A 53,739-nucleotide genomic window follows, 5' to 3' on the forward strand; every position below is an offset into this window, starting at 1 on the left:
AGCAAGTCCAAATCCAGTAGCGCCAGGAGGAGTGCTAGCCTATACAATTGTAGTAGCGAATGCAGGACCAAATGAGGCACAAAATGTTGTTTTAACTGATAGTATTCCATCTAGTATTATAGGATCAGAATTCTCAATAGATGGAGGAGTAACATTTAATCCATGGCCAGGAACTCTTAGTTTAGGAACCTTAGCAGCTGGAACGTCAAAAACTATTTTAATTATAGGAACAGTAAGTTCATCAGCTACAGGAACTATAACTAATACAGCAAATGTAACTTCAACAACACCAGATCCTAATCCATCTAATAACACATCAACAGTAGTTACAGAAGTAACTGCAGTACCGGGAGAAGCAGATATTTCAGTTGTAAAGACAGCAAGTCCAAATCCAGTAACAGCAGGAGGAGTACTAACCTATACACTTGTAGTAGCGAACGCAGGACCAAATGATGCACAAAATGTTATTGTAAATGATAATGTTTCATCTAGTATTATAGGACCAGAATTTTCAACAAATGGAGGAGTAACATTTACTCCATGGCCAGGATCTATTGATATAGGAACCTTAGCAGCTGGAACTTCTAGAACCATTTTAATAAGAGGAACAGTATCACAATCAGCTACAGGATGTATAAATAATACAGCAATTGTAACTTCAACAACACCGGATCCTAATTTCCTTAATAATGTATCATCTATATGTGTAGAGGTACAGGCTGCAGTACCAGGAGAAGCAGATGTTTCGATTGTAAAGACAGCAAGTCCAAATCCAGTGACACCAGGAGGAGTGCTAACTTATACACTTGTAGTATCCAACGCAGGACCAGCAGATGCACAGAATGTTATTGTAAATGATAATGTTTCATCTAGCATTATAGGACCAGAATTTTCAACAAATGGAGGAGTAACATTTACTCCATGGCCAGGATCTATTGATATAGGAACCTTAGCAGCTGGAACTTCTAGAACCATTTTAATAAGAGGAACAGTATCACAATCAGCTACAGGATGTATAAATAATACAGCAATTGTAACTTCAACAACACCGGATCCTAATTTCCTTAATAATGTATCATCTATATGTGTAGAGGTACAGGCTGCAGTACCAGGAGAAGCAGATGTTTCAGTTGTAAAGACAGCAAGTCCAAATCCAGTAGCGCCAGGAGGAGTGCTAGCCTATACAATTGTAGTATCCAACGCAGGACCAAATGATGCACAGAATGTTATTGTAACTGATAGTATTCCATCTAGTATTATAGGACCAGAATTTTCAACAAATGGAGGAGTAACATTTAATCCATGGCCAGGAACTCTTAGTATAGGAACCTTACCAGTTGGAACTTCTAGAACTATTTTAATTATAGGAACAGTAAGTTCATCAGCTGCAGGAACTATAACTAATACAGCAAATGTAACTTCAACAACACCAGATCCTAATCCATCTAATAACACATCAACAGCAGTTACGGGAGTAACTGCTGTCCCAGGAGAAGCAGATGTTTCAATTGTAAAGACAGCAAGTCCAAATCCAGTAGCACCAGGAAAAATGCTAACCTATACACTTGTAGTATCCAACGCAGGACCAAATGATGCACAAAATGTTATTGTAGATGATAATGTTTCATCTAATATTATAGGACCAGAATTTTCAGTAAATGGAGGAGTAACATTTAATCCATGGCCAGGATCTATTGATATAGGAACCTTACCAGCTGGAACTTCTAGGACTATTTTAATTAGAGGAATAGTATCACAATCAGCTATAGGATGTATAAATAATACAGCAATTGCAGTTTCAACAACGCCGGATCCTAATCTGCGTAACAACACATCAGCTATATGTGTAGAGGTTCGTGAGAGTGCTGATGTATCAGTTAAAAAGAAATGTTTTGTATTTAAAGAGAAGTTTGGAGTTGTAGTAAGTTATAAAATTATAGTGTCAAATGCAGGACCATCAGATGCAAGAAATGTTGTATTAGAGGATAGGATTCCAAATGAAATTTCGAATGTGATGTTTTCAATAGATGAAGGTATGACATGCAAACCTTGGACAGGTTGTTTTAATATAGGGACACTAAAAGCAGGAGCTTCAATAACAATTATAATAGAAGGTACATTAAAATCATCATGTAAAAAAGAAATAGTTAATACTGCGAAAGTACGTTCAAAAACATTTGACCCGGACTTAACAAACAACACATCAACTGCAGTTGTAAGGTTTAGGAAGCGCAACAGTTGTGATGAAGGTTTTGAGGATTTTGAATGTGATGAATGTAGTGAGTGCATAGAATTTGAAGAAAACGACAATTGTAATTGTATAGAAGACGATTCTTGGTAAATGATAAAAATATAAAATTAAGTATATCTTTTTAATAACAGATGAGAGTATACACAAAAAGGAGGTTCGAGTTCGAACTTCCTTTTTGTGTATAATTATATATATAAGCATGTAACTGCGGTATAATTAAGATAGAAAAGCAGAAAAAAGTAATTGCATAATTGACATACAATATTAATTACTGGGGAGAAGGTGTTTGTGAAAGAGATCAAGTGATTCTTAGGTTCAGATGGAGTTTGCTTAAAAGGAATACTTACTCCAGCTGAAGCTTAGAAGAACTTATCCAGGGACGAGCATCCGTTATCTCCTACTTATAGAAGATGGGAGTGTTACGGATGCTACGTCATCGGATAAATGATTTTGATAAGGTGTATAAGTATTACGATAAATTTATGGCTATGTTTAATTTATATAAGCATGAAGAAGTAAAGGCTGCTGCAAATATTGGTGAACATGATGTAGTTGTAGATATAGGCGGGGGAACTGGAAGTTTAGCTCAGTATATTTGTAATAGTTGTAAAACTGTATATGTACTTGATGAAAGTGAGAAGATGCTTTCTAAGGTAAAGCAGGGGAAAAATTTGATATGCATAAGGGGTAATGCTCTGAAAACTCCATTTGAGGACAATTCTATTGATATGGTAATATTGAGTGATGTTTTCCATCATATTAAAGAACAAGAAGACCTTATGGTTGAAATAAATAGGATATTAAAGTATGGCGGAAAGATAGTTATGTTGGATTTTCATAGAAAACATATAAGAACAAAGTTACTAAGAGCATTTGAATTTATTCTTTTTGGAAGATTATTTTTTAGAACTAAAGATGAAGTTAGGAGTTTATTAGGGAAGTATTTTAACATACAAAATGTTTATGATAAGGGGTATTACTTTATATTTGTAGGAGAGAAAAGATGATAAATAAAATACGGTTTTACTCAAAGATTGGATATAAGCTTATAAAAAAAGAAGTTGTAAGTAGGGATGATTATAAGGAAGAGTATGATAAAGTTTCAGAAACCTATCACTATTGGCTTAAAGAAATGGGTAGATATACGGATAATATTATTCATTCAAAGTACATAGAGATAGATAAAGAATTGAAAATACTTGATTTTGCTTGTGGAACAGGCTATATAACAAAAGGTTTATTAAATAAATCCTCAAAATACAAAATTACTTCTGTAGACCAATCAAATAAAATGCTTGAGAAACTTTTACATCTCAATGATCCTATCAATAATCTTAGAGTGACAGCTATTCAGAGTGATGGTATTGAATTTTTAAAAACTACTAATGAAAAATATGATGTTATATTTTTGGGCTGGGCCCTTTCCTATTTTGATCATAATAAACTGTTAAAGCTTTTTAATAGGGTTTTAAAACCAGGAGGTATATTAGCAATAATCACAAATGTTGAAGGAACTTTGGATAAAATAGAAAATATTTTTTTGGATGTTATGAGTGAGAAACAAGAGGAAGTAATTAAACCTATGGATATAAAATTTAATTTACCTAAAGGAAAGAAAGGGTTAGTTAGATGGTGCAGTCAATACGGATTTAAAGCTTTGGAAGTAGAGGAAGGTGAGGCATTCTTTAGTTTTAAAGAACCAGAGGAACTTTTACAGTGGCTAAATATAACTGGAGCAGCAGCGGGAACTAGGAAAATTTTTAAAAACTACCATGAAGTTAAACCTTTGATAATTGAAAAAATAAAAAAAGAAAAATATAAAAATGGAGATTATGAGATAAATCATAAATTTGCATATGGTATTTTTAGAAAGGAATAGAGATGAATGAGTATTAATAATTTAAAAATCATGACAAAGATGGCTATGGATAAAAATGTTCTAAAGAGTCTACTAGAGATTTACAATATTTTAAAAGAAGACAAGCAATTCACCCTATTAAAATACATAAAAATGATGATGGGCATTTTAAAGGGAGAGAAGCTAGTGAAGCATGAGGACAAGTATCTATTGAACACCTTTTTTCCGCCTTTCCCATCTAAATCCTTTATACAAAATATCTTAGCAGTAGATGAACCCATAAATATATTTACAAAGCAAATATATGCTAAAAGAACTGCACCTATATCTATGTACTTATGTATAACTAATAAATGTCCTAATAATTGTCTTTATTGCAGTGCAAAAAATAGGGCAGCAGAAAAGGAATTAACAAAAGAAGAATGGATTAAAGTTATAGGGGAGCTTCAAGATATGAGTGTCCCTATTATTGGAATAACAGGAGGAGAGCCTTTAGTACATGAGGATATATTTGATATTATAAGGGCTATAGATCATAGAAGTACATCAATTTTATTTACTAGTGGCTTTAATCTAAGCTATGAGAAAGCAACAAAGTTAAAAGATAGTGGGCTGTTTGGCATAGGAATAAGCCTGGATTCCTGTGATAAAGATAAACATAATAAGAATAGAAATAATGAAAATGCTTTCGATTATGCACTAGAGGCAATTAGAAATGCAAATAAGGCAGGGCTATATACTATGGCACAAACAGTTATATTAAAGGAAAATCTTGATGAGGAAAAATTGCTTAGTTTATTTAAGTTGGCTAAAGATAATGGTGCCCATGAAGTAAAAATACTGGAACCTATACTAAGTGGAAATCTTCTAACTGAAAAGCAACTAGATAATGTGTTTTATAATAAGAGTGATAGGGAGAAGCTTATAAGTATACAACATAAGGCAAATAAAAAAAGTGATTTACCTAAGATCACAACTTTTGCCTATACAGAAAGTGAAGCTAAATTTGGTTGTGGTGCAGGAAATCAACATTCCTATATATCTTCTTCAGGAGAATTATATCCTTGCGATTTTGTACCTATGAGCTTTGGAAATGTAAAAGAAGAATCTATAAAAAAGCTTTGGGTTGAAATGAAGAATTGTATTGGTAACCCTAAAATAGGGTGCTTTGCTCAGAAGGTAAATAAAGAAGTATTTAAGCAATCAGAAGGCATGCTGCCACTTAATAAGGAAAAAGCAATAAGTATTTGTAATAAAAATAAAAGTGATAAATATCCAAAATACTATAGGGATTTGCAAAAATAGCATTTAAATAACTGAGGGTTTTTAAATATTTTTAAGCTTATATATAATTAAATATGTATAAAAGGCAAAAAATAAAGAAACATTGAAGGTGATTCGTCATCATATTACAATTGTTGATAAATTCTCTAAATTAATATATTATAAACATAAGAATGAGAAAAAGGGTGAGGATATGAATTTTAATTTATGTTCAATTCAGGATATCGTTCAGGAATATGCAGAGGTAATAGCTCAGGTGTCTGGCGTGGATGTAGAGGTAGTGGATGAAAAATTATACCGTGTAGCGGGTACAGGCCTTTATGCAGAGGGGATAAATCAGGACATGTCCTCTGAGGGCTATGTTTATAAGCATATTTTAAATACCGGAGAAACAAGGGTTATTCATAATCCCGGAGAGGATCCTTTGTGTTTTAACTGCCCAAACTGCAGCAATTGTAAGGAAACCATAGAGATTTCCATGCCAATCAAAGTTGATGAAGAAATTATAGGAATTATAGGACTTGTGGGAAGTAGTACGGACCAAAGGGATTTGATTTTACAAAATGAGAAGCTTTACCTTGAGTTTATTAATCAGATAGCATATTTTATTGCGGCCAAAGCCTCAGAACAGAAGGAAAAAGAAAGTAACCTAGCCGTAATAGCTATTTTAAACAATGTAATTGATTATACGGAACAGGGTGTATTGATAATCGGAAAAGGTAATATCATAACAAGAAATAACGAGAGCGCCGAGAAGCAGTTGGGCATATCCACATTAAAAGGCAAGACCGTGGAAATGATTTATACCGGTGATGAGTTGAACAATACCTCTGAATACAAGATAATAATAGACAATAAAGAGTTACTTATTATGGGAAAGGTATACCCTTTGGGGATAAGAGATGACCAGTATACCAGTGTCCTTATCTTTAAAAATATTAAAACCGTACATTCTGATTTGTACGAAATGACGGCTACACTTAAAACTGTAGATGCGAAAAATATTATCGGTAGCAGTGAGGCCACAAAAACGTTAAAAAATAATATAAGGAAGGTGGCTGGCTCAAATTCAACGGTGCTGATTACAGGAGAAAGCGGAACCGGTAAGGAAATGGTGGCCACGGCCATATGGAGAGAAAGCGATAGAAGGACTCAGAAATTTGTGGCTGTTAACTGTGCTGCCATACCAGAATCTTTACTAGAAAGCGAGCTTTTTGGATATGTTAAGGGAGCTTTTAGTGGAGCGGACCCAAAGGGAAGAATAGGAAAGTTCGAGCTTGCTAACCAAGGCATAATATTCTTAGATGAAATAGGAGATATGCCTATATACCTTCAAGCTAAACTTTTAAGAGTACTGCAAGAAAGGACAATTACCCGTATTGGATCTAATCAGGTGATACCTATAGATGTTCGGGTTATAGCAGCTACTAATAAGGATCTTAAAGATATGATAGAGAGAAAAAAGTTTCGAGAAGACCTGTATTATAGATTGAATGTTATACCTTTAAGTACTAAGCCTCTAAGAGAAAGAAGAGAGGATATTGAAGAACTTACGGATTATTTTATCAAAAGATATAGCCGTCTTCTTAATAAGTCCTACAGCTATATTGAAAGAAGTACCATGGAGCTGTTAAAGAACCATATGTGGAGAGGAAACGTAAGGGAACTAGAAAATACCGTGGAATTTATGGTTAATATGATGGAATACGATGGAGTCTTAAATGATAAAACCCTTCCGGTGGATTTTTTAGAGGATGTTTCCACGGATGTTGTAATCAGTAATAACCCCAATACAATAACACCTATTAGGGAACTAGAGCTTAGAGAGATACAGAAGGCTCTAAACATTTTTGGGGATACGACAGAAGGAAAAAGAAAAGCAGCAGCGAGTCTAGGCATTGGATTAACCACTTTTTATAGAAGGTTAGAGGAATTGTCAAATAAATAATTTTCAAAATGAAAATTCAATTTTAAAAATGAAAAAAATAAAGTGTTAACTTAGACGTTTATGGAGCTGGTCTTATAAACGTCTTTTTTTATTTATAAGGATATAGCCCTTGAAATATGAAGATTCTGAAAAGTATTAATATAAATGTTATCAAAAAAACAGTTTTTTTAAGATGTTGGCATGACAATTGCTTATATTAATATTGTCATCATAATTGCTATTAAATTAAATAAAAATAAAAAGCTATTAATACTGACAAAATGATATGAGGAGGATGTAAGGATGAAAGAAACATTTAAGATAGTACAAGCTGAACGCAAAAAAGGAGAGAAATATCCTTTAGGTTTTCTGAGCATTGATACAGCTAAGGAGGTGAAGAGCTTCCACGAAAGTTTCCCAGTTTATACGGAAACACCTTTAAGAGATATGAAGAATCTAGCTAAAGAATTAGGTTTGGGAGCCATATATGTAAAAGATGAATCCTATAGATTCGGATTAAATGCTTTTAAGGTGCTGGGAGGAAGTTTTTCTATAGGAAATTATTTAGCTAAAAGACTTAACAGAAGCATATCAGAAATGCCACATGAGAAATTAATCTCTGAAGAGGTTAGAAAAGAACTTGGCGATATGGTTTTTGTTACAGCTACTGATGGAAATCACGGAAGAGGAGTAGCATGGACAGCAAATCAACTAAAACAGCACTCAGTGGTATATATGCCAAAGGGCAGTGCTAAGGAAAGACTAGATAACATTATTGCAGAAGGAGCAGAGGCTTCAATAATTGATGGAAACTATGACGAAGCAGTACGTTTAGCAAATAGAATGGCTGAAGAAAAGGGCTGGGTAATGGTTCAAGATACAGCTTGGGAGGGCTATGAAGATATTCCTACATGGATTATTCAGGGATATAGCACCATGGGCTATGAGGCTTATGAACAGTTAAAGAGCTTTGGAGTGGAAAAGCCAACACATATTTTCCTTCAGGCAGGTGTAGGTTCCATGGCAGCTTCCATTATAGGTTTATTCTCAGCTATTTATGGTGAGGACAGGCCTATTATAACCATAGTAGAGCCTAATAAAGCCGATTGTGTTTATAGAACGGCAGAAGCCAATGACGGAAAGCTACATTTTGTAACAGATGATATGAATACTATTATGGCAGGTCTTGCTTGTGGTGAGCCATGCACAGTAGCTTGGAATATTCTTAATGACTATGCGGATAACTTTATATCTTGCCCGGACTATACAGCAGCAGAAGGCATGAGAATCTTAGGAAATCCACCTAGAGGAGATGAGAGGGTTATTTCCGGTGAAAGCGGAGCAGCTACCTTAGGTTGTGTTGCTGAAATAATGACTAACAATAATCTAGCTTGGATTAAAGAAAAGCTTAAGTTGGATGAAAACTCAAGGGTGCTGTTCTTTAGTACAGAAGGTGATACAGACAAAGAAAACTATAGAGATGTTGTTTGGAATGGAAAATATCCAAGCTATGAGAAAATATAAATATTACGAGGTGATAGAAATGTTGAGTAAAGAAAGAGAAGAAAAGGTTATAGAACTATGTCAGGAACTTATAAGAGCTCAAAGCTACTCAGGAGAGGAAAATAAGGTTGCTGAGGTGCTAAAAAGAAATTTTGAGGCACTAGGCTTTGATGATGTAACAGTAGATGGCTATGGAAACGTTATAGGCCACATAAAAGGAAATAAGCCAGGTAAAAAAATACTTTTTGATGGTCACATAGACACAGTGCCAGTAACAAACCCCGCGGAATGGATTTATCCACCTTTCGCAGCAGAAATTCACGATGAAAAAATCTACGGAAGAGGTGCCTCAGACATGAAGGGGGCTGTAGCTGCAATGGTTTGTGCCGCAGCAAACTTTGCAGAGGACTCTAATAGAGATTTTGCTGGAGATATTTATGTAGCAGGAGTGGTTCATGAGGAATGCTTTGAAGGTGTTGCTGCAAGAGCCATAAGTGAAAGAGTAAAGCCTGACTATGTAGTTATAGGAGAAGCATCTCAGCTTAACATTAAAATTGGACAAAGAGGAAGAGGAGAAATAATAATCGAAACCTTTGGAAAGTCATGCCATTCAGCAAATCCTGAAAAGGGTATCAATGCAGTATATAAAATGACTCAGGTAATCGATGCTATAAAAACCTTAAAACTAACACATCATGAGGTTTTAGGTGATGGTATTTTAGAACTTACAGATATTAAGTCAAGTCCTTATCCAGGAGCTTCAGTAGTACCTGACTACTGCAGAGCTACCTATGACAGAAGACTTTTAGTAGGAGAAACTAAAGAAAGCGTATTGGCCCCTATAACAGAGCTTCTTGAAGAGATGATGAAAAAGGACCCTCAGCTTAAAGTTAAGGCTTCCTATTCCATAGGAAAGGAAATGTGCTATACCGGCAATGAAATTCAGGGAGAGAGATTCTTCCCAGGCTGGCTCTATGATGAGAAGGAAGAATTTGTTCAAGATGTTTACCAGGAAATGAAAGCTATGGGCTTTGATCCTTCCATTACTCAATATAATTTCTGCACTAACGGCAGTCACTATGCAGGGGAGGCTAAGATTAAGACCCTTGGTATGGGACCTTCAAAAGAAAATCTTGCACATACATTAAACGAGTACATTGAAATTGAACAGTTAACTTCAGTAACTCAGTGCTACTTTGGGGTTATGAAGGCGTTACTTAAATAAAAATAATAAATAGGGGGAGTTAATATGAACAGTACACAGATTACAGCATTGGTAATAATTTTGTTATACATGGCGGCGACAGTTGTTATTGGTCTTGTTGTATCAAATAGTAAAAAGAAAAAGACAGATAAGCAGAGTAACGATGATTTCCTTATGGCAGGTAAATCTTTAGGACCTATAGTTCTTGCAGGTACACTCTTTGCAGCTAACACAGGGGGTGCAAGTACCACAGGTGTTGCAACTAATGTTTACACCTATGGACTATCTGCAAGCTGGTATGTTATTGCAGCAGGTATAGGTTTCGTTTTAGTTTCCTTCATCGCTCCTTATTTCAGAAAAACACAGGCTAATACTGTTCCTGAGATAATCAGTAAAAGATATGGCAAGCCATCACATATTTTTACCGCAATTACCTCTATTGCTGCTTTGTTTATGGCTACAGGTGCACAGATAATAGCTACTGCTTCAATAATTAATGTTGTTACCGGAGTTCAATTTAGAACAGCAGCTATAATTACTACAGCGGTTGTTATCGTCTACACTATGGTAGGAGGATTTACCTCTGTTACAGCAACAAACGTAATGCACGTTTTATTTATAACCCTTGGAATGACCATCGCTATGCTTATAGTTGTTAACAACAATGCCGTTGGTGGTTTCTCAACATTATTTGAAAAGGCTAAGACAGTTACCGATAATTCGGGTAATAACCTTGATCTTCTCAGCATGACTAAAGTAGGACTTCCAACTATAATCGGGTATATTGCTATGTACTTCATGACCTTCCCAACAGGACAGGAAATAGTACAAACTTACTGTTCTGCAAAAGACGGAAAGTCCGCTAAGTTAGGCTCCCTTATAGCCGGTATTTTATCCGCTGTTTATGCTATCGTTCCTGGCATCATAGGTCTAGTAGCTTATGTATGTATTGATGGCTTTGCAGCAGGCGGTGCTCAGAAAAATGCTTTAGCAGAAGCAACATTAACTTTTGCTCCTGCTTGGGTTGCAGGTATAGTGCTTGCAGCTATCGTAGCAGCAACTATGAGTAGTGCTTCAGGTAATATGATCGGTACTGCTACAATGTTTACTAACGATATTTTTACACCTTATATAAATAAAGGTGTTAAGGATGATAATAAAGAGGTTTGGATTTCTCGTGTAACAATGGTGGTAGTTGGTCTTGTGGGACTGGTAGTTGCACTAACCGCTTCAAACATCATTAGCGTTATGATGGGAGCCTTCGCACTAAGAAGTGCAGGACCTTTCGCAGCCTTTATCTGCGGTATCTTCTATAAAAATGTTACACAAAGAGCAGGTTTCTTATCAATTGTTACTGGTACTCTTGTGGCTGCTATATGGATTTATGGTTTTAATACACCTTGGGGATTAAATGCAATGGTTCCTGGCGGTATCGTAGCCTTCATAGTAATATTTTTAGTATCAGCAATAGATAGAAAAATGGGTGTTCAGCCTGCAAAAGAACTAGATCTTGATAACTAGATCTTAAATAGGATTTAAGAGATATATTACATTAATTACACATAGATATGCATAATGAATTTTTATAACGAGAATTTTCAGAAAGGGGATAATATTATGACTAAATTATTAATCAAGAATGGTACAATAATTGATGGTACAGGAAAAGAAAGATTTAAAGCGGATATGGCAATTGAGAAGGATACAATAGTTAAAATAGGTGAAATATCAGAAGAGGGATTTGATAAAGTTATCGATGCAGCTGGTAAAGTAGTAACACCAGGATTCATAGATACTCACAGTCACTCAAGTATGCTTTTGTTTAAAGACTCTTTCTTAACACCAAAAATTCGTCAAGGTATTACTACAGAATTAGTAGCTCAAGATGGTATGGGGCCAGCTCCAGTTAATGAAGAGACTCTATCACCTTGGATTAAAGCTATGAAAGGTCTAGAAGGAGAATATCCAGTAGATTGGACTTGGAGAAGTGTATCAGATTATCTAGAATTAATCGAAACTTTAGATTTAGGTCCAAACATTGCATATCTTGCACCACATGGAAATGTAAGAATGATATCCATGGGACTAGACAACAGAAAGCCAACGGTGGAAGAAATGAAATTAATGCAAAAAAATCTTGCCAAAGCAATAGATGAAGGTGCATTCGGTATGTCAACAGGTATGATTTATCCACCATGTTGCTATGCTGAGATCGATGAATTTATAGAATTAGGAAAGGTTTTACATGAAAAAGGTGGAGTATTTGTAACTCATCAAAGAAGTGAAGCTGATTCAATACTAGATTCAATGGAAGAAATATTGACAATAGGAAAAGAAAGCGGATGTAAAGTGCATTTCTCACACTTTAAAGTTTGTGGTAAAAATAATTGGGACAAATTTCCTAAAGTTTTAGCTAGACTTGACGAAGCTAAAAGGGAGGGAATGACAGTATCCTTTGACCAATATCCATATGTGGCAGGAAGTACAATGATGAGCGTTATACTTCCACCTTGGGTACATGATGGAGGTACAGATAAATTAATTGAAAGATTAAAAGACCAAAAATTAAGAGAAAAGATGATAGAAGATATTGAAAATGGTATTCCAGGATGGGATAACTTTGTTGACTTCGCTGGATTAGAAGGAATCTTTGTTACATTCGTTGGTTCAGAAAAGAATGCAGCTGTAGTAGGTAAAAACCTTATTGAAGTTGGAGAAATCAAAGGTAAAGATCCATTAAATGCAATATTCGATGTAATCATGGAAGAAGAAAATATAGTAGGATTAGTAGACTTCTATGGCACAGAAGAACACGTAAAATTAATAATGAGCCGTCCAGAACAAAATGTTTGTACAGACGGAATTATGGGAGGAAAGCCTCACCCAAGACTACATGGTGCATTCCCAAGGGTACTAGCTAAATATGTAAGGGAAGAAAAGGCATTTACATTAGAAACAGCAATTCACAAAATGACAGGAAAATCTGCTGCAGTACTTGGCTTAACAGACAGAGGGGTATTAAAAGAAGGACTAGCAGCTGATATAGTAGTATTTGATCCTGAAAAGATACAAGATACAGCTGATTATACAGATCCAATTCAATATCCATTAGGAATTGATTATGTATTAGTAAATGGTAAAATTTTAATCAATGAAGGTGAACCGCAACCTCAAAAAGCTGGTAAAGTTCTAAAGTTCAAAAAGAGATAATCAATACAATATAATATTTAAAATACTAATTGATAAATAGCATTTTAAAAAGAACAGTTGTATTAAATGAAGTTGTTAGAGCTAAGAACATTGATGGAGAAGTAATAAGAATAAAATAGTGTAAAATTAAACAACCTCCTATGGTACAACATCTACCATAGGAGGTTGTTGGGGTTATGTAAAAATATTGAAAGGTTGGGATTATATGAAGAAATATATGTCGATTGGAACTAAGTTTATTATTGGAGTTTTACTGGTATCTTTAGTATCCTACTCACTATGCGGCTTTTATTTAAATAATGTAATTACAAGCAGAATAAATGAAACTACAATTCAAAATACAAACAAAATCTTAGGAGAAGTAGCTAGATATATTGAAGATTCAATTATTAACCCTATGACAGAAAATATAAAAATGCTTGCCATGGACGAAAGAGTCCAAAACATGGATAATACAATAAACGATTATACTAAATTTGATTCTAATAACTTTACTTATAAGGATAGTATTACAGAAAATTCTATTAGTAAGTATTTTGAAAGCGTAAAAAAATCCCATAAGGATATGGAATTTATATTTTTAGGTACTGAACATGGAGGATATATTGAGTATCCTAAGTTTGCGGCATCGAACCCATATAATCCAAAAGATAGACCTTGGTATAAAGATTCTTTAATAAACAAGGATAGTCCTCTAATTGGAAATCCATATCGCACATCTGTATCTAAAGAAATGATTTTAAGCATTACTCACGCAGTTGAAAAAAATGGACAACTTCAGGGAGTTGTTGGAATAGGTGTAAAACTGGAAAGTCTTCAAAAGACCATTGAAAGCATTAAAGTTGGAGAAACCGGATATCTAATAGTTTTAGATAAAAACAATACAGTTATTGCAAACCCCAAACATGAGGAATGGATATTAAAGACTACAGAAGAAATAGGAATAGATGAGTTAAAAGAACTTGAGGGAAAGGTAGGGCTTAGTACAGATTACAATGTGGATGGAATCCACCAAGTTATGAATGTGGCAGTGTTACCTTCTACTGGATGGAAGGTTGTCTCCATCATGGATTATTCAGAAGTTACAAAGCAAGCCAGAGCCCTTACAATTACAATAGTATTTGCCTTTAGTATTACTTTAATTTTAGTACTTTTTATAATAGCACTTATATCTAAAAAATTAACCTCACCTATACATTCTTTAATTAAAACTATGAAAGAAGTAGAAGATGGAAACTTAGATGCGGTAAGTACAATTGATTCAAATGATGAATTGAAACTTTTAAGTGATAGCTACAATGCAATGATTGGCAAGGTTAAGGGGATAATACATTCAGCGGAAAATATTATTAATGATGTTCAAACATCTGCTGACGAATTAAAACATCTTTCTGTTGCAAATACAGATACCTTTACGGATATTACCGATTCCTTGAGTCAGATAAATACCAGTATGACTAGCCAAACCTATGATTTACAAGACATCAATAAAGCCTCAGAGATTATTTCGAAGAACTCTAGCAACCTAGTAGAGCTATTTGAAGATATGAAAAAAGCTTCTAGCGATGTACTTGATGTTAGTGAAAAGGGAAAAGGAGTAATTAAAGTCCTTAAAGATAAGTCAATAGAAACTGAAAATTTAACGGATTCTTTGTCTAATAGAGTGATGAAATTGGAGGAAAATATTAAAAAGATAGGTGTTATTATTGATACTATTACAAATATCTCTTCCCAGACAAACTTACTAGCTTTGAATGCAGCTATTGAAGCAGCACGTGCAGGTGAGTCAGGGAAAGGATTTGCAGTAGTTGCTGAAGAAGTAAGAAAACTTGCAGAAGACTCTTCAAGCTCTGCATCAGAAATAAATGCGATTGTAACAGAAATTCAAAAGGAGTCCTTAAATGTCCTAAATGAAATGAATAATATATCTCAATTTGTATATTCTCAAAATAGCTCCGTTAATGATACTGAGAATGCCTTTACTAATATTCAATCTGCCTTAAATGAAGTCATAGAGAAAATTTCAATTTCCTCAGCAACTTCATTAGAAATGTCCACACAAATTGATGGTACACTTAAAAATATTGATTCCTTATCCAATATATCAGCAGAAACACTTGCATCTGTTGAAGAAATATCCTCTGCCTCTAATCAACAAATAACTAGTATGGAAAATGTAGTGGATGTTTCAAATGACCTAGAAAAACATATTAATAATTTAAGAAAACATATATAAAACATAAGAAAGTTTAAATAAAAAAGGACTTGCCATTAAAAGGTGAGTCCTTTTTTTATTTAAAAATAAACTATTTACAAATATATCATTTATTGATATAGTATATTTAATGATATATTAATAAATGATATATAAAAAATAGAAAGGATAGTGTTATGGCAAGAAAAGATTCTATTGATATTGGAGAACTAACGGACTCTACTTTTTACATTTTAGCTAGCGTTATTGAGGAAAAGCACGGATACTTAATTATGAAAACCATTGAGAAGCTTACTAATAATGAAGTTGTTATCGGTCCTGCAACACTTTATACAACACTTAAAAAGCTTTTAGCGGCGGATTTAATAGAGTTAAATTCAGACACAAATGAAAATAAAAAAGTATATAATATAACAGATAAAGGGCGGGAGATGCTGAAAAAAGAAATCGAGCGTAAAAAACAGATGGTTAAATTTGCTGAGAATTTTTTGAAATAGAAAAGGAGAGTGTTCATGAAAAGTAAATATGTAATGATTAGTGGGTTTGCCTTTAGTGAAGAAAGTGATATGGAAAAACTAAAAAATTATGCAAGCCAAGGTTGGATATTAGAAGACATAGCAGGAGGTTTTTTTTATAAATTAAAAAAAGATAGGCCTCAAGACATAGTATATACCTTAGATTATCAAATGGAGGCAGATGAAGAATATTTTACTTTATTTAAAGAAGCAGGATGGGAACTTGTTATTTCTATAGGAGGCCAAATGCACATTTTTTCAGCACCAGCTGGCACTAAACCTATTTATAGTGATAGCCAATCAGAGATAGATAAGTACATAAGTATAAGGAATAGAACAAGAAAGGGAACGCTTTATTCTTTAATAATAGCTATAGTTCTAATAGGTTTATTATCCGTTTCTCTAATTTCTATAAGACCTATTTTTATGATTATCTTAGGATTATTAGTAATTGATATGGTTGTGTTTGTTTTTAATTTTATGCCCTACTTAATGTATAATTTTAGAATTAAGCAAATAAAAAAATACGGTAAGTGTAAAAGTGAAGCAATAGATAATAAAAGTTCATGGAAATTATATGCAATTGCAGGCGTTCTATGGTTAGCTATAGGAATATGGCATTTAATTGGGAAACTATATTTTTCTGCAGTATTTTTTATAATTTTTGGTGCTTTTTTTATTTTTTCAAGTTCAGCCTACTTTAAGAAATATAAAAAGTCTTTATAAATTAAAGCATATGAAGGTAAATTCCTAGTGAATATTCACTAGGAATTTAATATGTTAAGAATTTATTTGTTTTTTAATTAAGCAGTAATTTCTCTAGCAATTCTTCTAGTGGCAGATTTTATTTGAGGAAGCAGAGATACAGCTATACATATAACTGTTTCAGTTCCTATTAAAAGACCATTTACTGATAAAGAATATATAACAGGGTGCATTCCCTCTGGGGCATAGCTACCAAAGAATATAACTCCAGATAGGAAGTGAAAAAACATTCTTCCAAGACCACCTGCCAAAGAAGATAAAGCTAAATTATTTCTAAATAGACCAGCAAGCCCTATAGCTCCGAAAGCTAATGGAAAGTCTAAAAACACCTGCGCCCAGTGAACTATGTAAGGCTCTTGAATAAATTGTAATAATCCATAAGCTGTTCCAACAATAATGCCTGGTATAGCTCCGAACATTGATGAAAACATTATAATTGGCAACATACTAGCAGGAGTTATACTACCACCTTGAGGCCATGAAAATAGTTTCATATAAGATAATACAAAAGATATGGAAATGCATAAGCTACCATATACCAACATTTTAATGCTAAACTTAGTTTCCTTTCTCTTTTTTAAGCCTATTATAGATAACAATATAAGTAAAGCTAATACTACTACAGTTACAGGCTTAAATTCTAAAAACTCCTTTAAAAATTCACTATTAAATTTTGGCATGAAAAAACCTCCTTAAGATTTAATTATAATCGCTGGAGGATACAAAGACTCACGCTTTCCTACGCAGGTATTATCCTGTTACAGGTTCAAAGGGTCCACCGAAGTGTCTCAGCAAAAGCTCCCCTAGCGACTAAATATATTATTTTCGTTTAAATATTAGCATGTATTATTAAAAAAGTCAAATTATGCGATTTCTTTTGGCATACTTTTATATTCATGAATATTTTGACCATGGGTCAATGATGATATGCAATGCTTTTACTATATATTCCTTATAATAACCTACTTACTTTTTTAAAGTTACTATGATAGAATATAGGTGGGTGGTGAGTGAATATGGAAAAATATCATATGTGCCCAAAGTTTGAAAATGCTTTTGAATTATTAGGAAAGAGATGGACTGGACTAATTATAAGGACATTACTCAGTGGCAAAAAGCGTTTTTCTGACATAGCAGATGCCATTCCTAATATGAGCGCTCGCATGCTTACAGAAAGATTTAAAGAATTAGAAAGTCAGGGAATTGTTATTAGAAGGGTTTATCCAGAAACCCCTGTACGTATAGAATATGAGCTTACAGAAAAAGGCCATGACCTTCAAGGGGTTATGGATGAAATTCAAAAATGGGCGGAAAAGTGGAATTAGAATCTCCGTGAACTACTCTCCACCTAAAGAGGTGAGAGCTTCTTGGTCAATAGCACTAATGTGCCAAGTTTACCCAAGCTAATAAGGTCGAACCAACCTCGTTATAATACCAAAATTATATTGCTAATTTCAGTAGATTTTTACTAGCATTTATATCTCTATCATGGTGCGTACCACAATTAGGACATATCCATTCTCTAATTGCTAGATTCTTTACTTCTGTATTTTTATAGCCACATTCAGAACATAATTGACTACTAGCGTAGTTTGATGGAGCTATTATTATTTCCCTTCCATACCAATCAGCTTTATATTCTAACATCCTTCTAAATTCTGACCAACTAGCTTCATTTATAGCTTTAGCTAATTTATGATTCTGTTGCATGTTCTTAACTTTTAAGTCCTCAATAACTATAGATTGGTTTTCTCTAATTAGTTTAATTGATAACTTATGTAAGAAATCTGCCCTTTGATTTGCTATCCTTTCATGTAATTTAGCTACTTTTAATCTTGCTTTATTTCTATTGTTACTACCCTTTTGCTTTCTTGATAAGTCTTTTTGTAACTTAATTAATCTTCTTTCTGATTTTCTAAGATACTTTGGATTAGGCTCTCTATGTTCATCTGAGCATATTGCAAATTCTTTCAGTCCCATATCGACACCTATTTTTTTATCAGTTTTAGGCAATTTAATATTTTCTGTATCAACTAATATAGAAATATAGTATTTGTTGCCGGGTGTTTTAGATATAGTACAACTCTTAATTAATCCATCGAATTGTCTATGCTGTTTTATCTTTATCATAGTTTTTAATTTTGGTATTTTTATTTTATTATTTTCAATGTATACAGTACCTTTTTGATTATTAGTTGTATAACTATGATAATTACTTTTCTTACTTTTGAATTTAGGAAATCCTACTGACTTATCTCTAAAAAAGTTCTTATAGGCTTTGTCTAAATTTAACTGCTCATTAGAAAGTGATAAACTATCAACTTCTTTTAACCAAGGAAATTCAGTCTTATACTGTGCAGGTGTAGGATATTCAATTTGTTTAATATCTAAATCTTTGTTTTCTTCGTAAGATTTAATTCTATCTGCTAACATTTTATTATAGATAAATCTGCTACATCCAAAGGTCTTAGCTAAATATAATTTTTGTTCTTCATTCGGATAAATTCTATATTTATAAGCCTTTAACATATCCTCACCTCACTTCGCACCTTGATTTTGTATATATTTTTTAACTATATCTATAGCCATTCCACCAATTATTATAATACAATAACTTCTCTTCTATACTTTATAGCTAATACTAATCAATAACACTACCTTTCAGCTAATATAACTGATTATAGTTTGTCATACTTGTTGCCTATCGGCAAGTGCTATTCATATCTCGCTTATAGAAGAAGGGAGAATTTCGCACAATTATGTTAAATTTAAGGGGATTCTTTTTGATTTCCAAAAACTCTTGACTGATAATAATTATTATGTAATAATAATTATAAAGAAGGTTACTAAAAGTAACTAGATATAAAAATATAAATGAGTTTAATTGAAGTATAGATTAATGTTAAATAGGAGTGATATAAATGTTAAAAAAAATAGAAAGCAAAAACATGGGTAGCAGCAATCTTGGATGGCTAAAAAGTAAATTTCACTTTTCCTTTGCAGAGTATTATAATGCAGACAATATAAACTTTGGAGTTTTAAGAGTTATAAATGATGATTTAATTCAACCTAATACTGGGTTTGACACTCACCCTCATAGAGATATGGAAATAGTATCATATGTTATAGATGGTGAACTTACTCATGGAGATAATATGGGCAATAAAAAAACTATAACTCGTGGCCATGTTCAATACATGAGTGCAGGAACAGGGGTTTATCATAGTGAGCATAATCTTGGAAAAGATACAGCAAGACTTCTACAGATATGGATTTTCCCTGATAAGAAAGGATATGAGTCTAACTATGGAGATTACAGATTTAATTGGAAGGATAGAGAAAACAAATGGCTTCATATGGTATCAAGTAAAGAGGGGAATGCGCCAATAAAGATAAACCAAGATGTAAATATTTATGCCTTAGAACTCCAAAAAGGAGAGGAAATTAGCTTTCCAGTAAAGGAAGGAAGACAGGCTTATTTAGTTCAAATAGAAGGAAATTCACTAATTAATGAAATTGAATTAAATGAAAGAGATGGAATGGAAATAGTTGAGGAAGATATTTTAATTAAAGGGAAAGAAACTTCCCACATATTAATTTTAGAAATGAATAAAGAAGATTAATATGATAGAAAATAATTTTGATTGTTAAAAAGCTGTAGATAAAACTACAGCTTTTTTAGTCTACAGAAGGCTAGTACACAATTTGGATCAAAAAGTTCATATCTGACTTTGTGATTTGATATTAATATCTAAGTAGTATGCATGAAGCAACCACACCAGCTCCAACTGTCCATAAAATAATGTAATCTCCATGCTTAACTTTGCCATTTGAAACAGAATCGGCTAAGGCCATAAATGGGCTTGTAACACCTGTATATCCAAATCTGTCACCTACGAATGGAAATTTGTGTTCTGGTTCTTCTAAAGTCTCTCTTATAATATCAACATTTTTCTTTGCAAATTGAGATAAACAATATAATTTAATATCGTCTTTAGTTAGATTATTTCGAGCTAGTATTTCATTTATTGAATCAACAGAACTTGCAAATGCCTCATCTGTATTAAAATCTATCCATTCTATTATTCTATTATCTTTTGGGGTATCCTCATCTATTGGTAATACCTTAGAAAAGCCTTCAGGAGGGAATTTTATATAGCAGCTTAATGAGCTATCTACGTAAGATGAACTATCTATGAAATCTGATATGCTATCTTCAGTGTTTTCCAGTAAAACAGCACATGCAGATTCTCCAAAATTAGCATATGTAATAGGTTCTGATCTTCTTGAATATCTAACTACTAAATCTGAACCAACAAGTAAGCTATATTTAATTTTGTCATTGCTTTTCATTGTTCTACAGACTTGATCCATTGCAATTATCATTCCTGCACAATTACCATTCATATCATATGCATTTGCATTTTTAGATAAACCTAAAGCATTATGAATTTTAACAGCATTTGTAGGAGATAGATATTCTGGGGTACTAGATACAAATACAACTGAATTTACATCTTGTACATCTATATTTGCAGTTTTTATTACTTTTTCACAAGCTTCTATAGCCATAGTTAAAGAATTTTCATGAAAATCTTCAGAAATATATCTCTGATTTCTTCCAGTAATATTTAATAACCCTGAAATATCTACGTCTTGGTTAAAAAAATGCTTCAAAAAATATTCATTAGAATAGTTTGTTTTAGGATGGTAATACTCGATGTTTTTAATTTTTATACTCATATTATCTCCGCCTTATCTTTATTGTTAAATATGCCCATTTTATAATTATCGAAAAATATCTCAATAAATTAAGAAAATTATATAAAAAAATACATTAATCGTAATAATAACCTAAGAAATTCATATTTATGTATTGCCGTTATTTGTATATTTTAGGTATAATAAAATGTATATTTATAAATTATAAGGATTAAAAAGAAAAAACATTAGGATATGGTAAAGATATCTAGAAATATTACGAAAAATAAAAATATGGCATTAATTAAGGGGGAGTGGTAATGGATTACAAAAAAAATGCAGAATTGAAGAATAAAATAATGTTGGCAGGATTTATATTATCAGTAGTATTAAGGGTAATTTTTGATGTGATTTTAAAGGTAGATAGGAATGCCATATTAATATTAGTTGGAGTTTCCATACCTTTAGCTGTAATCGATTTTATATTAATAAAAAAGAAATGTATTACTCAAACAATGTATTATACGGTGATGATGTACACTGTTGTTATAGGCATAATGTTTGTATCAAACCCAAATTGGGCTAATTTTATTTTGATATATTATGGTGTTATGTTAATGAGTGTATATCAAGATTTAAGGATATTAATTATTGAAGCAATTTCGGCTATAGCACTTGTGGTGTTTTGCTTCTTAGGCTATAAAACAACCCTCTTTGCTTCCGTAGAATATTATGAATTAGCAATGTATATATTATATATAGTAGCAGCATCAGCTATATTATCAATTAATGCTATTACTACCAAAAAAATTTATAAAGATTTAGAAGAAACTCATAAGGCTACTGAGGAAGCTAAATCTAGAGCAGAGTTGTTGCTAGAAAAAATATATAGCACTATAAAAGTTTTAACAGCAACTAATGAGAAAATAAAAAGTGGAATTTCTGCAACAGGACAAATAGCAGAAGAAATAACTAACTCTACAAGCGACGTTGCGAGTAGTGCAGCCAAAGAAGTGGATGTAATGAGTGGAATGAAAGATTCAATAGAGGATGGAGTAGAAAAAGTAGAAGAAGTTACCAATGCCATTAAAACTATGGAGAAATTATCTAAGTCAACTGAAAATGTTGTGTTAGAAGGTAATAATAAAGTAGATATATTATCTTCGGAAATGAATAAGGTAAATACAAATATTTTAGGTGTGGTATCCATGATAAATGAATTAAGTGATGAAAATACAAAAATAGTTCATATTATTAACAGTATTACAAAAATATCAGAGCAAACCAATCTATTAGCTCTTAATGCATCAATAGAAGCAGCTAGAGCTGGAGAGCATGGAAGAGGTTTTGCTGTGGTTGCAGAAGAAGTAAGAAAACTTGCTGAGAATTCAAAAACATCTACAGATCAAGTAGAATCAATATTGAATAATATATCTGATAAAACAAAGACAGTGGCAGAAGAAATATTAAAAGAAGAAAAGTCAATCCAGTTATGTAATGAACATACAAATGATGTTAAAGAGTTATTTAAAGATGTTAATAAAAATACTTCTAATGTATTAAGCTATTCAAGAAGTGTTGGATCACAATCGGCATCGCTTGAAAGTACGATGAAAAATACATTAAGTTCAGTAAATAATATTAACGAAACTGTAGAATCCACTGCAACCGCTATGGAAGAAATCTTTACGGCTATTGATGAGCTTAACAATAGCATAATGGGTATAACAAGTAGCTATGACGAAATAGATGATATATGTAATGAATTAAGCTCTATAAGTGAATAAAATAGATAATATAAAAACCTCGACATATTATATGTCGGGTTTTTTTTATAAGTTTTGGAATGGGCAATAAAGTTAAGTAAATATCAATAAAGTACAATAAAATGCAGTAAAGTATATTTACAATTCGCATAAAGTCCAATATAATGGGTGTATAAATAGAACATAAAAGGAGTGTTTTTGATGGAAGAAAAATTAAAAGTAATGTTGGATTTTATATCTATACTTATACAAAGTAAATGATTTTAGAGTGTTTAATAATATTGGAGATGCTAAAAATTAGATTTTAAATATTAAATAATAAGGATGTGTAATGATGAGAACAAGTAGCAGTAAAATAGATAATAGTAAGATGCAAGTTGCATTTAAATCTGAAGAAGGAAAAAATGAAATCTTAAAGTATTATGAATCATTACTTAAAAACTGGCCTTTTCCACATGAAGAAATTAATGTTAATACAGATTATGGGAAAATATTTATCATAGCTAGTGGAAAAGAAGAGTTACCACCACTTATATTACTTCATGGTAGTGGCATGAATTCAGTTATGTGGATAAATGAGATGGAGAAGTATTCACATAATTATAGAGTATATGCGGTGGACATGCCTGGAGAACCAGGGAAAAGTAATGAAACTCAATTGCCATTAGAGGGAGATGATTTTTCAAATTGGCTTAATGATGTTTTTGATGCCCTATCAATAGAAAAAGCAAGTATTGTTGGAATTTCATTAGGGGCATGGCTAGGAGCAAAGTTTTCTATAAAATATCCACAAAAGGTAAATAAACTTGTTCTACTTTGTCCAGCAGGCATAGGTCCTCAAAAAAAGTCTTTTGTTTTTAAATCTATATTTTATATGTTATTAGGAGAAAAAGGAATAGATAAACTATACTATAAAATTAATGGTGATAAACTGATACCACAGGTAATGTTAAATTATCAAAAGTTAATTGCAAAACATTTTAACTTTAGAAAAGAGAGTATTCCTCTATTCTCAGATGATGAATTAATAAAATTAACGATGCCCATTGCATTATTTGTAGGAGGAAAAGATGTTATGTTACATTCTGAAAAGACGGCAAAACGGTTAGAAGCATTACTAGGACATACTAATATAAATTTCATCCCTGATGAAGGGCACTCCCTTGTTAATCAAGGAAATGAAATAAGGGAATTTTTAAATTAGGCTCTATTTTAAACTAATGTTGATATTGGACTATAAGAAAAGTGGACAGATTAATTTGTCCACTTTTGATTCGAAATATATTAATGATGCGACATTAAATATTTAAAAATTATACTAATCAACATCTTTTTCAATAACAATATATGCCTGTCCTGCGTATATGCTGTCGCCTAAAGCACATGCAGATATATGCTTAACTTTCCAGCCTTCTTCTAAATACCTGTTTACGATATCCAAGCCGTCATCTTCTTTTGTACCTAGCATTTTTCCATTACTTCTAACCCATATTACCTTTTCCATTATTAAACTCTCCTTTTTAACTCTAACCTTTCATTTTCCTAAAAGCCAGTGGTGTTTTTTCATGAATCTTTTTAAACATTTTTACGAAGTTTCCACTATAATTATATCCAACCATTTCGTCTTTAAAGATAACAACTGAGTCTCGTTTAACCTAGAAATTTAATGCGAACTCCCATAATAAATACTAAATATAAAACGAATAGCACAGCCAAAACAAAAAGCACTATACCTATCACTATCAGTACCTTATCTAATTTTTCTGAATCGAATACCTTTCTTAAAGTTGTATAAATCAGTATGCCTAAGATTCCACCAAGAGTGTTAGTCAAGAGATCAGTTATATCTGTAGCGCCAACCGCTAAAATGGATTGACTCACTTCAATAAAAAGACTAAACAATGAAATATAGATGGCATTTCGAACCATTGAACTTTTTTTGTTCACTATTTCTATCAAAATACCTAAGGGAACAAAAATAATAATATTGTAGACCACTTCTTTGACGCTACCTGACGCTCCAAATGGTATCAAGTTAATATGTCGGAATTGCTCACCAGAAAATGCTCGATTAAGTACATCATTCAGCGAAACTGAAAATTTAAAAAGCAATATCCAAATCAAAACGATGAAGTAAAGGTATAAAAGAATTTTACCTGCTTTTTTCATGTGAACGCCTCCTTTGTATTTGAATGCTTTTTTTATTATATCACGAGGTGTCAATTCAAAAAAGGAAAAGTAGTTAAATTAGGAGCTTCATCATTTCCGAGGGCTCTTTCTGTATTATTTACAGGAGGAATTTATAGTGAAATTTCAAAGCTTCATTGACTAAATAACTGTAAATTAATATAATTTAAATAATAAAGTATTTTACTTAAAAAGAAATATGAGGAATTAGTGATTAATAATGCATATTGTTGAAGTCATTAAATATATTAAATATAAGGAACAATTAAAGAAAATTTATTATGATATAAAATATAGTGATATATCATAAAAATGTGGTATGGAAGGTTCCTTACTACAAAAGATAGAAGGTATATAAAAAATATAAAGATGAAGGGTATAAAAAAGGATTAATATAAATTTTAAGGTGTTGGAGAAATAAATGAATAATAATGATTGTAAAAATGAATCTAAAACACTAGATTCTTGGCCTGTAATTATAATACTTACTATAGTGTGTTTTCCAGTTGGATTGTACTTAATATACAAGAAACGTAATTTTAATAGTGGTAGGGATTTTGCAAGATATATAATGACATATTTCTGTTTTTTTATGACTGTAGTAGGTATAATAATAATGTTAAACTCACCAGATAATGCAACAGAAAGTATTCCGCCTACTATATTCTTTTTTCTTATAGGACTAGCATTGCGTAAGCGTTCTAAAAAACTTGCTTTTAAGGCTGGAAAATATGAAAAATATGTTTTTATAATTATGGATGGAAAAGAATTTATTATAGATAATATTGCAGGGGCTATGTCTCTACCTGTATATGTTGTAAAAAAAGATTTAAAAGATATGATTAATAAAGGATATTTCCAAGGTGCTTATATAAATGATAGAACTAACGAAATAGTTTTATCAAAACAAAATAAGAAAAATGTCAATGGGACCACACCTAACTATGAGCCCAAAATTGAGGCTAAAGCTGTAACATGTAAATCTTGTGGAGCTCCAAATAGGGTAACTACTAGTGTTGCAGAATGCGAATATTGTGGATCACCATTATCAAGTGATTCTTAGCTTCAGATGGAGTTTGCTTAAAAGGAATACTTACCCCAACTGAAGATTAGAAGAACTTATCCAGGGAGGTAGCATCCGTTATCGGGAGTATTACGGATGGTAGTCATCGGATAAAATGATATTAAAAAATGCAAATAAAATGATAGGTTTAAAGCCTATCTTATTTTTTGAGGAAAATATGATCAAAATTTGAAATGGAAATTAGAATGTTATAATTGTAAAACTAGATATAAAGGAAAATACATGCAAGAATCCTTTAATAAGTTTAAAAAAGTGTGGTATAATGGTTAATAATAATTATTATTAAGTAATAAAGGAGAAGTTATAAGATGATACAAGTAAAAGATTTAAGTATTGATAGTTTAGAATGTACTGTTACTTTTGCATATGAAGATCAAGAAACAAATAGTAAGATTTTAGAGAAATTGAAGTTGAAAAAAGTATTTGAAGGAAAAAGTGAACAAATATTTTATAGAACAACTGATGATTTAAATTATGAGATTTTTGTAGGATTAGGTAAATATGAAGAGTTAGAAAGAAATGACTTTGTAAATGCAGTTGCTAAAGCTATGAAACAAGCTGAAAAATTAAATGTAGACAACCTTGGTATTTACTTCATAAAAGCTAAAGAGTTATGTACAGGCGGTATTACGAAAGCTATAGTAGAAGGTGTGAAATTAGCAGGCTACAAATTCAGTAAGTATAATAAAGGGAAAGAAAGCTATAATCCACATGTAACTATATTAGGTGCACCAAAGGAAAGGACAGGAAGGATGGCAGAAAAGATAGCAGAAGCTAGCAATGTTATTGATGGTGTGATTTTAGCTCGTGATCTTGTAAATGAACCTGCTAACATATTGTATCCAGAAACTTTAGCAGAACGTGCAGCCTTAGTTGGAAAAGAAAGTGGCTTTGAAGTAGAAATATTTGATAAAAATGAAATAGAAGAATTAGGAATGAAGGCATTTTTAGAGGTTGCAAAAGGATCTATTCATGAACCAAAATTAATAGTTATGAGATATATGGGTAATCCCAAGAGTAATGAAAAAATTGGACTTGTAGGTAAAGGTCTTACTTTTGATACAGGTGGATATTCTCTTAAGCCATCAACATCTATGGACACTATGAAAAGTGACATGGGTGGAGCAGCCGCTGTTATTGGCACAATGCAAGCATTAGCAAAGAATAAAGTACAAAAGAATGTAATAGCGGTAGTAGCAGCTTGTGAAAATGCTATTTCAGGTGGAAGCTATAAACCAGGAGATATTATTGGGTCTATGGCAGGTAAGACCATAGAAGTACTAAATACAGATGCAGAGGGTAGATTAACATTAGTTGATGCTATTACTTATATTATTGAAAAAGAAAATGTAGAAAAATTAGTAGATATAGCAACCCTTACAGGAGCAGTATTAGTAGCACTTGGTACTGAAATAACAGGAGTAATAAGTAATGATGATGCTTTTTATGATGAGTTATTAGTAGCAGCAAAGAGAAGTGGAGAAAAATTCTGGAGACTTCCAAATGATAAGTGCTTTAAAAAACTATATAAGGGTAGCTGTGCAGAACTTAAAAATACTGGTGGACGTAATGCTGGAACAATTACAGCTGGTATGTTTATAGAAGAGTTTGTGCAAGATAAGCCATGGTTACATCTAGATGTTGCGGGAACTGCTTGGACAGATGATGGAAATGATTGTACACCTAAGGGAGGAACAGGGGCACCTGTTAAAACATTATATGAACTTGTTGCAAAAGATGTATGCGAACATTCTAAATAAAGTAATGAAGTAGGAGGAAGATAATTATTTTCCTCCTCTCACGCCACCGTGTATACCGGAATGAAATTCACAAATACATGATGACCGTATTGGAGAAGTCTGATACGGTTTTTTAATTTATCCGATTATTGATAAAGTGATATTATAAAGATGCAAGACTAAAGGTTTTAATGTTTAATTATATAGAAATATAAAAAATACGTAAAATTATATATGTTGATTTTTATTTTAGTTTGTGGTAAATATACCTATAGGGATGTTTACAATTTTTGGAATACTTCCATAAAAAATATAAAATAAGAAGGGCGGTAATAACAATGAAAGAAGTACTTAAAGATGTACAACCAGTTGAAGTATTTAAATACTTTGAAAAGCTATCACAGATTCCAAGAGGATCTGGAAATGAAAAAGGGATTAGCGACTATTTAGTATCCTTTGCTAAGGAGCATAATCTAGAATATGTTCAGGACTCAGCATTAAATGTTGTTATAAAAAAGAAAGCAACATCTGGATATGAAAACAGTCCTGCTATTGTTTTACAAGGTCATATGGATATGGTCTGTGAAAAAAATACAGGTATAGAACATGATTTTACTAAGGATCCTCTAAAGTTAAGAATAATTGATGACATGATATATGCAACTGGCACAACTTTGGGAGCAGATAATGGAATTGCGGTTGCAATGGGACTAGCAACTTTGGCTTCTAATAAATATCAACATCCGCCAATAGAATTGCTTGTTACCACTTCAGAAGAGACAGGAATGGATGGAGCAATGGCATTAGAACCTAAAAATATAGAAGGAAGAACACTTATTAACATAGACTCCGAAGAGGAAGGTACTCTATTAGTGAGCTGTGCTGGTGGAGTTACAGTTAAAACAACAATTCCTGTAGCATTGGAAGCAATAGATACAAACCTTGTTCCATATATAATTAGAATAAGAGGCTTAAAAGGTGGACATTCTGGAATGGAAATAGATAAAGAAAGGGGTAACTCAAATAAATTAATGGGTCGTATACTTATGTCTATTTTATCTGAAATAGATTTTAGACTCAGTTCATTAAATGGTGGATCTAAGCACAATGCTATTCCACGTGAGACAGATGCTGTTATCTTAGTAAGAGCCGAGGATAAAGCTTTAGTTGAGCAAAAAATATCTGAGTGTGAAGAATTATTTAAAACTGAATTGAGAACACCAGATCCTGATGTAAGAGTAGAATTTGAAGTTTTACCTACCTTGCCTCAAGAAATGCTTTCAAAAGAATCAACTAATAATGTAGTTAACTACTTATACTTGGTTATAAATGGGGTAGCTTCCATGAGCATGGATATTAAGGGTTTAGTAGAAAGCTCCTTGAATCTTGGAATAATTTTTACTCATAAAGATTCCGTAGAATTCATAAGCTCAATCAGAAGTTCTGTTAGAAGCTTAAAGAACGAATTATATAATAGATTGGCTGTAACAGCTAAACTGAATGGTGGAAGTGTTGTTGCCGAATCTGGTTACCCTGAATGGGCATATAATCCTGATTCAAAAATAAGAACAATTTTTGAAGATGTATATGAAAAAATGTACAAAAAGAAACCTCATATAACTGCAATTCATGCTGGGCTTGAGTGCGGGCTGTTTGCAGAAAAATTTGGTGAAATAGATGCTATTTCTTTTGGACCAAATCTATATGATGTTCACACTCCAAATGAACATATGAGTATTTCTTCAGTTCAGAGGACCTGGGAATACTTATTGGAAGTATTGAAGAATGTAAAATAAGACACATTTAAAAAATATCCGTCGATAATTGACTTGTTATTTATTTTAATGTGCCTAATTAAATGTTTGGACCAAAGATTTTGATCTTTGGTCCTTATAATTTATTATTCTAATTAGTAGCCTCATTACAATTAAATAAGTAAAAAAAATTTATATTTAAAAATGGTATATTTTAATGGAAAATATATTATAAATAATATGTATATATAATACATTAGGAGGATATATCGTGGATAATAAGTTATCTAAATATGCGTATGGTGGTGTAGCTGGTAAAGACTACGTACCTTACGTTTCTAGTGGTTCTAAATCTGGTGGAAACGTTGTCGTATTGATAATTGGTATCATTTTGTCTGCTTTGTTCGCAGCATCTACTGCCTATTCAGGTATGAAATCAGGTCTTACAGTTGCGGCTGGTATACCTGGTTCTATATTAGGCTCTGCTCTTATAGCTGTATTTTCTAAACAAAAAGGTATTTTGGGTAAAAACCTAATTCAAGGTATGTCAAGTGGTGCAGAATCTGTTGCTAGTGGTATAATATTTGTTTTACCTGCAATTCTATTAATAGGTTCTAAAGTTACTTTCTTAGAAGGTTTTGTTGTTGGTGTAGGTGGAGTTTTATTCGGTATAGGAATAGCTTCTCTTGTTCACAATTACTTAATGGTTGAAGAACACGGTAAATTAATGTACCCTGAGTCAATGGCTATAGCTGAAACACTTGTTGCTTCAGAAGGTGCTGGAGAATCAATGAAGTACATGGGAATAGGGTTTGGAATAGGCGGTATTATAACTGTTGTAACTAGCTCATTTTTAAATGTAGCTAACAACGTTATAAGCTACGTAAATGAAACCTTCTACAAGTGGAAATTTGAAGTTGAAGTCAGTCCCCTATTACTAGGTATAGGATATATAGTTGGTTTAGAGGTTTCTTTAACTATGTTTGCTGGTTCTATATTATCTAACTTCTGTATTATGCCTTTAATAGGTTACTTCTCTGCTCTTGCACAAGACGGTGCAGCTGTATGGAATGATCCTAATGTTGCTATAAACGCTATGCAGGTTAAACACATAGCTGGTAGTTATGTAAAATATATCGGTGCTGGAATAATGCTTTCTGGTGGTTTAATAGGTGCTATAAAGCTTATACCTACAATAGTATCTTCCATAAAAGAAACTATTAATGCTAAGTCTTCAAATAGTGGTAAGGGTTCATCTGCTGGAAACAGAATATTACTTGGTGGTATAGTAATATGTTTCATAGGTGGTTTCTTGATATCTGGTGGTAATATATTAATGGCAATAGCTGCTTCTATTTTATCATTATTCTTATCATTGCTATTTGTTATAGTTTCTGGTCGTTTAACTGGTACTATAGGAACTTCGAACCTTCCTGTATCTGGTATGACTATAGCTTCTATAGTTGTTGTAACATTATTATTCGTTGCAATGGGATGGAAAAATCCTGAAAGCAACAGATCATTACTTTTATTTGGTACATTTATAGTTACTGCTGTAGCTATGGCTGGTGGTTATTCTCAATCACAAAAAGTTACTTTCATAATAGGTGGCGACAAAAATGAAATGCAAAAATACTTTGCTATAGCTGGTATAGTTGGTGTTACAGTAGTTGTTGGTACTATATTATTACTTTCTGACCAACTTGTAATGACTGGTGATAACGTTCCATTTGCACTACCTCAAGCTAACTTAATGTCAACATTAACTGCTGGTATAATGTCAGGTAAATTACCTTGGGTTATGATAATTACTGGTGCTGTTATGGGAGTTGTTTTATTCTTATTAAACCTTCCTGTAATGACAGTTGCTATAGGATTCTATTTACCAATATCTACAACTTCTATAATACTAATAGGTGCATTAGTTCGTTTATTTGTAGAAAGAACTTGTAAATCTGAAAAAGAAAAAGAAGTTAAAGTTTCTAATGGTATAAGTTTATCATCTGGACTTGTTGCTGGTGGTTCTATAATAGGGCTTATAGGTATAGCACTTCAAGTAACAGGTGTTATAAAAGGAGCTGGACCAAGTGGATTCAGTGCTTCTAATGGAATGGCGTTTATAATATTAGTAGGTCTTATAATAGCTACTATAATACCTATAATGAACAGTAAGGTGAAAAATGCTGAATAATAACGAAGAGGTCTTAAGCATAATATTTAAAATCTCTGATAGTTTAGAATATGAAATAGATAAGAACAATATTGTGACAATACTTGAAAAACAAGATCACAAGATCCAAAACTTCTTTAGAAAATTTAAATTTAGAATTCCAGAATATAAGAGAATTTCTATGGATGAATATGGAAGTTATGTATTTTTGCGAATAAATGGCAAGAAAACTGTAAAAGATATTGGAGAAAATCTAGAAGCAAAGTATGGTGATAAAGCTCACCCACTTTATGAAAGATTATTGTTGTTCTTAAACCATATCGACGTTAATTGTCACTATATAGAAAAAACAAATTTCTAATACAAAAGATGGCACTACATTGTAGTTGCCATCTTTATTTATTAACAAGCTACATAGGCTATATTCGGAAATGGCAGCTTAAAAAGTTTAAGATAGAAGAAAATAAAATTTATTACTCCTTTATATATGAATCAGTGATTTTTTTACAAAGCTTAAGGAAACAATCTAATTCTTTTTCTGTCAATGTATTTTCAATTAAATCCATTATTTCATTTCTGAAGTTTTCTGACCTTACAAGAAAATCTTTGCCATCAGGAGTAAGCATGATGTCATAAGCTCTGCGATCTGTTTCACGTCGTTTTTGTATAATATAATTTTTCTCTAAAAGTCTTTTGGTAAGTTTGGACATTCCAGCTTGGGAAATGCTGCGAATTTCTGCCAGCTCCTTTGTAGTCTTAGAGCCTTGCTTATCTAAGATATCCAATACGTTATATTGAGCAGTTGTTACTCCTTCAATATTAAAGCGATTGATATTGCTGATAATCATACATTGAAAGGGGATATAGTATTGTTCCAACTCTTTTTTACCCATAAAAATCTCCTTATTTTATATATTTCTTTAAATATTGTCCTGTTATAGAAGACTCACAATTTACTAAATCTTTTGGCGTTCCTTCAAACATTATATTACCACCATTTTGTCCTGCAAGGGGACCTAAATCAATAATCCAGTCTGCTTGGCTAATCACATCTAGATTATGCTCTATGACAATTACTGTGCTACCTTGATCTACAATACGATTTAAGATTTTAAGCAGTTGTGATATATCGGACATATGAAGTCCTGTGGTAGGCTCATCTAGCACATAAATATTTCCTCTGCTTTCTAATTCAGAAGCAAGTTTCACTCTTTGAAGTTCCCCACCAGATAAAGTGTTTAGTGGCTGGCCAAGTGTTATATAGGAGGCTCCTACATCTACCAGTCTTTTGAGAACAGCGGATATGTCTTTTTCATAAAAGAAAGCTAAGGCTTCATCAACGGTCATATTTAAAACTTCACTTATGTTTTTGCCGCGTAATGTACAATCCAATACTTCATCTGTAAAGCGTTTTCCTTGGCATACCTCGCACAAAGTTTCGATTGTGTCCATAAAAGCTAAATCTGTATAGGTTACTCCTAAACCTTTGCAGTTTGGACAAGCTCCTTTTGAATTGAAGCTGAATAAAGCGGGCTTTAGGTGATTTGCTTTTGAAAACAACTCTCTTATATTATCAAATATTCCTGTGAAAGTAGCAATATTTGATCTCTTTGAAGTTTGAATAGGCTTTTGGTCAATAAAAATTGTGTCAGGATAAAACTTTGGAAGAACCTGATTGATTAAAGTGCTCTTTCCTGAACCTGCAACCCCGGTTACAGCTGTCATAACATCTTTTGGGATATTTACACTAAGGTTTTTAAGGTTATGCAAATTTGCGTTTTTTAAAGACAAATATCCAGTGGAGGTTCTACAGTTTTCTTTAAGCTTAGCATGACTGCATAAATATTTACCAGTTAGTGTATTGGAATGAGCTAAACCCTCTAACGTACCTTGATACATGATTTTACCGCCGTTAATACCAGCTTTTGGCCCTATATCAATAATGTAATCAGCGATTTCTATGACATCGGGATCATGCTCCACAATTAACACTGTATTTCCTTTGTTTCGCAATTGTTTTAAAAGTATATTGATTTTATTAACATCATGAGGATGTAAACCAATACTTGGTTCATCAAAGATATAAGTAAGATCCGTTAAACTGTTGCCTAACTGACGAACCATTTTTATTCGCTGTGATTCACCGCCAGAAAGGGTAGAGGTTTCCCTGCTTAAAGTCAAATAACCTAGGCCGATAGATACTAAATGCTCCAAACGACCTGAAATTGCCTCAACCATAGTAGCGGCTTTAGGCTCATGAATGGTATGGATAAAATCAAGTAAGTCTGTTATTTGCATCTCAACACAATCGGATATATTTTTATTATTTATTTTACACTGTAAAACATCTTGTGTTAATCTAGCTCCATTGCAGACAGGGCATATGTCCTGACCGATAATTTTAGCTATTTCATTTTTATATTTAAGGGATTCACCTCCTTCTTTTTTTAGAAAACTTCTCTCAATTCGAGGAATGAGTCCTTCGTAAAGAGAGGTTTTTGGCCATTCTGGATCGGAAGTGGTTACTTTAATATCGGATTTATATAAAAGCAACTCCAATTCTTCCTCTGTAAAATCCTTAATTTTCTTATCATTGTCAAAAAAACCTGAATGAATATATCTTTTCAATCTCCAACCTCCCGGTTCAAAGGTAGGAAATAAAATTGCACCTTCGTTAAGGGATTTATTTTTATCCAACAATTTATCAATGATTATCATATTTATTTTTCCAAGCCCCTCACACTTAGGGCACATCCCTTGAGGATTATTAAAGGAAAAAACATCGGAATAGCCCACAAAAGGTTTCCCTATACGAGAAAATAATAATCTTAACAATGAATATATGTCCGTAATAGTTCCAACCGTTGACCTTGAGTTTCCCCCAATACGTTTTTGGTCAATGATAATTGCTACGGATAAATTTTCAATAGCATCTACATTTGGCTGTCCATAGTGAGGCAAACGATGGCGGATGAAACTTGAGTAAGTCTCATTTAACTGCCTTTGGGACTCTGCTGCTATTGTATCAAATACCAAAGATGATTTTCCCGAACCTGAAACACCTGTAAAAACAGTTATTTTCTTTTTAGGAATTTTCACATTTAGATTTTTAAGATTTTTTTCTCTTGCTCCTATAACATGTATATATTCTTCAATATTTTCACTACTCATAAAATCACCTCATAAAAAATTATCTTAAGTAAAATGAATTACTCGGTTAATATATAACTGGGTTAAGTATATTTTACTTCTTTTTTTGTGGAAATTCAACTAGTAATAAATTTATGAACGAACCAAAAAGACAGGTTTCAAAAAATTGTCTTTTTTATTGGCATTATATTGACAAGATTTTCAAAATTTGAAGGAAATTGAGTTTGTTTGTAGAATAATGGGATTATGGATATTTGAAATGTGGATGTAATGTCTATGATGAGAAGTTGAAGAAGGAAAGGCTGAAGTGATTAGAAAAAATTGAATTGAGTGTTTTTTACAATTTCAATAATAATTTTAACAAAAATTATTTTCTACAAAGAAGCATGGATTTACACATACTTATGAATTTTAAACTATAAAGGAGTTTAGTGAGGATATGGATTATTTCAAGAAAATTTTTGGCATTGCAAATAATAAATTCTTATTTAAAGAGTTATCATTGATAAAATCTGACGTATCAGAACGTTGCATATGTGCTTCTTTAAAGCCATTCATAGAATACGAGTTGCAAAAAAACTTAATATATGAGAAATATTATGTCGATGTCGAGTACAATAGAAATGCTGGTCATATTAAAACAATTATTAATGATAAAGAAGAAGTTATAAATATTACTTGTGATTTAATAGTACATAGCAGAGGAGAAAATGCAGAACATGACAATTTAATAGCCTTAGAAATGAAAAAATCTTACCGTTCACAAAAAGAAAAGGATGCAGATAGAAATAGGTTAATAGCTTTAACTAGATCTACAAGTACACATGAAATTTGGTCATATGATGGAAAAACTTATCCACAACATGTATGTGGATACTCATTCGGGGTATATTATGAAATTGATATACCAAATGAGATTATAATGATTGAATATTATATGAAGGGAAGAATGGTAGAAAAGTTTTACAAAAAGTTTAAAAATGTAAATAAAAAAAGAAGATTGTTTTGCTAAATAATTTTTTATATAGAGCTCTATGTTATAAAACTATACTTCGATTAATGTGAAACAAATAAAATGAGATTTATATTATACATATACCTATTAGGCTAATAATGAAAAGCTCAAATGCAAAAAAGTGACATAATGTACAAGTGCAACTATGTTATGAGATAAAGGTTATAAGAAGAGAATAATAAAAGAGGCACTCTTAACAATTAAAATACTTGCAATTAGTGAGATAAAGAAAAGGTTTGGAGGGATTAATATCAGCAACGATTTTGAAAAGCAGCTTATTAAAGGTATGCAATATAAAAATAAGCAATGTCTCGTTTTACCGCAACATGATGAGTTATTACTCTGTCTGTATCGGCTAAGTGGTATGACGACTGGTCAAATTGATATTATGTTTTGCAACAGTTTTATCAGCGAAGCCATTCAACTTTTAATAAACTCAATTTTTCTTTATGAAGATGGCAATTTTGATTGTGCATTTTATTCAATTAGACAAGCATCTGAAGTTGCAAACAACATGTTATACCTTTCTAATACAGGAAAATTAGAGTTAGGTAGGTGGAATAATAAAGGATATTTTCCTATGAATGCAAAACTTGTAAAGGAATTAGAAAATATTGATGCTAATTATACTGAAGTTAAAACTATACTGGCAGACTTTTTCAAAGAACACGATGAGCTTATAAAATCTGCTCATAAAATCATACACAAGCAAGGATTTGATTCTTTCTATGCTTTCAGAATAATGCATCAGTACTCAGGTAAATTCAACAAAGAATCTGAAACACATTTTTTTTTAAAACTCTTAAAAAGCTGTATTGGAAAAGTTATTATTTTGTTTATTGTTGTAGAGCCCCTCAGTCTTGTTCTTGCAGACGAAGATCTTTCAACAAGATGTAACTTTGATTCTATGACAGAAGCAGTAGATATTGAATTCTTCCAAAAATATTTGTCAGAAGACATTATCGATAAAATCAAAAACACTTCTTTTTTCAAAGAGTTCAGCAGTTATTTTGCCACAAAAGAAAAAATGACCCCGAAGGTATTTAATGTGGTCAGAAATAATTTTTTTGATATTGATTCACTTGACGAAATAGAAAAGCAGAAACACTTGCTTAATTTATATGAACAAATAATTTTGAAAATCTTGCAGATGGGAATAAAGTTAAGTAATATTTATCCCGACTGTAGTATATTCGATTATTATACATCAATGTGGAGTAATTATCATACATCAGAGTGGAGTACGAGTGAATATCATGCATATCTTAAAAGCGAAGAAGTATTTAATCAGCCATATCATGATATGTTTAGGAGTATTATAAAAGTTTTTGAAAATAACTGGATTTTCGATCATAATGAACTTTTAACGGATAAAGAAATAGTTGATATAAAAATGATTGTAAAAACTTACAGAGAACAATACGAAACAGTATTATCTTAGTTTAATTTTGAAGATAGTATATGACTGGTTGCAAAGAACATTGGACATGTAGATGTAAAGACCAAATTCAAACATAACTAAGTTTCTTATTATCCATATACTCTCTAAACTAATAATCAGAGATTCACCTTTAAAAATAAGGTAAATATAAATTGTAAATTTAAATAGGAGAAGGAATTTGAGATGAATTTATTTGTGATAGGAAATGGATTTGATAGAGCCCATGGATTAAAAACTTCATATATTGACTTTAGAAATTATTTAGAAGATAAAGATTGGGAGTATCTAACGTGTTTAGAAAAGATGTACAATTTTCTGCCAGATAGCAGAAGAGAAATGGTAGAAGAATATTTGTGGAAAGAATTCGAAAAAAATTTATCCGCAGTAAATGAGGATGAAATTATAGATTTTGGAACATCTATTGATATGGGATTAGAGGGTGGAGATATAGGAATTGAAGATACACTTGATGATTATTGGGAAGAGCAATATGGGTATATCGAAAAGTTGAATGAATTTATTAAGTTATGGATTAAGCAAATTAATATAAATACACCTAAAAAGACAAATAGAATAAAAGGTAATAGAAATGACTTATTTTTAACGTTTAATTATACATTATTATTGGAAAAAATTTATGAAATAGATAAAAATAATATTATACACATACATGGTTCTATTGATGAAGAAAATGATTTGGCACCAGTTATTGGGCATGGTGATTCTTTTAAAATAATTGAAGTGAAAAGACGTGCTAATGAGGCAGGAGAAGAATTTTATGAAAAAGAATGCAGTATTTATAATGCATTAGCAAAATACTATAAACGAACATTTAAAGACGTAAATCATTACATAGCAATTCATACAGATTTTTTTAGAAGATTGAGTGATGTTGATAAAATATTTGTTATAGGTCATTCATTGGGAGATGTTGATATACCATATTTCAAAAAAATAAAAGAAAATACAAAGCAAGATGTTGTTTGGAATATTTATTATCATGATCATGGTGATAATATTAATTTTATGAATAAAATTGTGTCTATAGGTGTAAAAATGGAAAATATTAAAATGTTAAAGTCGAAAGACTTTTTTAAATAGTATGCTTTCAAGAGAATATAAAAATTTCAATTTACAAATTAGAATAAGAAATTTTTAAATAAATAAAATATAAATAGGAAAAATTTAGTGCATCTTATATTACAAAATGATAAGGGTAAACCTTAAAGAATTTGCTATGTTTTAGCCTAAAAAATATAGTACTAAATATTCAAAAATACAATGTAAAATTATTAAAAATCCACCCATAATATATAAGAAATTGAAATATTATGAAATGAGATGTATTATATATACTATGGGGGTGGCAACATGAAATTAAGGGAATTAATAATAAAAAACTATGGTTGTATTGGGGTCGAGGGTCTAAGAGTAGTAATTGATAATATTATTATATTAATTGGACCTAATAATGTAGGAAAGACTACTGTATTAAGTGCATATGAAGCGTTTGCAAGTGCTGGTGCTCCATTGAGCATTGAGAATTTTCATAAAAACAGTACAGAAAATCCAATTGAAATAATAGGAATTTTTTCTGAGATTAGTACAGATGATATTACTCAGATAGGCCAAAAGTGGATATTTAAGCATGAAGAATATAATGAATGCATTAAATATAGGTGGGAATGGAACAAAGAGAATACTAAGGGTGAAAAATATTCATGGAACAATGATGAATGTAAGTGGATAAAAGGGGGCATGGGTGGCTGGGATAGTAAAATTACTAGTTGCATACCAACTCCATTAAAGGTAAATCCATTAGATAGTTCAGATGAGCTACAAAAACAAATTATAGAAATACTAACGGAGGCTGTAAAAGAGAAATCTAAAAATAAGGATTCAAGAATAAATGAACTAATAGAAAGTATTAATAAAATAGCTGAGGAAGTTAAAACAGAAATAGAAAGTACATTAAACATTACCACAAGTAAGGTTGAAAGTAATATGAAAAATATATTTCCAGACTGTGAAGTACTTATAAAACCACAAGCCGGAAAATTTGAACCAGAAAAAATTATAGCAGCAGGTAGCCACATTAGAATTAAAGATAGGTATGGAAATGATTATCCGTTAACCAATCAAGGTTCAGGCTTACAAAGGACATTTCTTTGGTCCGCTATAGAATCTTTATCAGAAGGAGGAAATTACAAAAAAGGAAGGACAACAATCGGAAATGAAAAGCCAAGAATATTACTTATCGAAGAACCAGAATCTTTTTTACATCCACCAGCAGTAAGAGCAGCTAGAGAGGCGCTATATAAGATAGCTGAGTTAGATAATTGGCAAATAATGATTACCACGCATTCTCCAATTTTTATTGATGTATCAAAACCTCATACTACTATAATAAGAGTTGATAAAGATAATGATTCTAAAACAAGAATTTTTTCAACTGAAAATGCAGAATTTGATGACGATGAAAGAAAAAGATTGCAAATGATAAGGGCATGTAATCCAACTGTAAATGAGTTTTTCTTTGCTGATGACATCATATTAGTGGAAGGAGATACTGAACAAAGTGTATTAACAAATATAAAGAATAGAAATGATAAGTATAGAAATATACAAATTGTTAATTGTTATGGAAAAGCTAATATACCAATGTTTCAAAAAATACTAAATCATTTTGGTGTTAATTATACAGTTATACATGATATAGACTCACCATTTAGTAAAAGAAAAGAGAAATGGATTAAAAATGCAATGTGGAGCATTAATGAAAAGATTTATAATGAATCTAAAATAAAAGATGGTAATGATAATATGATTATTGCTAATATGCCAGATTTTGAATTTCAATATTTTAAATATCTTCAGAGTGGCGATAAGCCATATAATGCAATTTGCGAACTAAATAGTATTGAGTTTATGAAAAAACCAGAGTATGATGAGCTAATTGATATATTTGAGTCAATTAGATGTAGGATACATAATAGGAGTATAAAGGCTGCAGATGACTATAAAAAAATATTAGAGCAATTTATAAAAAAGGAGAGCCCTATGCCTTTAGAAAAATGGGGAATAATAAATGATGAGGCTCTTAAAGAGACTAGTGCTACGCTGGATGAATAAAGTAACAACTATTACTCAACATTAGAGAGTTATTAACAGCATATGGTGACTTGGTTAATAGAACTTTAGTCTTTGCTAAAAATATTTTAATAATACTATCCCGCAAGGAAATATTGATAATAAGATAGATATTAATATTAAAGAACTATATAAACTAATTGGAGAGTATATTGAAAATGAAAATTTAAAGATAGCCATTGAAGAAGTCTTTTAATTTATAATAAGCATAAACAAGTATTTTGATGAAAAATTACCATGGATTACTATTAGCTCAGATAAAGAAGAATGTAGCAACACTATATATAATTGTCTATACGCAATAGTAAATATAGCTAATTTACTAAATCTATTTTTACCTCAATCATCTTATAAGATTAAAGAATGGTTAGTTGTAGGATTCAACAATTGGAGTAATATTAAAATTAATCAAGGAAATAAAACTGATGACTTTGAGATATTATTTGTAAGGTTAGATAAAAAGTTGATTCATACTGAGATGAATTCTTTTAAACTTTTTATAATAAAATAAACTTAAGACCAACTCCAAAACGACAGATTGAAAAATTCTGTCGTTTTTTATATTTAAACTACTTTAAATACGTAAAATGACGTATCTTACGTTAATAGGTAGGGAAAACCTAGATAAACCCTATTAAATACAGGAAAAATTGAGTATTTAAATATTAAGTTGGTTTTAACAGATGCCGATGTAAAAGAAATAAAAGGAATGTTAGTAGGAATATTAAATTTTAATCTAATTTTAATCTTTCTTATATTTTAGATTAATCTTCTAAAAGTATTATATAACCATGATGAATGATTAAAAAATACAAGGAGGTAAATCAAATGGAAAGAAATGAAATGATTGAAATTATAATTGCAAAGGCTAATGTAACTCGTGAAGAAGCAATCGATGCATTAGAAAAATGCAACTGGGATGTTGTAGATTCTATTATATATTTAGAGAGAAGCGGAAAAATAGAAAATAATGAAGCTACTACAATAATTGAGATTAAAGAAAAAGAGCAGTATAAAAAAGAAGATAGTAAAAAGCATGAAGAAAAACATGGTGGAATTGGAGAAATTGTTGGTAGAATGTTTAGATTTATAGGTAAGGTCATAAAAAAGGGAAATGAGAATTTCTTCGAGATTAGAAAAGAAAATGAAAAACCAATAAAGATATCATTAACAATATCAGTACTTTTATTAATATTCTTATCTGTACCAACTATAGTATTATTGATAGTAGGATTATTCTGTGGATATAAATATTCATTAGCTGGTTCTTATAATAACTATAATGAGGTAAATAATGTCTTTGAAAAAGTATCAGAATCAGCAGATACTATTAAAAAAGGTTTTAAGGAAGGCTATGAAAAATAATATGCAGTACTGTAAAGAGATTTTGAAAATATTCAAGATCTCTTTATTTTTTAAGTTATATAAAGTTATGATAAAAAATCATTATAAAATGGTATAATCTAATGGGCAAGGATAGAATTATAATAGATAATTTTATTTATGCCGTAGATACGGAGGGCTATTTATGGAAGAGCTTAAGTTAATAGATAAATTGAAGGAAAAAACAAATATAAGCTATGAAGAAGCTAAAACAGCTTTAGAGAATAGTAATTGGAATATCTTAGATGCTTTATTACATCTAGAAGAGAATGGAAAGGTGGAAAAACCTTCTGTTAGTATCTTTTATACTAATGAAGCAAGATATAGTGAGAAAAGAGAAGAAATCATTAAGAATGAAAAAAAGAAATACGAAAATAACAATAGTTTTCAAGGAATTTTTGAAATTATATGTAAATATATAGATACATGGAATAATATTTTTTTAGAAATAAAAAAGAAAGACAGAATATTTTTAAAGATTCCACTTACAGTAGTTATTGTACTTTCATTTTTTATGTTTTGGATTATAATACCTTTAATTGTCGTTGGGTTGTTCCTTGATATGGAATTTTATGTATCTTCAAAGAGGATTAATACAGATAAGGCTAATAAGGTAATAAGTGAAATTTCAGAAAATGTAAAAACCATAAAAGGAAAATTTAAAAAGGTGGATAAGAATGATTAAGATTTTAATAGTTGAGGATGAAGAAAAATTATCAAGATTCATTGAGCTGGAGTTAAAACATGAAGGTTATGATATAGTAAAAGCAAATAACGGTAGAATAGGTCTTGAAATTGCAGAAAAAGGAGAGGTAGATTTAATTCTTCTTGATATAATGCTTCCAGAAATTAATGGTCTTGAAGTATTAAGAAGACTTAGAAGAACTTCGGATATTCCAGTTATAATGCTTACTGCAAGAGATGCAGTTATGGATAAAGTGTCAGGTCTTGATGCAGGAGCAGATGATTATATAACTAAGCCATTTGCAATAGAAGAGTTACTTGCAAGGATAAGAACAGCACTTAAAAAGAGAATAGTTACACCAAAAAAGGATGAAGACATAATAAGATGTGGCCTGTTGTCATTAGATAAAATGAGACATAAGGTAATGTATGATGGCACAGGGATAGAACTTACTAATAGAGAGTTTAACTTGTTACAAATATTAATGGAAAACAAGAATATAGTCTTAACTAGAAATACACTTATGGAAAAGGTATGTGGGTATGATTATGTTGGAGAAACAAATGTTATAGATGTTTATATAAGATTTTTAAGAACAAAAATAGATGATGTTTTTAATGTAAAAATAATAACTACAGTTCGTGGTGTGGGGTACGTAATTAAAGATGAGTAGAAAAAATAAAACAAGAAATGTTACATCTATTGCAATAAAACTAAATTCTATTTTTGTAAGAAATTTATTTCTAAAGTTTCTTATTATTGATATATGCATAATCGTTGGATTTATTGGAGTTTGGTGTGTTGAAAGTGAAATAAGTTTTTATGGTGAAATCGTGAAAGATGCTCAAAGATTCTTTGAGTTTTATCCTATAGAAACAGCAAATTATAAAGTTGTTTGGGACAATGGAAAAGTTATGACAAAAGAGGCTAGCACTTTTTTAAATCTTTTCATAAAAGTAATTAGTACTATTGGAGTTATAGAAGTAATAATGCTATTAGGGCAAATGATATTTGGGACTTCCAAAAATAGAAGGGTTTTAAAACCACTTAATGAAATAGCAGAAGCTGCAAGTAGGCTTAGTGATATAGCCTTTAATGAAGAAAAATTTCAAAGTCTTGAGGATGCTATATCTAAGATTACTCCTACCACATCTGATGAAAGAATTCATATTGGAGATAGTGAGCTTCAAGGGTTAGAGGAAGCCATTAATAACTTATTAGATAGAATGAGGGATTCTTATAAGCAGCAAGCAAGATTTGTTTCAGATGCATCACATGAGCTTAGAACTCCTATATCTGTAATTCAAGGTTATGCTAATATGTTGGATCGTTGGGGGAAAGATGATGAGGAAGTATTAGAAGAATCTATTGCGGCTATAAAAAGTGAATCAGAAAACATGAAAAACTTAGTAGAGCAGTTATTGTTTTTAGCTAGAGGTATCAATGGTAAAACTCAACTTAAGGTTATAGAGTTTTCACTTAATGATATGATGAAAGAGGTTTTGGATGAATCTAAGATGATAGATAAAGATCATATATATAGATATATGGATTCAGAAAATATAAATGTTTATGGTGATATATCATTACTTAAACAAACAGCTAGAATATTAATAGAAAATGCAGCAAAGTATACAGATAAAGGTGAATATATAATACTAGGAATAGGAAAAAATAATAAAAATGAGCCGTATTTCTCTATTCAAGATAATGGAATAGGCATGGATGAGAATGATGTACTACACATATTTGAACGTTTTTTCAGAGCTGATACTGCAAGAGTTAGAAAAAATGGCGGTACAGGACTAGGGCTTTCCATTGCTAAGTGGATTATTGATAGTCATAAAGGATATTTTAGCGTTTTAAGTAGGAAAGAAATAGGTACAAGAATAACTGTTTTTCTGCCTGAAAGACAGTAGAATATATTATTAAGATAAGGTTTAAAAGATATATCAGGATCAAGAACTCCAAACCGACAGAGAGGAAAAATCTGTCGGTTTTTATGTTGGTAAAGCTTATTGGCTTTTACCGAAAGTCGCATCTGAAGCCTTTTTTTATCCCAGTTTCAACTGACAATTTAGAAGGTGAAATACTTTTGTTTGGAAATCAAATAATTAAATTTGTTCAAGAGCTTTTTTGCGTCTATATTCTAAAGGAGACATGTGATATTTATGCTTAAATACAGAGGCAAATTTGCTTTGATTCATATAACCTACCTGTTCGGAAATTTTTCCAATGGGCATTTTGGTTTTTTCTAGCATTTTTGCTGCAGCATTCATACGAGCTTCACGTAGATATACAGAGATATTTTGTCCATAAATTCCACGAAAATAATTTTTTAAGCTTGTCTCACTTATTGAGAAAATTTTTGCTAATTCCCATGCAGGATGATATTGTCTTAAATCTGCTGTAATAATATGTTCTGTTTTTTTTGCTATTTCAACTTGTGTAGCAGTAAAAAAAGTAGAAGATTTTGGCTGTGGTATGTGCTTTCTGCATAGTAACATTTCTAATAATTCAAGCGTATAAAGTTGCATCATAAATATAGCGTAAGAAGCTTCTTCATCATATAAGTTCCATATTTTTAACAAAATCTCTTTAGTGCATTCAGTGCACTGAGAAATATACGTTTTGTCCAATGGGCAATAGAGATCTGGAAGCTTATCTATATTAATATGAAAAATATCATTAATATATGGAGCTTGTTTAGAAATAATATCTATGTCAATGAAAAATTCTAGCCCTTCATAAATGCGTAGAGGGTAATTATATTGCTTTTGAGCAGATCTTTTTGCAATGGAAAACTGACCATCTTTTAAATAAACAAAAGAATCATTATCTAAAAATAACTCACAACGACCTGTTACACAATAATTTAATAGCAGGGGATTACAGTAAGAGTCATTTTCTTTTGATAAATCTGGTATAGGCCATGTTGGAGAATTGATAAAGATATATGCTATAGAAATGCCAGGAAAGATTGAAAAGAAAGTCATGGAGCCTTTTCCATTTGCTTGTTCCATACAAAGTTCAATGCTATTTGGGTTCTTTTTTAATGAAACACCAGGTATTTCTATACACTTTTTTATAATGTCATTTGTATTCATAGAATATTCATCTCCTAAATCATTGGAAATTGCTATTAGTTGATTTTATTATAGTTGTCGTTTTTTACTAAGTCAATAAAAATACCTGTTGCTATTTGGAGCTAAAAAGATGATTGATTATAGAATATAAGATCAGTATGTGGTATATTTGTTGATAATTAGAATCAATTGATTTACATTATCAGTGTGTGGAGGGGTTTAATATGGAAAACAAATTACAAGCAAAAGATCTAATTAATATTGGTATATTTACAGCTCTTTATTTTATAATCGGATGCGCAGTAGCTATTCCAATTGGTTTTGTACCAATTTTCTTACCTATTCTTGGTTCGTTATGGACATTTATTACAGGAATCCCGTTTATGATATTTTCAACTAAAGTTAAGAAGTTTGGAATGGTAACAATTATGGGTGTTTTAAGTGGATTGCTTATGGGACTTACAGGAATGGGATTTTGGGGAGTACCTATAGGTGTTATTTCTGGTCTGCTTAGTGATTTAATTATGAAGTCTGGAAAGTATAAAAGCGTTAAGAAAAATATTTTAGGTTATTCTGTTTTCAGTTTATGGATGATTGGAACATACATTCCAATGTATTTTATGGTAGACCAAGCATTTGCTGATTTTGCTAGTAGTTTCGGAAAGGAATATGCAACACGTGTAATGGCAGTCATGCCAATGTGGAGCTTAATGTTAGTTATTGCAGGAATATTTGTATTTGCTATTCTTGGTGGCTTATTTGGTAAAGCAATTCTTAAAAAGCATTTTGAAAAAGCAGGTATTATCTAATGGAATCATCGATTTGCACTGCACAAAAGGACAAGTATTGCATATTGCTTGACCCAAGAACTAAGTTATTGTTGCTTATGACAATAACCACTTTATTGCTTAGTACTGGAAATGAAGGAATAATGAATATAATAAAGCCTATTTTAAGTACTGTACCATTTTTATTGCTGCTTACAGAAAAGAAGTTTAAAACAGCTGGAAAGTATCTTATTTTATATACACTGTGTTTTATACTTGAACGTATCGCACTTTATTCAATAGGAGGAATTTCTTCCTTTTTTCTGTTAGCTGTATGTTCTATCATGACAAGATTTGCCCCCGGATTTATGATGGGAGCATTCTTATTAGCATCAACTTCAGTAAGTGAGTTTATTGCAGCTATGCAGAGGATGCACATACCAGAACAAATTGTAATTCCATTATCAGTAATTTTTCGTTTTTTCCCAACTATAAAAGAGGAATATGAAGATATTAATGATGCAATGAGAATGAGGGGAATAAGATTTGGTGGTAGAAATCCATTTTTAATTATAGAGTATCGATTAATTCCACTTATATTTTCTGTGATTAAAATAGGAAATGAGCTATCTGCTGCTTCACTTACAAGAGGATTGGGAGCACCTGTAAAAAGAACGAATGTATGTAAGATTGGATTTCATATACAGGATATTTTTATGATAGCACTTTGTATAATTTGTTTTTTGCCTTTTTTATGCAAAAGTAAATAAATTCTTAGGAGGTAATAGGTTTGATAAAATTAGAAAATGTTTCTTTTACGTATGCAGGAGAAAATAGAGGTGGAGTTAATAACATCAGCCTTAACATTCCAAAAGGAGAATTTATTGTTTTATGTGGTGAAAGTGGATGTGGCAAAACTACAATTACTAGATTGTTAAATGGACTTATTCCTCATTTTCACGAAGGAGAAATGAGCGGGAAGGTAACCATTAATGGACAATCAATTTCTAATCAACCTTTATATGATACAGCAAGGTTGGTTGGAAGTGTTTTTCAAAATCCAAGATCTCAGTTTTTTAATGTAGATACTACAAGTGAAATTGCTTTTGGGTGTGAAAATTTTGGATTGCCAGAACATAAAATTCAAGAGAATATGAAAAAAACAATAGAGAGTTTCCATATGGAAAAATTATTGGGTAGGAGTATTTTTCATCTTTCAGGTGGAGAAAAGCAGAAAATAGCATGTGCATCTGTATCTGCTATGGAACCAGATATTTTTGTTATGGATGAGCCGTCGTCCAATCTGGATATTTCATCAATTATGGAATTGCGTAAAATTCTTGCTTTGTGGAAGAAACAAGGAAAGACAATCATTATATCGGAACATAGATTATTTTATATGCGTGGACTGGTAGATCGTTTTTTATATGTACGTGATGGAAAAATTGAGCATGAATATAGTGCTGAAGACTTTGAAGCATTAACAGAGAAGGAACGAATGGAAATGGGATTACGAATGTATTCTCTAGAAGATATTCAGCTTGAAAGAAGGGCATCTCCTTTAAAGAAACAACTGGAATTAAAAGATTTTTATTTTGCTCATAAAAATCAGCCAGAAACATTACATATTGAGGATTGTAAGATACCAGCAGAAAGAGTTGTTGCTATCATTGGAAATAACGGAGCAGGTAAATCTACTTTTGCCAGATGCTTTTGTGGTTTGGAGAAAAAATGTGGAAAGGTCATATGTAATGGAAAGGTAATGAAGCCTAAAGACAGATTAAATACATGTTATATGGTTATGCAAGAAGTAAATCATCAATTATTCACAGAAAGTATTTCAGATGAGATAAAAATAAGTATGAAGCATGATGATGAAAATTTAGAAAAAGAGATTTTAGAACAATTAGATCTTCTTTCATATAGAAATAGGCACCCTATGTCACTTTCAGGTGGACAAAAACAAAGAGCTGCTATTGCATCAGCTATAGCAGCTAGCCGTTCGATTTTAATTTTTGATGAACCTACTAGTGGATTGGATTTTAAACATATGAAAGAAGTAGCTTCCATATTAAGAGAACTTCAAAGAGATGGTAAAACAGTTTATGTAATCACCCATGATTTAGAATTGATTGTGGAGTGCTGTACGGATATCATCCATTTTGAAAATGGAAGAATTAAAGATCAATATCCTATTGATGAAAAAGGGGTGTTGAAAATTCAAGAATATTTTTTAAAGGAGGAGTCTTCGATATGAAGGAAGTAAAAGAAGATTCAGCGATGAAAATTTTATGGGGTTGGGCTAAAGCATATCATGGAAAATTTATTATAAGTATTGTTTTAGCTATTTTAGGAGTTGTTTGTCAGATGCTTCCTTATTTTTCTGCTGTTGATATTGCAACAAAAATGATTAATAAAGAAAAAGCATTATCTTCATATTTAATAGTTTGTGTAGTTGCATTTTTAGGCTATTTAGGAAAGATTATTTTCTCTAATCTTTCTACAGCTATATCTCATACTGCAACATACTACACTTTGAGAGATTTAAGAGAGAATACTGTTAAAAAGCTAGCAAGAGTTCCTATGGGAACAATTCTAAATACACCATCTGGACAGTATAAAAATACTATTGTAGATAGAGTAGAAGGAATGGAGCCAACATTTGCACATTTAATTCCTGAAATGACTGCTAATATATTAGTACCTGTATTTATTATTGTATATTTACTTATTTTAGATTGGCGTATGGCACTTTTATCTATTGTTACTCTTATAATTGGTCTTGTTGTAATGTCAGTGGGAATGAAGAACTATCCAGTAAAATGGGAAGGAGCAGTAAAGGCAGGCAAAAATATGACTGATGCTGTAGTTGAATATATTGGAGGCATAGAAGTTGTAAAAGCATTTAGCCAATCAGCAGGTTCCTATAAAAAATATTCTGATGCCGTAAATTATAATGGGAACTATTATGTTGATTGGATGCGTGATAGTCAAAAGACTATGAGTGCATATAATGGAATATTACCATCTGTTCTTATTTGTATTTTACCTTTTGGTTTTGCATTCTGGAGTTCAGGAAGTTTAGAAATGATAACGTTTATTGCAATCATCATTTTTTCATTAGGTTTAATAAGCCCTATTATGTCTGCATTTACTTTCGTTGATGATCTTGCTGTGCTTAAAACTAATGTGGGAGAAATCAACAATATTTTAAGGACAAAAGAATTAAATCATAAGGAAGTTAATGTAAACTTAAAAAATGATTGCATTAAATTAAAAGATGTTTCATTTTCATATGATGAAGATAAAGAAATTCTTCATGGAATTAATCTTGAAATTGAACCAGGAACTATGAATGCTTTTGTAGGACCATCTGGTTCTGGTAAATCAACTATTGCAAAATTAATTGCAGGATATTGGGATGTTACTTCTGGATTTATAAGTTTAGGTGGACATAAATTAAATGATATTCCACTTACACAGCTTTCAGATAAGATTTCCTATGTTTCTCAAGATAATTATCTATTTAATAGAAGTATTCGTGAAAATATAAGAATGGGAAATCCAAAAGCAACTGATAAAGAAGTAGAAGAAGTTGCAAAAAAGAGTAGCTGTGATTCCTTTATAAGAAAATTGGATAATGGTTATGATACAATTGTTGGAAGTGGCGGTTCCCATTTATCAGGTGGTGAACGCCAAAGAATTGCAATTGCTCGTGCAATGCTTAAAAATGCTCCTATTGTTATTTTAGATGAAGCAACTGCTTATATTGATGCAGAAAATGAAGTATTAGTTCAAAAAGCAATTTCAGCCCTTACTGTAGGTAAAACACTAATAATAATTGCCCATCGTCTTTCTACAATTGTAGATGCAAATAAGATTGTAGTTATAAATCAAGGAACAGTTGAAGCGCAAGGAACACATGCAGAACTTCTTTTAAGCTGTACGCTTTATAAAAGCATGTGGGAAAAACATATAGGCGTAAGGGTTCAAGAATTGGGGGAATAAAAATGTATGGAATATTAAAGAAAATATTTGAATTTGCAGGGGATAAGAAGGAGCTTCTTAAGAAATCATTGGTTTTTGCATTTTTATGTGGAATATTTGCATCATTACAATTTGTAGCCTTATATGTAGTCTTGAATGCTCTGATAACAGATAATAAAGACAGTAAAATAATCTGGATGTCATTTGGTATAATGCTTATATCTGTAATTGGAAGAATAGTAACAAGTTATTTTTCAACAATGGAACAGACTGAAACTGGATACTGTATGGTAGCTCAAAAGCGTATCCATATTGGTGATAGATTACGTTATATTCCAATGGGATACTTTAATAGAAATAGCATAGGAAATATTACTGCTATTGTCACAACAACCTTAGGTGACGTTGAAAATTCCGCTGCAAGAGTTCTTGTATCAATAATGGGAGGATTCTTTAATTCTATAGCATTGGTTCTTGTAATTTTATGGTTTAATTTCAATATGGGGCTGCTTGCGATTGTAGGTATATTATGCTACTTAGTAGTTACAGAATTTTCGCAAAATAAATCATCAAAGCTAAGTAAAGAACGTCAAAATTCCCAAGAATATCTAGTGGAATCAGTGCTAGAATATATACAAGGTATGAATGTTGTTAAATCATTTGGAATGGAAAGAGAAAGTTCAGAATCCATACTTAGTGTAATTAGGAAAAGCTGTAGCAATAATCTTAAATTAACATATGCCAGTGTACCATATAGCGCACTTCAACAGTTTGTTCTTCGTGCTTTTAGTTTTGCAATGACGTTATATTCTATTTACCTTTATATAAATGGTTTACTTTCACTTGGATATAGTTTAATATTTGTAATTGCTTCATTTATGATATTTGGAGACTTGGAGAATGCAGGTAACATGGCATCCTTACTTCAAATGCTTGGTGCATCTATGGATACAGCAAACACTATTGATGACACTCCAATTATGGATACAGATGGAAAAGATATTAAGGTACAATCAGCAGATATTACATTTGATAATGTAGATTTCTCTTATGCAGATCGTAAGATATTAGATAAAGTAAATATTTCAATCCCAGCAAAGACTACAACAGCTATTATTGGACCATCTGGAAGTGGAAAAAGTACAATGTGTAATTTGATTGCTAGATTTTGGGATGTTCAAGGTGGAAAGATCACTATTGGAGGACATGATATACGCGATTTCAAGCTGGATAGTTTAATAAAAAATATAAGTATGGTATTTCAAAATGTTTATTTATTTGCTGATTCCATTGAGAATAATATTAAATTCGGAAAACCATATGCTACTCATGAAGATGTAGTTGAAGCAGCTAAAAAGGCTTGTTGTCATGATTTTATCATGAGACTTCCTGATGGATATAACACCATCCTAGGAGAAGGCGGAGGAACTTTATCTGGTGGTGAAAAGCAAAGAATTTCTATTGCTCGTGCCATATTAAAAGATGCTCCTATTATTATTCTTGATGAAGCTACATCTAGTGTTGATCCAGAAAATGAAGAAGAATTACAACAAGCAATTGAATCACTTACTCATGATAAGACTATTATCATGATTGCACATAGTCTTAAAACTGTACGTAATGCTCATCAAATACTTGTGTTAAGAAATAGCCATATTATACAAAGAGGAACACATGAGGAGTTAGTCAAGCAGAAGGGACTATATGCAGACTTTATTTATGCAAGACAAAAAGCAGTTGGCTGGCAAATAAAAGGGAATTAAAAAACTGCAAAAGATTTTATCTAGATAATAGAGAACAGATTATAAACAATAAAAGGTCACCCCTTAGGAATTTAGGAACTCCTTTAAGAATATAATTCAAATATATATGTATTTTTAGTAAGGTTATGGAGGGAAAAATGGAGGTATTAACAGCTTTAAGGGAAAGAAGAAGTATTAGATCCTATTTAAATATACCTATAGAGTATGAAAAACTAAGTAGAGTTTTAGAGGCAGCTAGGATTTCTCCAACTGCAAAAAATAGACAAGAGTGGAAGTTCATTGTGGTTAAGGATGAGGAAATAAAACAAAGACTTTTACCTGCAGTGAATGGACGAAAGTTTGTTGTAGAGGCACCTGTAATAATAGTTGCATGCGGCACTGAGCCATCTCTTATAATGCCCTGTGGGCAGCCTGCCTACACTGTTGACTTGTCTATTGCTATGTCCTATATGATTTTAGAAGCTCAGGAACTTGGACTTGGTACCTGCTGGATTGGAGGTTTTTTTGAAGATCAAGTTAAAGAGATTCTTGAAATACCTGAAGATGTTAGGGTAGTAGCAATGACACCCCTTGGTTATCCAGCAGAAAAACCAGAGGCAAAACCAAGAAAGATGTTGGAGGAAATTGTTTGCTACGATAAATATAAATAGCAGTAGGGGAGGCGACTTTCATAAAAGAGAGTGGCCTCTCTCTTGCTTTATAAGAACTATCATTAATATATCATTATTTAAACATGTTATTATAATTAATATTACATTTATTGGCTGCTATATACTATAATGGAATTGTAATTCATAATTAAGGTTAATGGGGGGATAGCATTGAATATAACTTTCATGAAAGTAGTTACATATTCATTATTTGGTGTTTTGATGTTTCTTAGCACCAAAGATTTTGAAGATTTTTATAAAAAAGAATATGATTTAGATTCAAATAGAAAGGAAATAATTAAATATATTCATAAATGTGAAATTAGAATAGGCATTATATTGTTTTTCATAATGACAAATATAATCACTATTGCAGCAGTGATGACTAAATAAAGATTAAGTCCTTTATAAGTCCTTTAAAGGTTATTTTAAAATTCCTCTTGAATTTTTATTATTATAGAAATTCAAGAGGAATTTGTTTAGAGGGGAACTTTGATACAGAGAAGATGGGAGAAGTTCAGTATAAAGC

44 protein-coding genes, 1 pseudogene and 1 riboswitch are annotated in these 53,739 nt (G+C 31.5%); of the genes and pseudogenes, 37 read left to right on the forward strand and 8 right to left on the reverse strand.

Annotated features, from left to right (window positions below; translation table 11 throughout):
- From RYO54_RS16490 to RYO54_RS16545, 12 genes and pseudogenes are all read left to right on the forward strand, one after another.
- Positions 1-2,341 (forward strand): annotated as a pseudogene (locus tag RYO54_RS16490) (DUF11 domain-containing protein); the annotation flags it as partial.
- A 335-nt stretch (positions 2,342-2,676) separates the two neighbouring features.
- Complete coding sequence (locus RYO54_RS16495; RefSeq protein ID WP_315121225.1) at positions 2,677-3,258, forward strand: class I SAM-dependent methyltransferase; 582 nt, start codon at positions 2,677-2,679, stop codon at positions 3,256-3,258.
- Entirely contained in the window at positions 3,255-4,130 is an 876-nt protein-coding gene (locus RYO54_RS16500) for a class I SAM-dependent methyltransferase (protein WP_315121227.1), read from the forward strand. Before RYO54_RS16495 ends, RYO54_RS16500 begins: the two co-directional genes overlap by 4 nt.
- A 6-nt stretch (positions 4,131-4,136) precedes the next feature.
- Positions 4,137-5,414 carry a radical SAM protein gene (locus RYO54_RS16505; protein WP_315121230.1) on the forward strand — a complete coding sequence of 426 codons (1,278 nt, stop codon included), beginning with the start codon at positions 4,137-4,139 and terminating at the stop codon, positions 5,412-5,414.
- A gap of 172 nt (positions 5,415-5,586) precedes the next feature.
- Positions 5,587-7,341, forward strand: coding sequence for a sigma 54-interacting transcriptional regulator (locus tag RYO54_RS16510; RefSeq protein WP_315121233.1), 1,755 nt, complete (start codon positions 5,587-5,589; stop codon positions 7,339-7,341).
- A gap of 282 nt (positions 7,342-7,623) precedes the next feature.
- Complete coding sequence (dpaL, locus tag RYO54_RS16515) at positions 7,624-8,844, forward strand: diaminopropionate ammonia-lyase (RefSeq protein WP_315121236.1); 1,221 nt, start codon at positions 7,624-7,626, stop codon at positions 8,842-8,844.
- 19 nt (positions 8,845-8,863) lie between these two features.
- A complete protein-coding gene (locus RYO54_RS16520; protein ID WP_315121324.1) occupies positions 8,864-10,048 on the forward strand; it encodes a YgeY family selenium metabolism-linked hydrolase in 1,185 nt (394 codons plus the stop codon).
- 24 nt (positions 10,049-10,072) lie between these two features.
- Positions 10,073-11,548 carry a sodium:solute symporter family protein gene (locus RYO54_RS16525; RefSeq protein WP_315121239.1) on the forward strand — a complete coding sequence of 492 codons (1,476 nt, stop codon included), beginning with the start codon at positions 10,073-10,075 and terminating at the stop codon, positions 11,546-11,548.
- Positions 11,549-11,644: 96 nt separating this feature from the next.
- Positions 11,645-13,237 carry a D-aminoacylase gene (locus tag RYO54_RS16530; RefSeq protein WP_315121241.1) on the forward strand — a complete coding sequence of 531 codons (1,593 nt, stop codon included), beginning with the start codon at positions 11,645-11,647 and terminating at the stop codon, positions 13,235-13,237.
- Positions 13,238-13,442: 205 nt separating this feature from the next.
- Complete coding sequence (locus RYO54_RS16535; protein ID WP_315121243.1) at positions 13,443-15,473, forward strand: methyl-accepting chemotaxis protein; 2,031 nt, start codon at positions 13,443-13,445, stop codon at positions 15,471-15,473.
- A 155-nt stretch (positions 15,474-15,628) separates the two neighbouring features.
- Positions 15,629-15,949 carry a PadR family transcriptional regulator gene (locus tag RYO54_RS16540; RefSeq protein ID WP_315121246.1) on the forward strand — a complete coding sequence of 107 codons (321 nt, stop codon included), beginning with the start codon at positions 15,629-15,631 and terminating at the stop codon, positions 15,947-15,949.
- A 15-nt stretch (positions 15,950-15,964) separates the two neighbouring features.
- Positions 15,965-16,693: a DUF2812 domain-containing protein gene (locus RYO54_RS16545; RefSeq protein WP_315121249.1), complete on the forward strand. Its 729-nt coding sequence runs from the start codon at positions 15,965-15,967 to the stop codon at positions 16,691-16,693.
- Positions 16,694-16,770: 77 nt separating this feature from the next.
- Here the strand turns inward: RYO54_RS16545 and thiT are convergent, their stop codons facing one another.
- Entirely contained in the window at positions 16,771-17,412 is a 642-nt protein-coding gene (thiT, locus tag RYO54_RS16550) for an energy-coupled thiamine transporter ThiT (protein ID WP_315121252.1), read from the reverse strand.
- A gap of 39 nt (positions 17,413-17,451) precedes the next feature.
- Positions 17,452-17,547, reverse strand: a riboswitch (TPP riboswitch).
- A gap of 201 nt (positions 17,548-17,748) precedes the next feature.
- Here thiT and RYO54_RS16555 point away from each other — a divergent pair.
- Complete coding sequence (locus tag RYO54_RS16555) at positions 17,749-18,057, forward strand: helix-turn-helix domain-containing protein (protein WP_315121255.1); 309 nt, start codon at positions 17,749-17,751, stop codon at positions 18,055-18,057.
- A 115-nt stretch (positions 18,058-18,172) separates the two neighbouring features.
- Here the strand turns inward: RYO54_RS16555 and tnpB are convergent, their stop codons facing one another.
- On the reverse strand, positions 18,173-19,261 hold the full coding sequence (gene tnpB, locus RYO54_RS16560; RefSeq protein WP_315121257.1) for an IS200/IS605 family element RNA-guided endonuclease TnpB: 1,089 nt from the start codon (positions 19,259-19,261) through the stop codon (positions 18,173-18,175).
- A 392-nt stretch (positions 19,262-19,653) separates the two neighbouring features.
- Here tnpB and RYO54_RS16565 point away from each other — a divergent pair, with 392 nt between their 5' ends.
- Positions 19,654-20,355: a pirin family protein gene (locus RYO54_RS16565; protein WP_315121260.1), complete on the forward strand. Its 702-nt coding sequence runs from the start codon at positions 19,654-19,656 to the stop codon at positions 20,353-20,355.
- A gap of 121 nt (positions 20,356-20,476) precedes the next feature.
- On the opposite strand, the gene RYO54_RS16570 is transcribed toward RYO54_RS16565, so the two are convergent.
- On the reverse strand, positions 20,477-21,475 hold the full coding sequence (locus RYO54_RS16570) for a 3-oxoacyl-[acyl-carrier-protein] synthase III C-terminal domain-containing protein (RefSeq protein WP_315121262.1): 999 nt from the start codon (positions 21,473-21,475) through the stop codon (positions 20,477-20,479).
- A gap of 278 nt (positions 21,476-21,753) precedes the next feature.
- On the opposite strand from RYO54_RS16570, the gene RYO54_RS16575 reads away from it, so the two are divergent.
- Entirely contained in the window at positions 21,754-23,220 is a 1,467-nt protein-coding gene (locus RYO54_RS16575; RefSeq protein ID WP_315121265.1) for a methyl-accepting chemotaxis protein, read from the forward strand.
- Positions 23,221-23,533: 313 nt separating this feature from the next.
- On the forward strand, positions 23,534-24,403 hold the full coding sequence (locus tag RYO54_RS16580) for an alpha/beta hydrolase (protein WP_315121268.1): 870 nt from the start codon (positions 23,534-23,536) through the stop codon (positions 24,401-24,403).
- 114 nt (positions 24,404-24,517) lie between these two features.
- Here RYO54_RS16580 and RYO54_RS16585 read toward each other — a convergent pair whose 3' ends face one another.
- Positions 24,518-24,703, reverse strand: a complete 186-nt coding sequence (locus tag RYO54_RS16585; protein ID WP_315121270.1) for a hypothetical protein — start codon at positions 24,701-24,703, stop codon at positions 24,518-24,520.
- 146 nt (positions 24,704-24,849) lie between these two features.
- Entirely contained in the window at positions 24,850-25,368 is a 519-nt protein-coding gene (locus tag RYO54_RS16590) for a VanZ family protein (RefSeq protein ID WP_315121272.1), read from the reverse strand.
- Positions 25,369-25,807: 439 nt separating this feature from the next.
- Between RYO54_RS16590 and RYO54_RS16595 the strand changes: the two genes are divergently transcribed.
- From RYO54_RS16595 to RYO54_RS16615, 5 genes are all read left to right on the forward strand, one after another.
- A complete protein-coding gene (locus tag RYO54_RS16595) occupies positions 25,808-26,449 on the forward strand; it encodes a hypothetical protein (protein ID WP_315121274.1) in 642 nt (213 codons plus the stop codon).
- Between the two features lie 329 nt (positions 26,450-26,778).
- Positions 26,779-28,230 (forward strand): leucyl aminopeptidase, encoded by a 1,452-nt coding sequence (locus RYO54_RS16600; protein WP_315121275.1) that lies wholly within the window; start codon positions 26,779-26,781, stop codon positions 28,228-28,230.
- A 317-nt stretch (positions 28,231-28,547) separates the two neighbouring features.
- Positions 28,548-30,005 (forward strand): aminoacyl-histidine dipeptidase, encoded by a 1,458-nt coding sequence (locus RYO54_RS16605; RefSeq protein ID WP_315121277.1) that lies wholly within the window; start codon positions 28,548-28,550, stop codon positions 30,003-30,005.
- A 229-nt stretch (positions 30,006-30,234) separates the two neighbouring features.
- Positions 30,235-32,154, forward strand: a complete 1,920-nt coding sequence (locus tag RYO54_RS16610) for an OPT family oligopeptide transporter (RefSeq protein WP_315121278.1) — start codon at positions 30,235-30,237, stop codon at positions 32,152-32,154.
- Entirely contained in the window at positions 32,144-32,494 is a 351-nt protein-coding gene (locus tag RYO54_RS16615; protein ID WP_315121279.1) for a PqqD family protein, read from the forward strand. Before RYO54_RS16610 ends, RYO54_RS16615 begins: the two co-directional genes overlap by 11 nt.
- Positions 32,495-32,606: 112 nt before the next feature.
- On the opposite strand, the gene RYO54_RS16620 is transcribed toward RYO54_RS16615, so the two are convergent.
- Both RYO54_RS16620 and RYO54_RS16625 read right to left on the reverse strand, forming a co-directional pair.
- A complete protein-coding gene (locus RYO54_RS16620; protein ID WP_315121282.1) occupies positions 32,607-33,026 on the reverse strand; it encodes a MarR family transcriptional regulator in 420 nt (139 codons plus the stop codon).
- A 10-nt stretch (positions 33,027-33,036) separates the two neighbouring features.
- Positions 33,037-35,304: an excinuclease ABC subunit UvrA gene (locus tag RYO54_RS16625; protein ID WP_315121285.1), complete on the reverse strand. Its 2,268-nt coding sequence runs from the start codon at positions 35,302-35,304 to the stop codon at positions 33,037-33,039.
- 418 nt (positions 35,305-35,722) lie between these two features.
- Here RYO54_RS16625 and RYO54_RS16630 point away from each other — a divergent pair, with 418 nt between their 5' ends.
- The 9 genes from RYO54_RS16630 (at position 35,723) to RYO54_RS16670 (ending at position 44,876) form a co-directional block, all read left to right on the forward strand.
- Complete coding sequence (locus RYO54_RS16630; RefSeq protein ID WP_315121288.1) at positions 35,723-36,295, forward strand: hypothetical protein; 573 nt, start codon at positions 35,723-35,725, stop codon at positions 36,293-36,295.
- Positions 36,296-36,662: 367 nt separating this feature from the next.
- Positions 36,663-37,739 carry a hypothetical protein gene (locus tag RYO54_RS16635; protein WP_315121290.1) on the forward strand — a complete coding sequence of 359 codons (1,077 nt, stop codon included), beginning with the start codon at positions 36,663-36,665 and terminating at the stop codon, positions 37,737-37,739.
- A 183-nt stretch (positions 37,740-37,922) separates the two neighbouring features.
- Positions 37,923-38,840, forward strand: coding sequence for a bacteriophage abortive infection AbiH family protein (locus RYO54_RS16640; RefSeq protein WP_315121291.1), 918 nt, complete (start codon positions 37,923-37,925; stop codon positions 38,838-38,840).
- Between the two features lie 270 nt (positions 38,841-39,110).
- Entirely contained in the window at positions 39,111-40,871 is a 1,761-nt protein-coding gene (locus tag RYO54_RS16645; protein WP_315121294.1) for an AAA family ATPase, read from the forward strand.
- Between the two features lie 226 nt (positions 40,872-41,097).
- A complete protein-coding gene (locus RYO54_RS16650; RefSeq protein ID WP_399549654.1) occupies positions 41,098-41,400 on the forward strand; it encodes a hypothetical protein in 303 nt (100 codons plus the stop codon).
- A 317-nt stretch (positions 41,401-41,717) separates the two neighbouring features.
- Positions 41,718-42,254: a DUF4342 domain-containing protein gene (locus RYO54_RS16655; protein ID WP_315121296.1), complete on the forward strand. Its 537-nt coding sequence runs from the start codon at positions 41,718-41,720 to the stop codon at positions 42,252-42,254.
- Between the two features lie 163 nt (positions 42,255-42,417).
- Positions 42,418-42,957, forward strand: a complete 540-nt coding sequence (locus RYO54_RS16660) for a DUF4342 domain-containing protein (RefSeq protein WP_315121299.1) — start codon at positions 42,418-42,420, stop codon at positions 42,955-42,957.
- Positions 42,950-43,630: a response regulator transcription factor gene (locus RYO54_RS16665; protein ID WP_315121303.1), complete on the forward strand. Its 681-nt coding sequence runs from the start codon at positions 42,950-42,952 to the stop codon at positions 43,628-43,630. The genes RYO54_RS16660 and RYO54_RS16665 overlap by 8 nt, the downstream gene beginning before the upstream one ends.
- Positions 43,623-44,876 carry a HAMP domain-containing sensor histidine kinase gene (locus tag RYO54_RS16670; RefSeq protein ID WP_315121306.1) on the forward strand — a complete coding sequence of 418 codons (1,254 nt, stop codon included), beginning with the start codon at positions 43,623-43,625 and terminating at the stop codon, positions 44,874-44,876. Before RYO54_RS16665 ends, RYO54_RS16670 begins: the two co-directional genes overlap by 8 nt.
- A gap of 195 nt (positions 44,877-45,071) precedes the next feature.
- Here the strand turns inward: RYO54_RS16670 and RYO54_RS16675 are convergent, their stop codons facing one another.
- On the reverse strand, positions 45,072-46,064 hold the full coding sequence (locus tag RYO54_RS16675) for an AraC family transcriptional regulator (RefSeq protein ID WP_315121308.1): 993 nt from the start codon (positions 46,062-46,064) through the stop codon (positions 45,072-45,074).
- A gap of 203 nt (positions 46,065-46,267) precedes the next feature.
- Between RYO54_RS16675 and RYO54_RS16680 the strand changes: the two genes are divergently transcribed.
- The 7 genes from RYO54_RS16680 to RYO54_RS16710 all read left to right on the forward strand — a co-directional run bounded on the left by RYO54_RS16680 (position 46,268) and on the right by RYO54_RS16710 (position 53,603).
- Positions 46,268-46,852: an MptD family putative ECF transporter S component gene (locus RYO54_RS16680; protein WP_315121309.1), complete on the forward strand. Its 585-nt coding sequence runs from the start codon at positions 46,268-46,270 to the stop codon at positions 46,850-46,852.
- Positions 46,852-47,580 (forward strand): energy-coupling factor transporter transmembrane component T, encoded by a 729-nt coding sequence (locus RYO54_RS16685; RefSeq protein WP_315121310.1) that lies wholly within the window; start codon positions 46,852-46,854, stop codon positions 47,578-47,580. The genes RYO54_RS16680 and RYO54_RS16685 overlap by 1 nt, the downstream gene beginning before the upstream one ends.
- Before the next feature lie 20 nt (positions 47,581-47,600).
- Positions 47,601-49,067 (forward strand): ABC transporter ATP-binding protein, encoded by a 1,467-nt coding sequence (locus RYO54_RS16690; protein WP_315121312.1) that lies wholly within the window; start codon positions 47,601-47,603, stop codon positions 49,065-49,067.
- The gene (locus tag RYO54_RS16695; protein ID WP_315121313.1) at positions 49,064-50,818 is read left to right on the forward strand and encodes an ABC transporter ATP-binding protein; all 1,755 of its coding nucleotides are present in this window, start codon (positions 49,064-49,066) and stop codon (positions 50,816-50,818) included. The genes RYO54_RS16690 and RYO54_RS16695 overlap by 4 nt, the downstream gene beginning before the upstream one ends.
- 2 nt (positions 50,819-50,820) lie before the next feature.
- Positions 50,821-52,560: an ABC transporter ATP-binding protein gene (locus RYO54_RS16700; RefSeq protein WP_315121316.1), complete on the forward strand. Its 1,740-nt coding sequence runs from the start codon at positions 50,821-50,823 to the stop codon at positions 52,558-52,560.
- 137 nt (positions 52,561-52,697) lie between these two features.
- Positions 52,698-53,210: a nitroreductase family protein gene (locus tag RYO54_RS16705; RefSeq protein ID WP_315121317.1), complete on the forward strand. Its 513-nt coding sequence runs from the start codon at positions 52,698-52,700 to the stop codon at positions 53,208-53,210.
- Positions 53,211-53,396: 186 nt separating this feature from the next.
- Positions 53,397-53,603, forward strand: coding sequence for a hypothetical protein (locus tag RYO54_RS16710; RefSeq protein ID WP_315121320.1), 207 nt, complete (start codon positions 53,397-53,399; stop codon positions 53,601-53,603).
- Positions 53,604-53,739 lie beyond the last annotated feature (136 nt).

Source organism: uncultured Clostridium sp. (assembly GCF_963515715.1).
GTDB lineage: Bacteria > Bacillota > Clostridia > Clostridiales > Clostridiaceae > Clostridium_AW.

Bases quoted from the DNA above. Each gene is read 5' to 3' on its own strand.
- RYO54_RS16625 (WP_315121285.1), bottom strand. From the start codon at position 35,304: ATGAGTAGTGAAAATATTGAAGAATATATACATGTTATAGGAGCAAGA.
- RYO54_RS16670 (WP_315121306.1), top strand. From the start codon at position 43,623: ATGAGTAGAAAAAATAAAACAAGAAATGTTACATCTATTGCAATAAAA.
- RYO54_RS16525 (WP_315121239.1), top strand. From the start codon at position 10,073: ATGAACAGTACACAGATTACAGCATTGGTAATAATTTTGTTATACATG.
- RYO54_RS16530 (WP_315121241.1), top strand. From the start codon at position 11,645: ATGACTAAATTATTAATCAAGAATGGTACAATAATTGATGGTACAGGA.
- RYO54_RS16555 (WP_315121255.1), top strand. From the start codon at position 17,749: ATGGAAAAATATCATATGTGCCCAAAGTTTGAAAATGCTTTTGAATTA.
- RYO54_RS16540 (WP_315121246.1), top strand. From the start codon at position 15,629: ATGGCAAGAAAAGATTCTATTGATATTGGAGAACTAACGGACTCTACT.
- RYO54_RS16640 (WP_315121291.1), top strand. From the start codon at position 37,923: ATGAATTTATTTGTGATAGGAAATGGATTTGATAGAGCCCATGGATTA.
- tnpB (WP_315121257.1), bottom strand. From the start codon at position 19,261: ATGTTAAAGGCTTATAAATATAGAATTTATCCGAATGAAGAACAAAAA.
- RYO54_RS16635 (WP_315121290.1), top strand. From the start codon at position 36,663: ATGACGACTGGTCAAATTGATATTATGTTTTGCAACAGTTTTATCAGC.
- RYO54_RS16710 (WP_315121320.1), top strand. From the start codon at position 53,397: ATGAAAGTAGTTACATATTCATTATTTGGTGTTTTGATGTTTCTTAGC.
- RYO54_RS16600 (WP_315121275.1), top strand. From the start codon at position 26,779: ATGATACAAGTAAAAGATTTAAGTATTGATAGTTTAGAATGTACTGTT.
- RYO54_RS16675 (WP_315121308.1), bottom strand. From the start codon at position 46,064: ATGAATACAAATGACATTATAAAAAAGTGTATAGAAATACCTGGTGTT.
- RYO54_RS16580 (WP_315121268.1), top strand. From the start codon at position 23,534: ATGAGAACAAGTAGCAGTAAAATAGATAATAGTAAGATGCAAGTTGCA.
- RYO54_RS16500 (WP_315121227.1), top strand. From the start codon at position 3,255: ATGATAAATAAAATACGGTTTTACTCAAAGATTGGATATAAGCTTATA.
- RYO54_RS16615 (WP_315121279.1), top strand. From the start codon at position 32,144: ATGCTGAATAATAACGAAGAGGTCTTAAGCATAATATTTAAAATCTCT.
- RYO54_RS16620 (WP_315121282.1), bottom strand. From the start codon at position 33,026: ATGGGTAAAAAAGAGTTGGAACAATACTATATCCCCTTTCAATGTATG.
- dpaL (WP_315121236.1), top strand. From the start codon at position 7,624: ATGAAAGAAACATTTAAGATAGTACAAGCTGAACGCAAAAAAGGAGAG.
- RYO54_RS16505 (WP_315121230.1), top strand. From the start codon at position 4,137: ATGAGTATTAATAATTTAAAAATCATGACAAAGATGGCTATGGATAAA.
- RYO54_RS16645 (WP_315121294.1), top strand. From the start codon at position 39,111: ATGAAATTAAGGGAATTAATAATAAAAAACTATGGTTGTATTGGGGTC.
- RYO54_RS16685 (WP_315121310.1), top strand. From the start codon at position 46,852: ATGGAATCATCGATTTGCACTGCACAAAAGGACAAGTATTGCATATTG.
- RYO54_RS16595 (WP_315121274.1), top strand. From the start codon at position 25,808: ATGAATAATAATGATTGTAAAAATGAATCTAAAACACTAGATTCTTGG.
- RYO54_RS16510 (WP_315121233.1), top strand. From the start codon at position 5,587: ATGAATTTTAATTTATGTTCAATTCAGGATATCGTTCAGGAATATGCA.
- RYO54_RS16520 (WP_315121324.1), top strand. From the start codon at position 8,864: ATGTTGAGTAAAGAAAGAGAAGAAAAGGTTATAGAACTATGTCAGGAA.
- RYO54_RS16585 (WP_315121270.1), bottom strand. From the start codon at position 24,703: ATGGAAAAGGTAATATGGGTTAGAAGTAATGGAAAAATGCTAGGTACA.
- RYO54_RS16575 (WP_315121265.1), top strand. From the start codon at position 21,754: ATGGATTACAAAAAAAATGCAGAATTGAAGAATAAAATAATGTTGGCA.
- RYO54_RS16705 (WP_315121317.1), top strand. From the start codon at position 52,698: ATGGAGGTATTAACAGCTTTAAGGGAAAGAAGAAGTATTAGATCCTAT.
- RYO54_RS16605 (WP_315121277.1), top strand. From the start codon at position 28,548: ATGAAAGAAGTACTTAAAGATGTACAACCAGTTGAAGTATTTAAATAC.
- RYO54_RS16680 (WP_315121309.1), top strand. From the start codon at position 46,268: ATGGAAAACAAATTACAAGCAAAAGATCTAATTAATATTGGTATATTT.
- RYO54_RS16655 (WP_315121296.1), top strand. From the start codon at position 41,718: ATGGAAAGAAATGAAATGATTGAAATTATAATTGCAAAGGCTAATGTA.
- RYO54_RS16590 (WP_315121272.1), bottom strand. From the start codon at position 25,368: ATGAAAAAAGCAGGTAAAATTCTTTTATACCTTTACTTCATCGTTTTG.
- thiT (WP_315121252.1), bottom strand. From the start codon at position 17,412: ATGCCAAAATTTAATAGTGAATTTTTAAAGGAGTTTTTAGAATTTAAG.
- RYO54_RS16535 (WP_315121243.1), top strand. From the start codon at position 13,443: ATGAAGAAATATATGTCGATTGGAACTAAGTTTATTATTGGAGTTTTA.
- RYO54_RS16495 (WP_315121225.1), top strand. From the start codon at position 2,677: ATGCTACGTCATCGGATAAATGATTTTGATAAGGTGTATAAGTATTAC.
- RYO54_RS16630 (WP_315121288.1), top strand. From the start codon at position 35,723: ATGGATTATTTCAAGAAAATTTTTGGCATTGCAAATAATAAATTCTTA.
- RYO54_RS16565 (WP_315121260.1), top strand. From the start codon at position 19,654: ATGTTAAAAAAAATAGAAAGCAAAAACATGGGTAGCAGCAATCTTGGA.
- RYO54_RS16700 (WP_315121316.1), top strand. From the start codon at position 50,821: ATGTATGGAATATTAAAGAAAATATTTGAATTTGCAGGGGATAAGAAG.
- RYO54_RS16695 (WP_315121313.1), top strand. From the start codon at position 49,064: ATGAAGGAAGTAAAAGAAGATTCAGCGATGAAAATTTTATGGGGTTGG.
- RYO54_RS16665 (WP_315121303.1), top strand. From the start codon at position 42,950: ATGATTAAGATTTTAATAGTTGAGGATGAAGAAAAATTATCAAGATTC.
- RYO54_RS16545 (WP_315121249.1), top strand. From the start codon at position 15,965: ATGAAAAGTAAATATGTAATGATTAGTGGGTTTGCCTTTAGTGAAGAA.
- RYO54_RS16570 (WP_315121262.1), bottom strand. From the start codon at position 21,475: ATGAGTATAAAAATTAAAAACATCGAGTATTACCATCCTAAAACAAAC.
- RYO54_RS16660 (WP_315121299.1), top strand. From the start codon at position 42,418: ATGGAAGAGCTTAAGTTAATAGATAAATTGAAGGAAAAAACAAATATA.